48 protein-coding genes, 1 pseudogene and 1 riboswitch (2 of these 50 running past the window's edge) are annotated in these 56,633 nt (G+C 73.5%); of the genes and pseudogenes, 18 read left to right on the top strand and 31 right to left on the bottom strand.

Going from position 1 to position 56,633, the window contains the following annotated elements:
* The 4 genes in view from QSK26_RS21455 to QSK26_RS21440 are tightly spaced (at most 31 nt apart) and all read right to left on the bottom strand, a layout consistent with a single transcriptional unit that may run on beyond the window.
* Window positions 1-283 carry the 5' end (the start) of a carbohydrate ABC transporter permease gene (locus QSK26_RS21455; protein WP_285776996.1) on the bottom strand. It extends 563 nt beyond the left edge of the window, so only the first 283 of its 846 coding nucleotides appear in the window; its start codon is at window positions 281-283; its stop codon lies off the left edge, out of view.
* A complete protein-coding gene (locus QSK26_RS21450) occupies window positions 280-1,194 on the bottom strand; it encodes a carbohydrate ABC transporter permease (protein ID WP_285776995.1) in 915 nt (304 codons plus the stop codon). The genes QSK26_RS21455 and QSK26_RS21450 overlap by 4 nt, the downstream gene beginning before the upstream one ends.
* On the bottom strand, window positions 1,191-2,555 hold the full coding sequence (locus QSK26_RS21445; protein ID WP_285776994.1) for an ABC transporter substrate-binding protein: 1,365 nt from the start codon (window positions 2,553-2,555) through the stop codon (window positions 1,191-1,193). The genes QSK26_RS21450 and QSK26_RS21445 overlap by 4 nt, the downstream gene beginning before the upstream one ends.
* A gap of 31 nt (window positions 2,556-2,586) precedes the next feature.
* A complete protein-coding gene (locus QSK26_RS21440; protein ID WP_285776993.1) occupies window positions 2,587-3,474 on the bottom strand; it encodes a sugar phosphate isomerase/epimerase family protein in 888 nt (295 codons plus the stop codon).
* A 113-nt stretch (window positions 3,475-3,587) separates the two neighbouring features.
* On the opposite strand from QSK26_RS21440, the gene QSK26_RS21435 reads away from it, so the two are divergent.
* Genes QSK26_RS21435 through QSK26_RS21425 form a run of 3 tightly spaced genes read left to right on the top strand, consistent with a single transcriptional unit; the run spans window position 3,588 to window position 6,723 of the window.
* Window positions 3,588-4,622 carry a zinc-binding dehydrogenase gene (locus QSK26_RS21435; protein ID WP_285776992.1) on the top strand — a complete coding sequence of 345 codons (1,035 nt, stop codon included), beginning with the start codon at window positions 3,588-3,590 and terminating at the stop codon, window positions 4,620-4,622.
* The gene (locus tag QSK26_RS21430; RefSeq protein WP_285776991.1) at window positions 4,622-5,407 is read left to right on the top strand and encodes a sugar phosphate isomerase/epimerase family protein; all 786 of its coding nucleotides are present in this window, start codon (window positions 4,622-4,624) and stop codon (window positions 5,405-5,407) included. Before QSK26_RS21435 ends, QSK26_RS21430 begins: the two co-directional genes overlap by 1 nt.
* Entirely contained in the window at window positions 5,404-6,723 is a 1,320-nt protein-coding gene (locus QSK26_RS21425; RefSeq protein ID WP_285776990.1) for an MGH1-like glycoside hydrolase domain-containing protein, read from the top strand. The genes QSK26_RS21430 and QSK26_RS21425 overlap by 4 nt, the downstream gene beginning before the upstream one ends.
* A gap of 144 nt (window positions 6,724-6,867) precedes the next feature.
* Here the strand turns inward: QSK26_RS21425 and QSK26_RS21420 are convergent.
* Window positions 6,868-7,287, bottom strand: a pseudogene (locus QSK26_RS21420) (zinc-binding dehydrogenase); the annotation flags it as partial.
* 406 nt (window positions 7,288-7,693) lie between these two features.
* Window positions 7,694-8,644: a Gfo/Idh/MocA family protein gene (locus tag QSK26_RS21415; RefSeq protein WP_285776989.1), complete on the bottom strand. Its 951-nt coding sequence runs from the start codon at window positions 8,642-8,644 to the stop codon at window positions 7,694-7,696.
* A 103-nt stretch (window positions 8,645-8,747) separates the two neighbouring features.
* Here QSK26_RS21415 and QSK26_RS21410 point away from each other — a divergent pair, with 103 nt between their 5' ends.
* The 4 genes from QSK26_RS21410 (at window position 8,748) to QSK26_RS21395 (ending at window position 12,568) form a co-directional block, all read left to right on the top strand.
* Window positions 8,748-9,746, top strand: a complete 999-nt coding sequence (locus QSK26_RS21410) for a glucosyl-3-phosphoglycerate synthase (RefSeq protein WP_285776988.1) — start codon at window positions 8,748-8,750, stop codon at window positions 9,744-9,746.
* Entirely contained in the window at window positions 9,743-10,963 is a 1,221-nt protein-coding gene (locus tag QSK26_RS21405; protein WP_285776987.1) for a glycosyltransferase, read from the top strand. Before QSK26_RS21410 ends, QSK26_RS21405 begins: the two co-directional genes overlap by 4 nt.
* A gap of 91 nt (window positions 10,964-11,054) precedes the next feature.
* Window positions 11,055-11,297: a hypothetical protein gene (locus QSK26_RS21400; RefSeq protein ID WP_285776986.1), complete on the top strand. Its 243-nt coding sequence runs from the start codon at window positions 11,055-11,057 to the stop codon at window positions 11,295-11,297.
* Window positions 11,294-12,568, top strand: a complete 1,275-nt coding sequence (locus QSK26_RS21395) for a PP2C family protein-serine/threonine phosphatase (protein WP_285776985.1) — start codon at window positions 11,294-11,296, stop codon at window positions 12,566-12,568. The genes QSK26_RS21400 and QSK26_RS21395 overlap by 4 nt, the downstream gene beginning before the upstream one ends.
* A 1-nt stretch (window position 12,569) precedes the next feature.
* On the opposite strand, the gene QSK26_RS21390 is transcribed toward QSK26_RS21395, so the two are convergent.
* Together QSK26_RS21390 and QSK26_RS21385 are read right to left on the bottom strand one after the other, a co-directional pair.
* A complete protein-coding gene (locus QSK26_RS21390) occupies window positions 12,570-13,604 on the bottom strand; it encodes a cytochrome d ubiquinol oxidase subunit II (protein WP_285776984.1) in 1,035 nt (344 codons plus the stop codon).
* Window positions 13,604-15,010 (bottom strand): cytochrome ubiquinol oxidase subunit I, encoded by a 1,407-nt coding sequence (locus tag QSK26_RS21385; protein ID WP_285776983.1) that lies wholly within the window; start codon window positions 15,008-15,010, stop codon window positions 13,604-13,606. Before QSK26_RS21385 ends, QSK26_RS21390 begins: the two co-directional genes overlap by 1 nt.
* Before the next feature lie 133 nt (window positions 15,011-15,143).
* Here QSK26_RS21385 and QSK26_RS21380 point away from each other — a divergent pair, with 133 nt between their 5' ends.
* Window positions 15,144-16,103 (top strand): DUF2332 domain-containing protein, encoded by a 960-nt coding sequence (locus tag QSK26_RS21380; RefSeq protein WP_285776982.1) that lies wholly within the window; start codon window positions 15,144-15,146, stop codon window positions 16,101-16,103.
* Window positions 16,104-16,253: 150 nt separating this feature from the next.
* On the opposite strand, the gene QSK26_RS21375 is transcribed toward QSK26_RS21380, so the two are convergent.
* From QSK26_RS21375 to QSK26_RS21365, 3 genes are all read right to left on the bottom strand, one after another.
* Complete coding sequence (locus QSK26_RS21375) at window positions 16,254-17,012, bottom strand: ABC transporter permease (protein ID WP_285776981.1); 759 nt, start codon at window positions 17,010-17,012, stop codon at window positions 16,254-16,256.
* A gap of 258 nt (window positions 17,013-17,270) precedes the next feature.
* Window positions 17,271-18,305, bottom strand: a complete 1,035-nt coding sequence (locus QSK26_RS21370) for a methyltransferase (protein ID WP_285776980.1) — start codon at window positions 18,303-18,305, stop codon at window positions 17,271-17,273.
* Window positions 18,302-19,213, bottom strand: a complete 912-nt coding sequence (locus QSK26_RS21365) for an ABC transporter substrate-binding protein (protein WP_285776979.1) — start codon at window positions 19,211-19,213, stop codon at window positions 18,302-18,304. The genes QSK26_RS21370 and QSK26_RS21365 overlap by 4 nt, the downstream gene beginning before the upstream one ends.
* Before the next feature lie 861 nt (window positions 19,214-20,074).
* On the opposite strand from QSK26_RS21365, the gene QSK26_RS21360 reads away from it, so the two are divergent.
* A complete protein-coding gene (locus QSK26_RS21360; RefSeq protein WP_285776978.1) occupies window positions 20,075-21,430 on the top strand; it encodes a helix-turn-helix domain-containing protein in 1,356 nt (451 codons plus the stop codon).
* Window positions 21,431-21,562: 132 nt separating this feature from the next.
* Here QSK26_RS21360 and egtE read toward each other — a convergent pair whose 3' ends face one another.
* The 8 genes from egtE to thiC all read right to left on the bottom strand — a co-directional run bounded on the left by egtE (window position 21,563) and on the right by thiC (window position 29,834).
* Window positions 21,563-22,759, bottom strand: a complete 1,197-nt coding sequence (egtE, locus tag QSK26_RS21355) for an ergothioneine biosynthesis PLP-dependent enzyme EgtE (RefSeq protein ID WP_285776977.1) — start codon at window positions 22,757-22,759, stop codon at window positions 21,563-21,565.
* Window positions 22,756-23,733, bottom strand: a complete 978-nt coding sequence (gene egtD / locus QSK26_RS21350; RefSeq protein WP_285776976.1) for an L-histidine N(alpha)-methyltransferase — start codon at window positions 23,731-23,733, stop codon at window positions 22,756-22,758. Before egtD ends, egtE begins: the two co-directional genes overlap by 4 nt.
* 21 nt (window positions 23,734-23,754) lie before the next feature.
* Window positions 23,755-24,459: an ergothioneine biosynthesis protein EgtC gene (gene egtC / locus QSK26_RS21345; protein ID WP_285776975.1), complete on the bottom strand. Its 705-nt coding sequence runs from the start codon at window positions 24,457-24,459 to the stop codon at window positions 23,755-23,757.
* The gene (egtB, locus tag QSK26_RS21340) at window positions 24,460-25,755 is read right to left on the bottom strand and encodes an ergothioneine biosynthesis protein EgtB (protein ID WP_285776974.1); all 1,296 of its coding nucleotides are present in this window, start codon (window positions 25,753-25,755) and stop codon (window positions 24,460-24,462) included.
* Between the two features lie 59 nt (window positions 25,756-25,814).
* Window positions 25,815-27,044 carry an ergothioneine biosynthesis glutamate--cysteine ligase EgtA gene (gene egtA / locus QSK26_RS21335; protein WP_285776973.1) on the bottom strand — a complete coding sequence of 410 codons (1,230 nt, stop codon included), beginning with the start codon at window positions 27,042-27,044 and terminating at the stop codon, window positions 25,815-25,817.
* A gap of 101 nt (window positions 27,045-27,145) precedes the next feature.
* Window positions 27,146-27,385 carry an anti-sigma factor family protein gene (locus QSK26_RS21330; protein WP_285776972.1) on the bottom strand — a complete coding sequence of 80 codons (240 nt, stop codon included), beginning with the start codon at window positions 27,383-27,385 and terminating at the stop codon, window positions 27,146-27,148.
* 40 nt (window positions 27,386-27,425) lie between these two features.
* Window positions 27,426-28,061, bottom strand: coding sequence for an RNA polymerase sigma factor (locus QSK26_RS21325; protein WP_285776971.1), 636 nt, complete (start codon window positions 28,059-28,061; stop codon window positions 27,426-27,428).
* A 153-nt stretch (window positions 28,062-28,214) separates the two neighbouring features.
* Window positions 28,215-29,834 (bottom strand): phosphomethylpyrimidine synthase ThiC, encoded by a 1,620-nt coding sequence (gene thiC, locus QSK26_RS21320; RefSeq protein ID WP_285776970.1) that lies wholly within the window; start codon window positions 29,832-29,834, stop codon window positions 28,215-28,217.
* A riboswitch (TPP riboswitch) is annotated at window positions 29,831-29,942 on the bottom strand. (Overlaps the previous gene by 4 nt.)
* Before the next feature lie 135 nt (window positions 29,943-30,077).
* On the opposite strand from thiC, the gene QSK26_RS21315 reads away from it, so the two are divergent.
* The 5 genes from QSK26_RS21315 (at window position 30,078) to QSK26_RS21295 (ending at window position 40,309) form a co-directional block, all read left to right on the top strand.
* Complete coding sequence (locus QSK26_RS21315; RefSeq protein ID WP_285776969.1) at window positions 30,078-30,725, top strand: TetR/AcrR family transcriptional regulator; 648 nt, start codon at window positions 30,078-30,080, stop codon at window positions 30,723-30,725.
* 181 nt (window positions 30,726-30,906) lie between these two features.
* Entirely contained in the window at window positions 30,907-32,382 is a 1,476-nt protein-coding gene (locus QSK26_RS21310; protein WP_285776968.1) for an MDR family MFS transporter, read from the top strand.
* Window positions 32,383-32,531: 149 nt separating this feature from the next.
* Window positions 32,532-33,506, top strand: coding sequence for a DUF5996 family protein (locus QSK26_RS21305; RefSeq protein WP_285776967.1), 975 nt, complete (start codon window positions 32,532-32,534; stop codon window positions 33,504-33,506).
* Window positions 33,507-33,744: 238 nt separating this feature from the next.
* Complete coding sequence (locus QSK26_RS21300; RefSeq protein WP_285776966.1) at window positions 33,745-36,189, top strand: M14 family metallopeptidase; 2,445 nt, start codon at window positions 33,745-33,747, stop codon at window positions 36,187-36,189.
* Window positions 36,190-36,424: 235 nt separating this feature from the next.
* Window positions 36,425-40,309 (top strand): S8 family peptidase, encoded by a 3,885-nt coding sequence (locus QSK26_RS21295; RefSeq protein ID WP_285776965.1) that lies wholly within the window; start codon window positions 36,425-36,427, stop codon window positions 40,307-40,309.
* Window positions 40,310-40,411: 102 nt separating this feature from the next.
* Here the strand turns inward: QSK26_RS21295 and QSK26_RS21290 are convergent, their stop codons facing one another.
* The 7 genes from QSK26_RS21290 to QSK26_RS21260 all read right to left on the bottom strand — a co-directional run bounded on the left by QSK26_RS21290 (window position 40,412) and on the right by QSK26_RS21260 (window position 49,197).
* Window positions 40,412-41,569: an alkaline phosphatase PhoX gene (locus QSK26_RS21290; protein WP_285776964.1), complete on the bottom strand. Its 1,158-nt coding sequence runs from the start codon at window positions 41,567-41,569 to the stop codon at window positions 40,412-40,414.
* Window positions 41,570-41,688: 119 nt separating this feature from the next.
* Window positions 41,689-42,831 carry a glycosyltransferase family 4 protein gene (locus tag QSK26_RS21285; RefSeq protein WP_285776963.1) on the bottom strand — a complete coding sequence of 381 codons (1,143 nt, stop codon included), beginning with the start codon at window positions 42,829-42,831 and terminating at the stop codon, window positions 41,689-41,691.
* Window positions 42,828-43,754, bottom strand: coding sequence for an SGNH/GDSL hydrolase family protein (locus QSK26_RS21280; RefSeq protein ID WP_285776962.1), 927 nt, complete (start codon window positions 43,752-43,754; stop codon window positions 42,828-42,830). Before QSK26_RS21280 ends, QSK26_RS21285 begins: the two co-directional genes overlap by 4 nt.
* A 311-nt stretch (window positions 43,755-44,065) precedes the next feature.
* Window positions 44,066-45,205 carry a glycosyltransferase gene (locus QSK26_RS21275; RefSeq protein WP_285776961.1) on the bottom strand — a complete coding sequence of 380 codons (1,140 nt, stop codon included), beginning with the start codon at window positions 45,203-45,205 and terminating at the stop codon, window positions 44,066-44,068.
* A gap of 516 nt (window positions 45,206-45,721) precedes the next feature.
* Window positions 45,722-46,498 carry an SDR family NAD(P)-dependent oxidoreductase gene (locus QSK26_RS21270; protein ID WP_285776960.1) on the bottom strand — a complete coding sequence of 259 codons (777 nt, stop codon included), beginning with the start codon at window positions 46,496-46,498 and terminating at the stop codon, window positions 45,722-45,724.
* 178 nt (window positions 46,499-46,676) lie between these two features.
* Window positions 46,677-47,957 (bottom strand): serine hydrolase domain-containing protein, encoded by a 1,281-nt coding sequence (locus QSK26_RS21265; protein WP_285776959.1) that lies wholly within the window; start codon window positions 47,955-47,957, stop codon window positions 46,677-46,679.
* Between the two features lie 91 nt (window positions 47,958-48,048).
* Window positions 48,049-49,197 (bottom strand): DUF418 domain-containing protein, encoded by a 1,149-nt coding sequence (locus QSK26_RS21260; protein ID WP_285776958.1) that lies wholly within the window; start codon window positions 49,195-49,197, stop codon window positions 48,049-48,051.
* A 94-nt stretch (window positions 49,198-49,291) separates the two neighbouring features.
* Between QSK26_RS21260 and QSK26_RS21255 the strand changes: the two genes are divergently transcribed.
* The 3 genes from QSK26_RS21255 to QSK26_RS21245 all read left to right on the top strand — a co-directional run bounded on the left by QSK26_RS21255 (window position 49,292) and on the right by QSK26_RS21245 (window position 51,383).
* Window positions 49,292-49,954, top strand: coding sequence for a 4'-phosphopantetheinyl transferase family protein (locus QSK26_RS21255; RefSeq protein ID WP_285776957.1), 663 nt, complete (start codon window positions 49,292-49,294; stop codon window positions 49,952-49,954).
* Window positions 49,955-50,040: 86 nt separating this feature from the next.
* The gene (locus QSK26_RS21250; protein ID WP_285776956.1) at window positions 50,041-50,841 is read left to right on the top strand and encodes an NmrA family NAD(P)-binding protein; all 801 of its coding nucleotides are present in this window, start codon (window positions 50,041-50,043) and stop codon (window positions 50,839-50,841) included.
* Window positions 50,838-51,383, top strand: a complete 546-nt coding sequence (locus QSK26_RS21245; protein WP_285776955.1) for an anthrone oxygenase family protein — start codon at window positions 50,838-50,840, stop codon at window positions 51,381-51,383. Before QSK26_RS21250 ends, QSK26_RS21245 begins: the two co-directional genes overlap by 4 nt.
* A 114-nt stretch (window positions 51,384-51,497) precedes the next feature.
* On the opposite strand, the gene QSK26_RS21240 is transcribed toward QSK26_RS21245, so the two are convergent.
* On the bottom strand, window positions 51,498-52,490 hold the full coding sequence (locus QSK26_RS21240; protein WP_285776954.1) for an AraC family transcriptional regulator: 993 nt from the start codon (window positions 52,488-52,490) through the stop codon (window positions 51,498-51,500).
* 104 nt (window positions 52,491-52,594) lie between these two features.
* Here QSK26_RS21240 and QSK26_RS21235 point away from each other — a divergent pair, with 104 nt between their 5' ends.
* Entirely contained in the window at window positions 52,595-53,083 is a 489-nt protein-coding gene (locus QSK26_RS21235; RefSeq protein WP_285776953.1) for an anthrone oxygenase family protein, read from the top strand.
* Window positions 53,084-53,192: 109 nt separating this feature from the next.
* Here the strand turns inward: QSK26_RS21235 and QSK26_RS21230 are convergent, their stop codons facing one another.
* The 4 genes in view from QSK26_RS21230 to QSK26_RS21215 are tightly spaced (at most 42 nt apart) and all read right to left on the bottom strand, a layout consistent with a single transcriptional unit that may run on beyond the window.
* Window positions 53,193-54,845, bottom strand: a complete 1,653-nt coding sequence (locus QSK26_RS21230) for a hypothetical protein (RefSeq protein ID WP_285776952.1) — start codon at window positions 54,843-54,845, stop codon at window positions 53,193-53,195.
* Between the two features lie 42 nt (window positions 54,846-54,887).
* Window positions 54,888-55,739, bottom strand: a complete 852-nt coding sequence (locus tag QSK26_RS21225) for a protein phosphatase 2C domain-containing protein (protein WP_285776951.1) — start codon at window positions 55,737-55,739, stop codon at window positions 54,888-54,890.
* On the bottom strand, window positions 55,739-56,407 hold the full coding sequence (locus tag QSK26_RS21220; RefSeq protein ID WP_285776950.1) for a vWA domain-containing protein: 669 nt from the start codon (window positions 56,405-56,407) through the stop codon (window positions 55,739-55,741). The genes QSK26_RS21225 and QSK26_RS21220 overlap by 1 nt, the downstream gene beginning before the upstream one ends.
* Window positions 56,404-56,633 carry the end of a serine/threonine-protein kinase gene (locus QSK26_RS21215; protein ID WP_285776949.1) on the bottom strand. Its footprint extends 604 nt past the window's final position, so only the last 230 of its 834 coding nucleotides appear in the window; its start codon lies beyond the right edge, outside the window — the gene reads right to left on this strand; the stop codon is at window positions 56,404-56,406. Before QSK26_RS21215 ends, QSK26_RS21220 begins: the two co-directional genes overlap by 4 nt.

Here is a 56,633-nt window from a genome sequence, read left to right as displayed (position 1 = left end):
CGGGGATCGAGATCAGCAGCGTGACCGCCACCGAGGCCGTCGCGACGATCGCGCTGTTGCGCATGAAGGTGAGGAAACCCTGCCGGCCCAGCACGTCGGCGTAGGTGGACAGGGTGGGGTCGCGGGGCAGGATCGAACCGGGATGGAGGATCAGCTCCTGGATGTCGCGCACCGACAGCGTCACCATGTAGAAGAAGGGGAACGCCGTCGCCGCGAAGAGGACCGCGACGACCAGCGGCCTCAGCACCCGCAGCAGGGCGCGCTCGAACCGGTCCCTGCTCATGCGCCCTCCGCCTCGCGACCGTGGAACCGCAGATAGGCGACCAGGAGGACGACCAGCGCGACGGCCAGCACGAGGGCCTGCGCGGCCGAGGCGCCGATGTCGCCCCGGGCGGTCAGCAGGTCGAACACCCGCACGCTGACCACCTCGGTGCCCGCCCCGCCCCCGGTGAGCAGGTAGACGTCGTCGAACTTGGTGAAGGTGAACACGAACCGCAGCACCGCCAGCAGCGCGATCACCCGCCCCAGCTGCGGCAGGACGACGTACCGGAACCGCTGGCTCGGCGTCGCCCCGTCCACCACGGCCGCCTCCTCCAGGTCCTTCGGCAGCGCCTGGAGCCTGGCCAGGACGAACAGGAACGCGAACGGGAAGTACCGCCACACCTCGAACGCGATGACCGTGAGCAGCGCCACCGGCACCTCGATGCCGAGGAAGGTGCCCCTGGCCTGGCTGAGGAAGGCGATCGGCCGCTCCAGCCAGGTGTTCACGATGCCGAACTGCGGGTTCAGCATCACCTCCCACAGGAAGGCCACGGCCACCACCGGCGCGACGTAGGGGATCAGGATGGCGGCCCTGACCAGGGTGCGGCCCCGGAACCGGTCCCGCAGCGCGAGCGCGGCGACCAGCCCGGCGGCGACGGACCCGGCGGTGCCGGCGACCGTGTAGAACAGCGTGTTGGCCAAGGCCGGCCAGAATCCCGGCTGGGAGACGACGTAGGCGAAGTTCTCCAGGGTGTGGTGCCCGAAGAGCCCGGTCCGCCGTACGGAGATGAGCCGGACGTCCTGGAAGGCCATCATGACCGCCCACAGCAGCGGGACGACCACCACGACCAGCGTGATGACCAGCGTGGGGGAGATCAGCCACAGGCCCGCCCTGGCCTCCTGGCGGCGCAGGGTGCGGCCGGGCGCGGTCATTCCCGGATCCCGCGTCTGATCGTCTCGACGTCGGCGGCGGCCCGTGCCGCGCCCGCCGCCGGGGTGAGCGAGCCGTCCGCGACCGCGCTGAGCGCTTTCGGCACCGGCAGCTCGCCCATCGTGGCGCCGACCAGCCTGCCGTGTCCCTGCGGGATGCCCCACCGGGCGAACGCCTCCGGGCTGCCGCGCAGGGCGTCGAGCAGCGACGCCGGATAGACCTCGGCCAGCGGCTTCTTCGCGTCCACCCCGGCGGGCAGCCCGGCCCACCGGTCGCCGAGGCCGGTGCGGACCGGGACCTTGCCCTCCGGCGCCATGCCGATCCAGCGTTCGTAGCCCGCGCCCATCATGTAGGTGACGAACTTCTCGGCGGCCGGCTTGTCCGCCTCGTAGGTGACGGCCCAGGAGACGATCTCGCCGTACTGCGCGGGCCCGCGCGCGTCCGGGCCTTTCAGCGCGGTGACCACCCCGGTGTTGCGGGCCAGCCACTCCCGGTCCGCCCGGCACCGCGGGCAGCTCGGCAGCGCGTCGCCGCGCAGCCCGGCCAGCTCGTCGAGGATGAACGACGACCAGATCGTCATCGCGGCCCGCCCGGAGAAGTATCCGGCCCTGGTGGAGTCGACGTCCTGCTTCCCCGGCACCGAATACTTCTTGACCAGTCTCGTATAGAAATCGAACGCCCTGACGCACTGCGGGGAGTTAAGCGTGATATTTCCGGAATTGTCGACTAGTTGGCAGTCGTTCGCGAGCGCGACGTGCTCGAAGCTCTGCGCGGTGAAGGAGTCCTGCGGGGCGATCGCCGCCGCGATTCCCGCGACCTCGCGCGAATGCAGCCGCGCCGCCGCCGTCTCCAGTCGCTCGTACGTGTCCGGCGGCGGTAGCCCGGCCTGCTCGAACAGGTCCTTGCGGTAGAGGATGAGCTGCGCCCAGCCGTCGCTCGGCACGGCGAGCAGCCTGCCGCCCGCGCTGTCGAGCTCCAGCGCCCTGGGCAGGAAGGTGCCGCGGCCCAGCCGGTCGACGACCCTGCCCGGGATCTCCTTGTCCAGCAGGTCGGCCGCCTCCAGCTCGCGCACCGAGGCGAGCGGCAGCGCCCCGATCACGTCGGGCAGCTCGCCGGCCGCCGCCGCTGCCGTGACCACCTGGCTGAACTGGTCCTCCGCCACCCCGACCAGCTCCACCCCGATTCCCGTCTCCCTGGTGAAGCCGGCCGCCAGGGCCCGCTGCGCGGCCATCCGGTCGGGCAGGCTCTCCTGGGTCCACACGGTGATCGTGCCGTCCGCCGCCCGGTCCGCGCCGCCGCACGCCGCCAGTGCCGCGGACAGGGTCAGCGCGCCCGCGGCGAGGAGGGCGGTCACCTTCGGCATGGCATGCTCCTCCGCGAGGGGTCACCGTCCTTTACCCGGAGACGAGCCCGCGCAACGTGTCGTGCGCGATCCCCAGCCCGGCGCGCACCCGCTCGGGCGTGCCGCTCCAGACGGGATCCTCGTGCTCGACCGACACCACGCCCTCGTAGCCGCCCTCGTGCAGCGCGTCGACCAGCCCGGTCCAGTCCACCAGCCCGCGCCCCGGCACCCGGAACCGGTACCACCCCTTCTCCCCGCTCACCGGCCCGTAGAAGCCGTACCGGTCCAGCGTCCCCGGCAGGATCTGGGTGTCCTTGGCCTGCACGTGCGCCATGTGCGGGATGTACGGCACCGCCGCCGCGACCGGGTCGATGCCGAGGGCGACCAGGTGGGAGGGGTCGAAGTTGAGCTTGAGCCCGAGGGTGAACATCCACTCCCACAGCTCGGGGGAGTAGGCGAGGTTGCCCGGGTAGCCGTCGGGGTGCCAGCTCTTCATCACGCAGTTCTCGATGACGACGGCGACGCCGCGCTGCCCGGCGTACTCCACCAGGGGCGGGAAGACCTCCTCGGCGAGCCGGAGGTTGTCGGCCACCGGCAGGCCCGGGTCGCGGCCGACGAAGGTGCCCACCGTCGGGCAGCCCAGCTCGGCGGCGGCGTCGATGCACCGGCGCAGGTGGTCGTTGACCGCGGGGCCCCGGCCGGGGTGCAGGTTGTTCTCGTAGTAGGCGAGTGAAGAGAGGGTCAGGCCCGTCTCTTCGAATATCTTCGCGACCCGGGCGCGTTCCGGCTGGTCGAAAGAATCTACCCTGATGTGATTTACGCCATCTTTTTCCGGCCAGGCCGCGACCTCCAGAGCCTCGAAACCCCGCCCCGCGGCCCATTTCGCGATGTCCGCGAGATCCTCACCGGGAAGACACGCGGTGAGAAAACCCAGCTTCATGCACTGCCTCCGCTAGAAGTCGTAGACTTATAAGTGTTCTTGACATAGGTAACGCGTTGGGAACGAACTTAAGTTCACATCTTTTGTCTGATCAATAAGCTTAAGTGTGGGACATGCGCGTCATCACGATTGAAGGGCCCGGTGTCGTCAGCCTCCGGACGGAGCCACCCGTCGAGCTTGAGCCCGGCTGCGTCCGGGTCAGGACGATCTACTCGGGCGTTTCCGCGGGCACCGAGCTGACCGCCTACCGCGGCACCAACCCCTACCTCAGCCGGCGGTGGGACTCCGAGCACAGGCTCTTCACCGAGGGCCAGACCCACTCCTACCCGCTGGCGGGCTGGGGCTACCAGGAGGTCGGCGAGGTGGTCGAGGCCGCCCCCGACGTCGGCGGCCCGCCGATCGGCAGCCTCGTGTGGGGCGTGTGGGGCCACCGGGCGGAGGCCGTGCTGCCCGCGGACAAGGTGGCCGGGCACGTGCTGCCGCCCGGCGCCGATCCCCTGACCGGCGTCTTCGCCAGGGTGGGCGCCATCGCGCTCAACGCCGTGCACGCCGCGGACGTGCACCTCGGCGACGAGGTCGCGATCTTCGGGCAGGGCGTCATCGGGCTGCTCGCCACCCGCCTCGCCGTGCTCAGCGGCGCCGGGGTGGTCGCCGCCGACGTGATCCCCGCCCGTCTCGAACTCGCCCGGCGGTTCGGCGCGGCCGAGGCGTTCGACGTCAGGTGCGGGTCGGTGGCGGAGTTCGTCCGCAAGCGGGTCGAGGGCACGGACCTCGCTATCGAGCTGAGCGGCACCAACCAGGGCCTGCACGAGGCGATCAGGACCGTGCGCAGGGGCGGCAGGGTCGTCGCCGCCGGCTTCTACCAGGGCGACGGGATCGGGCTGCGGCTCGGCGAGGAGTTCCACCACAACCAGGTGCAGCTCGTCTCCTCCCAGATCGGCGGGGTGGCCACCTGGCTCGCCAACCGGTGGGATGTCGAGCGCCTCCAGCGCACCTTCATGGACCTCGCGCTCAAGGGCGAGGTGGACACCGGCGCGCTGGTCAGCCACGTGGTGGGGGCGGACCGGGCGGCCGAGGCGTTCGAGCTGCTCGACCGGCGTCCGGCCGAGGTGCTGCAACTCGTCTTCAGGTTCGGGGAGGAGCCGTGATGAGGCTGGCCGCGCAGGAGCAACTGCTGCCGGGCGAGACGTTGCAGGAGAAGTTCGAGTTCGCCGTCGAGGCCGGGTTCGACGCCATAGAGCTGCGCGGCAAGGGCGACCTGCACTTCGCCGGGCGGCTGCCCGAGCTGCGCCGGGCGCTCGCCGACGGGGTCGTGATGCCCACCGTGTGCGTGGACATGACGCACTTCATCGGCGACTTCGACGCCGGACGGCGCAGGGACGCGGTGACGCAGCTCCGCTCACAGCTCACGGTGATCGGCGAGCTGGGCGGGCTCGGCGTGATGACCCCCGCGTCGTGGGGGCAGTTCTCCCGCCGGCTGCCGCCCTTCGAGCCGCCGCGCTCCGCGGAGGAGGACAGGGAGGTGCTCGCCGACGCGCTCGGCGAGCTGGGCGAGCACGCCGCGAGGGAAGGCGTGCTCATCATGCTGGAGCCGCTCAACCGGTACGAGAACCACATGGTCAACACCCTCGCCGAGGCCGTGGAGTACTGCTCGGCGGACTCGATCAGGGTCGCCGGCGACACCTACCACATGAACATCGAGGAGGACGACCCCTGCCGCTCCCTCGCGCGGGCCGCGCCGTACCTCGCGCACATGCAGATCAGCGAGTCCAACCGCAACCAGCCGGGCACCGGCCACCTCGACTGGGCGGCGCAGCTCGCCACCCTCGACGCGATCGGCTACGACGGTTACCTCGCCCTGGAGTGCCGGCTGCGCGGCGACCCCCGCACGGCCCTCCCGCAGACCGCCGCCTTCGTCAGGAAGTTCCTGTGATCCGGCGTGACGCCGTGCGGGTCCTCGTGGCCAACTGGGACGCCGACCACACCGTCCCCTCCCGGCGGCTCTACCCCCACCAGTGGAGCTGGGACTCCGCGTTCGTCGCGATCGGCAACGCCCACTGGGCGCCACGCCGGGCGCGGACCGAGCTGCTCGCGCTGTTCGGGGCGCAGTGGCGGGACGGCCGGGTGCCGCACATCGTGTTCAACCCGGCCGTGCCCGAGGGCGCCTACTTCCCCGGCCCGGCCTTCTGGGGCGTCCGCGCGCCCGCCGGGGCCGCGACCTCCGGGATCGTGCAGCCGCCGGTGCACGCGCCGGCCGCCTGGCGGGTGCACCTGGCCGACCCCGACCCGGCGTTCCTGCGCCGGATCTACCCGCGTCTCGTCGCCCAGCAGGAGTTCCTGCGCGCCGCGCGGCGTTCCGCCCGCGGGCTGGTGTCGATCGTGCACCCGTGGGAGTCGGGCATGGACAACAGCCCGGCCTGGGACGAGCCGCTGGCCGCCGTGCCCCCGGCGCCGCTCGGCGCGCGACGCCGGGACCTCGCGCACGTCAGCGCCGACGAGCGGCCCACCGACGCCGACTACGAGCGCTACATCTCGCTGGCCGCCGCCTACCGCGACACCGGCTACCGGCGCGCCGGCGCGTTCCAGGTCGAGGACCCGCTGTTCAACGCCGCGTACGGCACGGCGGAGACCGCCCTCGCGAAGATCGCCGGCGTCTGCGGCCTGGACCCGGAGCCGCACCGCAGGGAAGCGGCGGCCGTCACCCGGGCGATGGTCGAGCACCTCTACGCCGACGGCCTCTTCCACGCCAGGGACGTGCTCACCGGCCGCCTGCTGCGCTCAGGCAGCGCCGCCGGGCTGACCCCGCTGCTGCTGCCCGGCCTGCCGGCCGAGGTCGCCGCCGAGCTGGCGGCCACCGCGGCCGACCGGTTCGAGATCAAGCGCGGCCTGCTGCCGAGCCTCGCGCCCGGCGCGCCGGGCTTCGACGTCGCGCGCTACTGGCGCGGGCCGAGCTGGATCAACCTCACCTGGCTGGTCTGGCGGGGCCTGCGCCGGTACCGGCCGGACCTCGCCGCGCCGCTCGCCGACGGCATGGTCCGGGCGGTCACCCAGGCGGGCATGCGGGAGTACTTCGACCCCTTCGCCTTCACGGGGCACGGCAGTCACGACTTCAGCTGGTCGGCCGCCCTGGTGCTGGACGTCCTGGCGCAGGACCGCCTGGATCGCCTGGCGGCGTCCGGCGGCCAGGTCGCACAGCAGGGCGGGCGCCAGGCCGAAGTCCACCACGTCGGTGATCACGTGTTCGCGTAGCAGGTCCCCGCGCCGCAGCAGCAGCCCGATCGCCTCGTGCGAGAGCCGTTCCCGGTCCCAGGCGTGCGCCAGCCCGCGGGGCACCCTGCCGATCTGGGCGCAGCGCAGGCTCAGCCCGTTGTGGTGGAACTCCTCGCCCAGGCGCACCTCCTCGGCGCCCCGGGTGTAGAAGGCCAGGTCGATCACGGTGCCCTGGGGCCGCAGCAGCTTCAGCGCGGTCGCCAGCGCCCTGGCCTGACCGCGGCACTGGAAGACCACGTCGGCGCCGCGGTCGGCCGGGCCGTGCCGCCAGCGCCGTTTCAGCACCACCTCCGGTTCCTCCTGGGCGGGCAGCGTCAGGGCGCCGAGCGCCTCGGCGATCCGCAGCCGGCCGGGCGTCTCGTCCACCACCACGACCTCGGCCGCGCCGCGATCGATCGCGAACGACGCCACCAGCAGCCCGACCACCCCGGCGCCGGTGACCGCGACCCGCCGCCCGCGCACCCCGTCGCCGAGGTCGCGCACGGCCGGGCCGTACAGGTCGGCGGCGGCGTGCAGCAGGCCGTTCGCGCAGATGGGGCCCATGTGCGCGACGTAGATGCCGAGCAGCGGGTCGAGGCCGGGCGGCAGTTCGACGATCCGGTCGTCCAGCGGGTCGGCGACGTACGCCGTGCGGTGCCCGTACGCCATGGCGACCAGCGCGCCCTCGGTGAACGCCCGGGTGCGGCGCTCGACCACCCTGCCCACCTGCATGTACCCCAGGCCGCGCACCGGGTAGGCGATCGACGGCCGCCCCGGGCGGAACAGGCCGAGCGCGGGGTCCCAGGTGGAGGTCAGGTAGGGGTTGGCCCCCTTGACGTAGGTCAGCTCGGTGCCCGCCGAGACGCCGCTGTAGAGCGTCTCGACCCGCAGCCCGCCCGCGGGCACCTCGCCGGGCCGCTCCCCGGTGAAGGTGACCTCGCCGGGGGCGTCGATGCTGAGCGTCAGGACCTCACTCATGGGTCGTCACCGGCCCGCCCTCGGCCGCCGACCGCGCCACCGCGAGCGCCAGCCGGTGCGTCCGCAGCGCCTCCTCGTAGGGCACCCGCACGTCGGCGGGCCGGCCCTGCACCGCGTTCACGAACTCCCGGTCCACCAGGGTCTTGGCGTGCCCGGGATCCTCGATGACGGTGTCCCCGTTGACGACGAGCCGGGTCTCGCTCAGATCCAGCGCCAGGCCGTCGGTGTGCACCTCCAGGCCGACCCGGTGCCGGTGCGCGGCCAGCGAACTCGCGGCCAGCAGCCCCGCCGCGCCGTCGGCGAACCTCAGCACCGCCGCGGTGGCCCGGTCGATCTCGCCGTCCACCGTGTTGGCGGCCGGTACGGCGTGCACCATGACCACCTCGCCCACCAGCACCCTGGCCAGGTCCAGCACGTGCACGGCCTGTTCCAGCACCTGGCCGCCGGACATCTCCCTGCGCAGCCACCAGGGCACCGGGGGCACCTTGTCCAGCCAGTGGCCGAGCGCCAGCCGTACCGGGCGGCCGTCGAGCAGGGCGGCGGCCCTGCGCAGCGTGTCCAGGTAGCGCCAGTGGTGGCCCACGGCCGAGACCAGGCCCCGCCTGGCGATCTCGGCGCAGATCTTCTCCGCGGTGGCCAGGTCGAGGCTGAGCGGCTTCTCCACGAAGAGCGGCAGCCCGGCGGCCAGGGCGTCGAGTTCGGGTGCGCCGTGCGCGAACGGCGGCACGCAGACGTAGACGGCGTCGAGGCCGCCCGCGTCCAGCAGGGCGGTGTGCGAGCGGTGGGCGGGCGCGCCGTACCGGGAGGCGAGCGCCTCGGCCCGGCCCGGATCGGTGTCGGCGACTCCCGCGATCGTCACGTCGGGGAAGCCGGAGAGGACGGAGGCGTGGCGGGCCGCGACGTTGCCGGCCCCGATGATGCCGATACGGGTGATGGGCGTCACGCACCCTCATATGCCTCAGGAAGGCAGGAGCAAACAACAATGTTCAAAAGGCTACATTTAGGGCAGCTGTGCCATCCGTGATGCGATGACGACCGGGAGCCGCATGGAGACCTACACTGGCCGGGACGCCCGAGACCCGGCCCGCGTGCAGGACTGGCTCGGACCGCACAGCAGCACCGCGGTCGACTGGCCCCTGGACGCCCTGCTCCTCGCCAAGGGGCCCACCACGGTCAGCGTGGTCCTGCCCGCCCGCGACGAGGAGCGCACGGTGGGGGAGATCGTCTCCATCATCCGCCGAGACCTCGTGGAGGCCGTCCCGCTCGTGGACGAGATCCTCGTGGTCGACTCCCGCTCCACCGACGCCACCGCCGCCCGCGCCGCCGCCGCGGGGGCCCGCGTCGTGCACCAGGACCAGGTGCTGCCCGAGCTGCCCCCGCTGTCCGGCAAGGGCGAGGCGCTGTGGAAGGGCCTCGCCGCCACGACCGGCGACGTGGTCGTGTTCGCAGACTCGGACGTGCGCAACTTCGGCGCGCACTTCATCTCGGGGCTGCTCGGCCCGCTGCTCACCGACCCGCGGATCCAGTTCGTCAAGGGCGCCTACGAACGCCCCTACACCGGTCCCGACGGCACCGTCCAGCGCGGCGCCGGCGGCCGGGTCACCGAGCTGGTGGCCCGGCCGCTGCTCAACCTCTACTGGCCCGAGCTGGCGGGTTTCGTCCAGCCGCTCGGCGGCGAGTACGCGGCCCGGCGCACCGCCCTGGAACGGGTGCCGTTCGCCACCGAGTACGGCGTGGAGTTCGGCCTCCTCGTCGACCTCCTGGAGACGATCGGGCTCGACGCGATGGCCCAGGTCGACCTGGGCTCCCGCGAGCACAGCCACCAGTCCACCACCGCGCTGGGCAGGATGGCCGGGCAGATCATCCTGACCGCCTGGTCGCGGCTGGAACGGCAGGGACGGATCGTCACCTCCGAGCCGCCCTCGACCGGCCTGCTCCAGTTCGCCCCGGACCGCCAGGCGACCTGGCACGACGTGAGCGTCGCGGAGAGGCCGCCGCTGGCCACGCTGCCCCGGCCGGCCGGTGTGAAGGAGGACGTCGCATGAAGGTGCTGATGAACGCCGGCCCCTGGCTGCCCGTGCCGCCCACCGGCTACGGCGGCATCGAGAACATCGTCGCCACCCTCATCCCGCCGCTGCGCGAACGCGGGGTGCACGTGGTCCTCGCCTCGGTGGGCGGCACCTCGATCGAGGCGGACGAACTGCTCGGCGTGTACGGCGAGGGCCAGTTCGAGCACCTGCAGAAGCCGTACAACCAGGTGATGGGCATCGCCCACGCGCACCAGGCGCGGCTGGTCGCCGAGCTGCTCCGCCGCGACGACATCGACCTCGTGCACGACCACCTGGAAGTGGTCGGCCCGGCCGTGCTCTCCGCGTTCGGCGGCCCGCCCGTGCTCCACACGCTGCACTGGGACCTGCGCAAACACGCCGAGTTCTACCGGTCCTTCCCCGCCTCGATCGCGGTCAACGGCGTCTCGGACTCCCAGCTGCGCCGGGCGCCCGCCGCGCTGCGCGCCGCCTCGCTCGGATCCGTGCACCTCGCCACCCCGCTCGCCGGCGCCGATGTGCGGGTGCCGCGCGGGGAGCACCTGGTGGTCATGGGCCGCGTGTGCGCGCTCAAGGGGCAGCACGTCGCGGCCCGGATCTGCCGCGCGCTCGGCCTGCCGCTCGTCCTCGCCGGGCCGGTCAGCGGGCTGGACGGCCCGGCCGAGCTGGACGCGGTGACCGCCGATCCCGGCCACCCGCTCAACGGCCACCCCGACGTGCGGTACCACGCCGAGCAGGTGGCCCCGCTCCTCGACGGCGACCTGATCCGCTGGGTGGGCGCGGTCGGCGGCGAGGACCGGGACCGGCTCTACGCCTCGGCCCGCGCCGCGCTCTTCCCCATCCAGTGGGACGAGCCGGGCGGCACCGCCGTGGTGGAGGCGCTCGCACTCGGCGTCCCGCCGATCGGGCTGCGCCGCGGCGTGCTCCCGGAGATCATCGACCACGGCCGCACCGGCCTCCTCGCCGACACCGAGGAGGAGCTCGCCGAGATGGTGCTCAGGGCGGGCGAGATCGACCCCGAGGAGTGCCGCAGGGAGGCCAGGACGCGCTTCTCGCCCGCCGTCATGGCCGACCGCTACCTGGAGCTGTACGAGCGGGCCGCCGCCCGTGCTCCGCGCCGCGGAGCCCGCCGCGAGCGCCGGCCCGGCCGCCGCCACGGCCCGGCCGCGCAGCGGGATCCCGCCGGGCCGGTCGCGTCCCCCGCCGCCGGCGCCTGACCCGCGGCCGTCGCCCGCGCGGTCCGGCGTGCGTCGAGGCGCCCGAGTGTGGGTACGGGCCCGGAGAGCGCGATCGAAGGAGGGGATGGAGATGCCCGACCGTGCCGCGCTTGACGAGATGCGGAAGGTGCTCGACGAGGTCTACCGCGATCGTCCCCGCGCCACCCGGCGGGAGATCTACTCCTGCGCCTCCGGGCACGTGATGCTGCCCGCCGAGATGCTGGCCCGGCTGCACGAGCTCCCCGAGGGCGTCTACAGCCGCAGGGAGGTGGACCAGGCGCTCGGCCGGCTCGCCGAACCGGACGACGCCTCCGGCGGTGAAGGACGGGCGTGAACGGCCCGGAGCGGGAGGACCCGGAGCGGGAAGACCCGGGCGGGGGGACCGGAGCGCCGCCGGCAGGGGAGTCCGCCGAGGGTACGGCGAGCGGCGGGCAACTCCTGCGCGAGCTGCTGGCGGCCAGCCACCTGTGCCCCATGGAGGGCCTGCCGGACCTGGTCAGGGGGCGCGCCGAGCGGGCCGGCCTGCGCGGCGTCACCATCTACGTCGCCGACCTTCAGGAGGAGCTGCTCCGCCCGCTGGAGGGCGGCATCGAGGGCGGGCCGCCCGACCTGCGGGTCGAGGGCACCCTCGCCGGGCGCGCCTTCCAGTCGCTGGAGATGCTGTCCTCCGGCGGTGAGGGCGGCTGGTGGGTGCCGCTGCTGGACGGCACGGAACGCCTGGGCGTGCTGTGGGTCGACGCCGGCGCCGCCGACGAGCGGACCCGGCAGGACATCCGGCACCTGGCGTCCATGGTCGCGCTGATGCTGATCAGCAAGCGCGCCTACAGCGACTTCTACAACCGGCTGGTGCGGACCCGGCCGATGCACATCGCCGCCGAGATGTCGTGGAACCTCGCCCCGCCGCTCACCTTCGCCACCGGCGACCTGGTGATCGGCGGCGTGCTGGAACCCGCCTACGAGATCGCCGGCGACGCCTTCGACTACGGACTGAGCGGCGACGTGGTGCGCCTCGCGGTCTTCGACGCGATGGGGCACGACACCTCCGCCGGGCTCACCGCCAACCTCGCCGTCGCCGCCTTCCGGCACAGCCGCAGGCTCGGCACCGGCCTGGCCGAGACCAGCGAGACGATCGAGCGGGTGCTGATCCAGGAGTTCGGCAGGGCCCAGCGTTTCGCGACGGCGATCCTGGCCACCCTTCACATCCCCAGCGGAGTCCTGACCTGGGTCAACCGTGGCCACCCGCCGCCGGTGCTGATCCGCGGCGGACGCTGGAAGACCACGCTGAGCTGCCCGCCCGCCCACCCGCTCGGCCTCGACCTCGGCCTCCCGGTCCGGTCCTGCCGCGAACAGCTCGAACCCGGTGACCGGGTGCTCCTCTACACCGACGGCATCACCGAGGCGCGCAGCGCCGCGGGCGAGGAGTTCGGCCTGGACCGTTTCACCGATCTCGTCATCCGGCACCACGCGGCGGGCATGCCGGTGCCGGAGACCCTGCGGCGTCTCGTCCGCGACCTGCTCGCCTACCACGACGACCGGCTCCAGGACGACGCCACCGTGCTCCTCGTGGAATGGCGCGGCGCCGGTCACCGCCGGCTCCTCCGCTGACTCACCCCGCGGCGTCGTGCCCGTCGTGCCCCTCGTGACCGCCGTGCGGGCCGCGGTGCTGGAAGACGTACAGCCAGGCCAGCGAGGGGAGGACCAGCAGCGCGCCGACGCCCAGGCAGACCAGGACGGTGACCAGCACCGCGGGGTGCGCGGCGGCGGCCCGGTAGTCCAGCGCGGGCGGCAGCATCAGCGGGTACTGCGCGACCGCCCAGCCCCACAGGATCGCGGTCACCGCGAGCGCGGAGGCGACCCTGGCGGGAAGGAAACGCCGCCGCCACAGCAGCGCGATCGCGGCCAGCCCGGCCACCGCGGACAGCGCCACCAGCGGCAGCGCCCGCCCGGTCAGCCCGGCGTAGAGCCCCGGCGCGTCGAAACGCAGCACGCCGACGCCGCCGAGCGCGATCAGCCCCGTGACCAGCGCCGTCACCAGCGCCCTGCGGCGGAACCCGGCGGCGAGCGCGGGCGAGCGGGCCCGCACCGCGTCGTCGCACAGGTAGACGGCCGCGAGGTAGGCGCAGGTGCCGACGGCGAGCAGGCCGCCGAGCACCCCGGTCGGGCTCAGCCAGCTCCCGAGCAGGTCGCCCCTGGCCAGCCCCGGCGGCACCCGCCCGGAGGCGACCGCGCCCGCCGCCGTGCCGAGGAAGAACGGCGTCAGCACCGACGACAGCGCGAAGGCCGCGCCGAAGAGCCGCCGCTGCCACAGCTCCAGCGCCGCCTTGCGGAAGGCGAAGGCGGCGCCGCGGGCGATGACGCCCAGCGCGGCCAGCGTCAGCGGGATGTACAGGGTGGACATCACGGCGGCGAAGACGGGTGGGAAACCGGTCCACAGCACCACGAGCACGAAGATCAGCCAGACGTGGTTGGCCTCCCACACCGGTCCGATGGCGTGTTCCACCAGGCGGCGTTGCGGCATGCCGGGGACGCTGCGACCGGCGAGCAGGTCCCACAGACCGGCGCCGAAGTCCGCGCCGGCGAACAGCGCGTAGAGCGTCAGCCCGATCCACAGCACGGCCAGCGTGACCTGGGCCGAGTCCATCAGGTGGCCCCCTCGGGCGCGGGGCCGGCCTCCTCCTCCTGCGGCGCGACCGGCGGGCCGTCCCGGGTCAGCAGCCGCAGCGCGTAGACGGTGGCGACGGTGAGCACGACGTAGACGGCGCAGACGACGGCGAAGCTCACCCACAGCCCGGGGGCCGGGTTGACCGCGTCGGCCGTACGCAGCCTGCCGTACACGACCCACGGTTGCCGGCCGACCTCGGTGAGGACCCAGCCGGCCTCCACCGCCACCGCGGCGGCCACGCCGGAGACGGCGGCCAGGCGCAGGAACCACGGCGAGCGCGGCAGGTCGCGGCGGCGCCACCAGGTCAGGGCGAACCAGGCGGACAGCAGCAGCAGGAAGACGCCGAGCGCGACCATCGTGTCGAAGGCCAGGTGCACCACCGCGACCGGCGGGCGGTCGGCGACCGGCGTCGCGTCCAGCCCCCGCACCACGGTGTCCGGGCTCCCGCCGACGAGCAGCGAGAGCCCGTCGGGGATCTCCACGGAGTAGCGCACCTGATCGCCGATCACCAGCCCGCCCAGGTGCAGCGGCGCGTTCGGCCCGGTGTGGAAGAGCCCTTCCGCGGCGGCCAGCTTGGTGGGCTGGCGGGCGGCGAGGTAACGCGCGGCGTAGTCGCCGGCCAGCACCTGGAAGGGGGTGACCACCGCGGCGAACGTGAAGGGGATGAGGAACCCCAGCCGGTGGTACCGGTCCCGCCGCCCGCGCAGCAGCGCCACCGCGTAGACGCCCGCCACCGCGAAACCGGCGACCATGAAAGCGGCGAGGATCATGTGCAGCGTCTGCGGCGGGGTGGCCGGGTTGAACATGGCCGCCCACGGCTCCACCACGGTCACCCGGCCGCCCTCGACGGTGAAGCCCTGCGGGTCGTTCATCCACGCGTTGGCGGTCACCACGAAGAACGCCGACGCCACCCCGGCGAGGAGCACCGGCACCAGGGTGAGCAGGTGGGCCGCCGGAGGCAGCCGGTCCCAGGCGTAGAGGTAGATGCCGAGGAAGATCGCCTCGATGAAGAAGGCGATCCCCTCCAGCGCGAACGGCAACCCGATGACCTGCCCGTACGTCCCCATCAGGCCGGGCCACAGCAGACCCATCTCGAAGCTCAGGATGGTCCCCGAGACGGCGCCGACGGCGAACAGCACGCCCACCGCCCTGGCCCACCGGCGCACCAGCGTCAGGCACACCCCGTCGCCGCGCCGCACGGCCCGCCACTCCGCGACGAACAGCAGCACCGGCATGCCGACGCCCATGCAGGCGAGGATGATGTGCCAGCCCAGCGACAGCGCCATCTGCATCCGGGCCGCCAGCAGGTCGGCCGGGGCCGCCGGACCGGCGGACGCGAGGACCGTGGCCAGGTGGTTCGTCGTCACGGCGACACGACCCCTCACGCTAAGTAGTCATATGGGCACGGCCTGCCCCGCCTGTACGTGTGCAAACCTGCTGCCCGGTGTTTACCGGAGGGGCTTCGTCGCAGGACAATGCGGACTCGGGGGGCAGGTCACGGCGAAGGGAGCGGGCAGGGTGGACACTGCGGAGCGTTACCGGGCTTTCGCGCGGGAGGAGGTGGCCGGGCACTCCCCGGTCTACGAGAAGCTGGCGGCGGACATCGCGGCCGACCCGGGACTGATCGCCCTCATCGACGGGCTGCCGCCGGTGAAGCGGCAGCCGAACCTGCTGCTGGCCGCGGCGCGCTTCCTCGGCGGCCCGGTCGAGGACTCCGGCGCGTTCCGCGACTGGGCGGCGGCGCACTGGACCGGCCTGGCCGGCACGATACTGGCCCGCTCCACCCAGACCAACGAGATCGGCCGGTGCGCGAGCCTGCTGCCGCTGCTGGCCGCCCTGCCCCAGCCGCTGGCCCTCATCGAGGTGGGCGCCTCGGCCGGGCTGTGCCTCTACCCCGACCGGTACGGCTACCGCTACGACGACCGGCCGCCGATCGGCGCCGGCGCGGGCCCGCTCGTCCTGACCTGCCGGACGAACGGCGAGGTCCCGGTGCCGGAGCGGCTGCCCCGGGTGGTCTGGCGGGCGGGGATCGACCTCAACCCGCTGGACGTGCGCGAGGAGGCCACGCTGCGCTGGCTGGAGTGCCTGGTCTGGCCCGGCCAGGACGACCGGCTGGCCCGGCTGCGCGGCGCGGCCCTGGCGGCCGTGGCCGACCCGCCGCACCTGGTCCGCGGCGACATGAACGACGTGATCCGCGAGGTGGTCGCGCAGGCGCCGCCGGACGCGACGCCGGTCGTCTACCACAGCGCGGTCATGCCCTACCTGGACGAGGAGGCCAGGGACCGGTTCGTGGCCACCATGCGCGACCTGCCGGCGCGCTGGATCTCCAACGAGGGCTCGCCGCGGCTGCCCTCGGTGCGCGCCCGGCTCACCCGCCCGCTCCCCGAGGGCCGTCTCGCGTTCCTGCTGGCGCTGGACGAGGAACCGGTCGCGACGGCCGGGCCGCACGGCGAATGGCTGGACTGGCTCGGCGGCTGAGCCACGCACCGAGCCACGCACCGAGCCACGCACCGAGCCACGCACCGAGCCACGCACCGAGCCACGCACCGAGCCGCGGCCCCGCGCGGGTCACTCCGCGCGATTCGCTCCCGCGCGGGGTCGTTCCCGCGCGGGTCACCGCCCCGCGGGTCACTCGCGCGCCGGGAGCGGGAACCGGCCGCGCGCGACCAGTTCGATCGTCACCAGTACGGCCACCGCCTCGGCCGCCACCAGCGCCACCAGCACGACGAGCTGCACCACGCCCGCCAGGATCGGGCTCGCCCCGCCGAGCAGCATCCCGACGAACGCCCCCGGCAGCACGACCAGGCCCACCGTCCGCGTCTGGTCCAGCGCCGGCACCAGCGCCTGCGCGGCGGCCGGGCGGCAGATCTCCAGCGCCGCCGCACGCGGGCCGAACCCGAGCGACAGCGCCGCCTCCACCTCTCCCGCGCGCTGCACCAGCTCGTCCACGGCCCGGCGCCCGGCCAGCGCGGTCGCCGTGAGGCAGCCGCCGAGCAGGATGCCGGCGATCGGGATGAGCACGATGCTGTCCGTCGGGGTGGCGCCGGTGCCGGTCAGCAGCAGGAGCACCGGCAGCGTCCCCGCGCCCAGCGGCACCGCGGCCCACCACGCCGCACGGCTCCTGGTGATCCGCCGCCCGGCGGTGTACGCGGCGACGCCGTACATGAGAAGCAGGAACGCCAGGACGGCCGGGCGGACGGCGATCACGTAGGTGATCAGCAGCGAGACCGCGCCGAGCTGGACCGCGGCGCGCAGGCAGGCGGTCACCACGGCCCGGGTGTGGCCCAGCCCGCCGAGCCGGGAGACGGCCGCGCCCGCCGCGACGAGCAGTACCAGGACCACCGCCAGGAGCGGCGTGACGGAGATGAGCGCCGGATCGGAGGTCACAGGCACGATTGTCACGTCTGCCGCCGATGCGACCGGCGACCAGGGCGGCGTTGCGGCCGGTGGTCAGGGGGACGGGCGCGCCGACGGTCCCCGCGCCGGCGCAGCTCTGGCGCGGGGACCGTGTGGCGGGATGGCGCCCGGACGGTTCCCATCCGCCGGTCAGGCGGCCGTCCGGGCGGTGGTCCACCCGCGGTCAGGCGGGGTCCGGGCGGTTCCCTCCGCCGATCTCGCGGCGCCCGGACGGTTCCCGCCTGAGGCTCATCCGCCGTCCGCGGCCTCGCCGGGGACGGCGGAGACGAGGCTGAACCCGTCCGGCAGGTCGGCGACGCCGGTCAGGCGCAGCCCGCTGCCGGCCAGCAGCGCCTCGTACTCGGCGAGGGTCCGCTCCCGGCCGCCCGGATGCAGCGACATGATGCGCAGGCCCAGCTCGTTGCTCGGATGCGGGGCGCGCCGGTCCTCCCGCAGGAGGATGTCCGCGCACAGCAGCCGGGCGCCGGGCGCCATCGCCGCGCGCACGTTGTCCAGGATCTTCCGGGCCTCCGCGGGTCCCCAGTCGTGCAGGACGCTGGCCAGCAGGTAGACGTCGCCGCCGCCGGGCACCTCGCCGAAGAAGTCGCCGGCGACCACCTCGCACCGGCCGGCCACCTCCCGCCCGGCCAGGTACGCCCGCGCGCCGGCGGCCTCGTGCGGCAGGTCAAGGAGCACGCCCCGGCAGCCGGGACGGGCCCGCAGCACGGCCGCGAGCAGCGTGCCGCGCCCGCCGCCCACGTCCACCACCGTGTGCCCGTCGTCCACCGACTCCGCCACCGCCGCGGAGATCCGCAGCGTCCGCGCCGTCATGAACCGCTGGAACCGGTCGTCGGCCTCCGGGGCGCCCGCGAGGTACTCCCACGGCGTGCCGTACCCGCCGTGGATCTCCGGCCGGCCGGTGCGCACGGTGTCCGGCAGCCTGCGCAGCGCGTCCCACCACACCGGGTCGCCCTGGATGAGCACCATCCAGCGCAGCGAGTCGTCCGCGTCGCGGAGGGCGTGCGCCGAACCGCCCAGCGCGTACCCGTCGCCGTCGACCGCGTCCACGATCTCCAGCGGCGTCAGCACCCGCAGCAGCCGCTCCAGCGCCCACGCGTCCGCGCCGCAGCGGCGGGCCAGCTCCGCCAGGGGCAGCGGCCCGCCGGCGAGATGGTCGGCGCAGCCCAGCTCGACGAAGGCGCGGACCGCGGCGAACCGCCACACGTTCACGGTCAGGTCGTGGATCGGCCCCGCTGGGCCCGGCGGAGGGGTCGTGACGGTCACTGGGCCGCCTCCGCGGGAGGCGTCGCCGGGGCGGTGCCGCCGGCGGGGGCCATCGGCAGCAGGATGTCGTTCATGTCGAGGGCCTCCTCGGTGTAGCCGAGCTCGTGCATCGAGTCCGCCACCCGTTGCAGCCGCTTGGCCTCCAGCGTCGTCGGATAGGTGCCGAGCGAGATGAGCCCGGCGATCTCCGGCGGGATCTTCTCGATGTAGGTCGGGATGATGTCCACCACCGCCTTGCGATCCGCGGCCAGGTCGAGCTGGCCGGCGTGCATGGCCCGCTGGAAGGCGGCGACGATGTCCGGGTGCTCCCTGGCGTACTTCTCCGTGCAGCCCCAGCCCGCGATCGGGAACGCGTCCATCGGGCCGGTCATCACGTCGTAGAGCTGGCGGGCGCCCGCGTTGCTGATCAGGCTGATGAACGGCTCCGTCATCCAGGCGGCGTCGATCTTGCCCTGCTGGAGCAGGCCCACCATGTCGGGCAGGGCCTCCTCCCGCCAGTTCACGTCCTTCTGCGTGAGCCCGTGGGCGATCAGGGCGGACTCCGAGCTCAGCGTGGCGATGCTCTTCAGGGTGGGCACCGCCAGCGTCCTGCCCTTGAGGTCCGCCACGCCCTTGATGTCGGAGTCGTTCATCACCATCAGGGCGAACGTGCCCGGCGCCGCCTGGTACCCGTCGGACACCACGCGCAGGTCGGCCGCGCCCTGGCTCTGCGCCTGGACCGCGGTGACGTAGTTGAGCATGGAGAAGTCCATGCTCTCGCCCTTGAGCTGGGGTACGGCCAGCGCCGCGCCCTGGATGGTCTCGACCTTGACCTCCAGTCCTTCCCTGGCGAAATAGCCGCGCTGGATCGCCCGGTGCAGCGGCGCCGCGTCCGGGACCAGCAACCGGCCGACCCTGATCGTCGTCATCGCCGTGTCATCGGACGCGCCCGGATCCGGGGCGCCGCTGCAGGCGGTAATAGAGCCGATTAGTAGCGACACGGCTACTAATAGCATTCGTCGCATGGAATGCTCCGTCGGAGGGGGAGTGGGGGAGGCTTTCAACTGACTGAAATCGGCCGGACCGGGTAGCATCGGGCCGGGCCCGAAGCGATGTCCGGTTCGGTGTGCAGGCGTGCGGAGGTAAGCGGCGCGACCCGGGGAGGACGCCTTTCCCGTTCGTCGCGGACCGGAAATTCGGCCGATTTTTCCGCCCGCCCCGCCTGGCTGCGCCCGGAGGTGGTTACCCGGCCGGGTGCGGCCGTCCGGGAATCGGTTTCCCGGCCGCCGCCGCGGCTTCGGCCGGGCGGCGGCCGAAATCGCGGGACGACCCGTGGGGAGGCGTCCGTCCCGCACCGGCGAACGGGTCCGCCGACTGCCGGGCCGGGGTCGTTCGCCCCCTTCCGCGGGCCGCGCCGCCCGCGGAAGGGGGCCGGCCACCCTGAAATGGAAGGCCATACTCTTCGGGGCGCCGTAGGTCGGGCCGGCGCATTTCAGTTTCTATTGGCACCGTTATTGGGAACCAAAGGGCCATGCGCACGGCACCGCTCACACGATGCTCCTTCCTTACTCTTGGAGCCTACGGGTGGTAAAGGCTTCGTTACCACTTTCTTACCGGCACGTTGGAAGCGTGTGCGGCCCGATACATTCACTTCCGGTCGATGTTCCATCAGCGGTTTACTGGTGACGAAAGTTGCAGTAATCATTAAGGCCACGGAAAGCGCTAATGCCTACTGGTGGATGAGGACACCCCCACTTGTCCTTTTGTCCTCTTCGCTGCATGGAGATGGAATGCCCCAGCCTGAAAAACCGCTTGAGCCCGGTAGATCCGCCCGCCACTGGTTCGGTGCGGAGTTGCGCAGACTGCGTCATGAGAGGGGCTGGCGGCAGGGCCAGCTGGCGGAGAAAGTACACGTCAGCGCCGGTCTGATCGGCAAGATCGAAAGGGCCAGCCGCAGGTGCGCCGACGACCTCGCCCCGATGCTGGACGAGGCGCTGGGCAGCGACGGCGTCCTGACCCGTGCCCTGGACCAGGTGCGGTCCGAAGAGGACAGGGCGCAGCCCCAAGGGGACAGAAAATCCGTCCCCGGCGTCCCGGAGGTCACTCAGGCCCCGCCCGGCCCGCCTCCGTGGCACGCCTCCCGCGCCTGCACCGGCCCCGATCCGGTCGCCGCGGTCTTCCCCGTCGCCCTCCGGCACCTCGTCCGGCAGATCGACCCCGTCCCCATGCCCCGGGCCATCGGCCCCCAGGAGATCGACCAGTTGCACGGGGCGGCGGCCACGGTGTCGGGCTGGGACAACCACTTCGGCGGCGCCGGGATGGTGCGCCAGACGGCGTCCGCGCAGTTACAGTGGGCGGCGGGCCTGCTGCGCATCCCCTGCCCGTCGTCGTTGCGTCCCGCGCTCTACGCCGCGGTGGCCCGGCTCGGCATGGTGGTCGGCGCGTCCGCGTTCGACGCCTACGCCCATCATGACGCCCGGCACGCCTTCACCGTCGCCACCCTGTGCGCCGAGGAGGCGGGGGAGTGGCACCTGCGCGCGAAGATCTACTCCTTCCGGTCCCGCCAGGCCACCTGGCTCGGCGACCCCGACGCCGGGTTGACCTACGCGGAGCTGGGGCTGGCCAGGGCCGACCGGCTGACCGCGACCGAGCGCGCCATGCTCCTCGTCGCCAAGGCGCGCGCCCTGGCGAAGATGCAGCGGTGCCGGGAGACCGTCGCGGCCGTGGGCGCGGCCGACGAGGCGTTCGCGCTGGCCCGCCCGGCAGGCGATCCCCCGTGGATGCGGTACTACGACAACGCCCAGCACCACGGCGACACCGGGCACGCCCTCTACGACCTGGTCCTCGGCGGCGGTGACGCGACGTCCGCGGGCGCCCGTCTCACCACCGCGGTGCACGGCCACGGCGACGACTTCGCCAGGTCGCGCGCGATGTCCCGGATCAAGCTGGCCTGCCTGATGATGGTGGCCGGTGATCCGCACGAGGCGGCCGACACTGGCCGGATCGCGCTCGGCGAGGTGGGCCGGCTGCGCTCCCGCCGGGCCGCCGACGACCTCCGCGAACTCGCCGCCCTGGGCGCCCGGCACCTCGCCGTCCCCGCCGTGGCCGATCTGTGCCGCCGCATCGCGGGCACGGCACGGCAGTAGGCGTCCCGCCCTTCCGGGGGGACGGACGCGGCCGTCCCCGCCGCGCGCCCCAGGCGTCCGTCGCGTGGCGGCTCGGGTGGCACCCGGGTCAGGCTCGGGTGGCAGCCGGGTCAGGCTCGGGTGGCAGCAGGGTCAGGTGGACAGGACGTGGGCGAGGGCGTGGAGGTGTTCGGCGGAGACATCCGGGGGCGGCGAGACGCGCAGGACCGGGGTGGGCAGGTCCGCGGGAGCCCTGTCCACCGGGACGGCGCCGACCTGGAGGCCGGCCGCGGCGGCCCGCGCCCTGGCCTGCCGCACGGCCTCGGCCGGGTCGGCGCCGGGCGGCGGGCGCAGGGTGACGACGGCGGACGGCTCGGCGAGGGGTTCCACGGCACGCCACCCGCCGGCCCCGTCCAGCGACCGCCGCGCCGCGACCCCCGCCTCCGCCAGTCGGGCCCGCACCGCCGCCGGGCCGAGCGCGTGGTGCTCCAGCACGGCGACGCCGAGTCCCACCCTGGCGGCGACGGCGGTCTCCGCGCTCTCGTAACGGGCCGCCCCGGGCAGCGGCGACGGTTCGCCGCCCGCCCAGCCGTACCCGCCGAGCCCGGGGGCGGCGGCGTGCATGCGCTCCTCGTCGAGGCCGGGCACGATCAGGAACCCGGCGCCGCGCGGCCCCGCCAGCCATTTGCGCGACGTGCCCACGTAGGCGGTGGCCTCGGCGCCGGTGACGTCCACGTGGCCGAGCGACTGGCACACGTCCAGCACCAGCGGCACCCCGGCGGCCCGGCACAGCCGCCCGGCGGCGTCCGCCGGCTGCACGATCCCCCGGTGCGAGGCGACGTGCGGCAGGGTGACCAGGGCGAGGCCGTCGAGCAGCGCGGCCAGGCCGTCCAGGTCGAGCCGGGAGTCGCCGTCCACGGGCAGTTCGACCAGCCGCCACCCGCGCGTCTCACGCAGCTGGCGCAGCAGCATGAGCGTGCTGCCGTACTCGGCGCGGGTGACGCCGATCCGGCTGCCCGGCGGCAGCCGCCAGCCGCCCAGCAGCGCGGCCATCGCCGCCGTCCCGCTCTCCAGGAACGCGACGTGCTCGGCCCGCGCCCCCACCAGGGCGGCCAGCGCGGCCCGCGGCACCGACAGGTCCGGCGCCGCCGCGTACCCGCCGCGCTCGCGTTCGAGTGCGAGGTGCTCCACGACGGCGTTCAGCACCCGGTCGCTGGGCACGCCGCAGCCGGCGGCGTCCAGGTGGCCGGGCGGGGCGGCCGAGCGGGCCGCCCGCCAGCGCCACGCCACCTCGTCCGCACCGGCCGGCGGGTGGGCGCCCGTTCCGCCCGCCAGGTCCGCCGCGGTCACACCTTGGCCAGCGTCAGACTGAAGTCGCCGTCGGGGTCGGTGTAGAGACGGTCCACCGTGAACCCCGCCGCCACCAGCTCGGCCCGCAGCCCGGCCGGCCGGAACTTGGCGCTGATCTCGGTGCGCATCTCCTCCCCGGCCGCGAACCGCACCGGCAGGGCCAGGTCCCGGACCTGCACCAGCATCGGCCGGGTCGCGCGCAGCCGCATCTCGATCCAGTCGTTGGGCGCGTCGTAGAGTGCCACGTGCGCGAAGGCGTCCGGTTCGAAGTCGGCGCCCAGCTCCCTGTTGATCACGTGCAGCACGTTCCGGTTGAACGCCGCCGTCACCCCGGCGGCGTCGTCGTAGGCCGCGACGAGCCGCCCGGTGTCCTTGACCAGGTCGGCGCCGAGCAGCAGCGAGTCGCCCGCGCGCAGGGTGTCGCGCAGCTCCTTCAGGAACACCTCACGGGCGGCCGGGCCCAGGTTGCCGATGGTGCCGCCGAGGAAGGCGACCATCCGCCGGCCGGTGCGCGGCAGCAGCGCGAGATGCCGCTCGAAGTCGGCGCAGACCCCCTGGACGGTGACGCCGGGATAGCGGGCCGCCAGCCGCCTGGCCGCGTCGCCGAGGGTGACCGCGTCCACGTCCACCGGCATGTAGGCGCGCAGCGACGAGGCGGCCAGCGCGTCGAGCAGCAGGACGGTCTTCTCGCTGGTCCCCGAACCCAGCTCGACGAGGGTGTCCGCGCCGGAACGCCGGGCGATGTCGCCGGCCCGCTCGCGCAGGATGGCCAGCTCCCTGCGGGTCGGGTAGTACTCGGGCAACCGGGTGATCTGCGAGAACAGGTCGCTGCCCGCCGCGTCGTAGAACCACTTGGACGGCAGCCACTTGGGCGACGCCGTGAGCCCGGTGCGCACGTCGTGTTCGAGCGCCTGGCGCAGGTAGTCGTGGTCGAGATGGTTGGTCACGTGGACGGTCGGCTGGGTGACGGGCACAGGGCCTCCTGGATCGATGGTTCACAGCGGCTGCACGCGCACGCCGTCTGGCGTGGCGAGGAGCAGGCTCCGTTCCGGTACGGGCTGCCAGCCGGGCCGGTCGTCGAGCGGTTCGCTCGCCACCAGCACTCCGTCTTCGAGGTGCAGGAAGAGGGTGTCGCCCCAGGCGGTCGCGGCGATCGACGCGCCGTCGCAGGCGAGCAGGTTCAGCCGGGCGTCCGGGTCCCCGCCGCCCGCCCGGACGACGACCTCGGCCAGGACGTCCCCGGCCGGGGCGCCGGCGCGCAGCCGGGCGAACACCGCGGCGGCCAGCCACGCCGAGTCGCAGGTGCTCTCCGCGTCGTCGGCCAGCGGCCTGAGCGCCTTCCTGTCCACCCGGCCGTTGTGGCTGAACAACCACCGGCCGTCGGTGAACGGCGCGGTGGCGGTCTCCTCCAGCGGCATCCCCACGGTGGCCGAGCGCACCGCGGCCAGCAGGCAGTGCGACCGGGCGGCCCTGGCGAGCCCGGGCAGGTTGGCGTCCGCCCAGATCGGGACGGTACGGCGGTAGCGGATCGGCTCGGGCAGCGTGCCGTCGTACCAGCCCATGCCGAAGCCGTCGGCGTTGACGACGCCGTGGCGTTGCAGCCGGGGCGCGTAGGACTGGCGGAGCAGCCCGTGCTCCGGGTCCTGGATGAGTGAGGCGAGGCTGCGCGGCTCGCCCAGCCAGGCGGCGTGCCGGCACATCTAGGACTCCGGCGCCGGGCGGGCGCAGCGGAAGCCGGTGAAGATCTGCCGCCTGATCGGATAGTCCCAGTTGCGGAACGTCGTGCGCACCGCCGCCGGGTCGGCCGCCCACGAGCCGCCGCGCAGCACCCGGTACTCCCGGCCGAAGAACACCTCGCTGTACTCCCGGTAGGGGAAACTGCGGAACCCCGGGTAGGGGTGGAACCACGATCCGGTCCACTCCCACACGTCGCCGATCATCTGCTCGGCCCCGTACGCGCTCGCCCCCGCCGGGTAGGCACCCAGCGGCGCCGGCCGCGCGGCCCGGTGCCCGAGGTTGGCCCGCTCGGGGCCGGGCGGCTCGTCGCCCCACGGGTAGGCGCGCGCCCGACCGGCCCGCGGGTCCCAGCCGCACGCCTTCTCCCACTCGGCCTCGGTGGGCAGCCGTTTGCCCGCCCAGCGGGCGTACGCGTCGGCCTCGTACCAGCACACGTGCTGCACCGGCTCGTCCGGCGGGACCGGCTCGGTGCGGCCGAAGCGGGTGCGCCACCAGGTGCCGCCCTCCCTGGTCCAGAACAGCGGCGCCGTGGCCCCGCTCTCCCGCAGCCAGCGCAGCCCCTCCGGGCTCCACCAGCGCGGGTCGCCGTAGCCGCCGTCCTCGACGAAGGCGATGTAGGCGGCGTTGCCGACCGGGAACCTGTCGATCCAGTAGGCGGGCAGCTCGACCTGGTGCGCGGGGCGTTCGTTGTCGTAGGCCCACGGGTGGGTGCCGGTGCCCATCGTGAACGGGCCGGCGGGCACGTACACCTCGGCCGCGCCGCCGGGCGAGCCGGACGGCAGGTCGCCGTCGCGGACCAGGCCGGGCCGCCCGGACAGCTGCAACGTGGCGAGCATCGTCTCGTCGTGCTGGTGCTCGTGCTGGATCACCAGGCCGAACACGAACCCGGACCGGTGCAGCGGGTCCGGTGACTCCAGGTCGAGCGCGTCCAGCACGTCGAGCACCCGGCCGCGCACGCCGGAGATGTACCGCCGGGCCTCGGCCGGGCCGAGGATCGGCAGCGAGGGCCGGTCCCTGCGCGGGTGCTTGAAGGCGTCGTAGATGTCGTCGATCTCCGGGCGCAGCGGCGTGATGCCGCCCGCCTCGCGCAGCACCCACAGCTCCTCGTAGTTCCCGACGTGCGCCAGGTCCCACACCAGCGGCGACATCAGCGCGGAGTGCTGGCGGGTCAGCACGTCGTCCTCCGCTTCGGTGTAGGCGAGGGAGCGGTCGCGCACGGCCAGCAGCTCCGCGGCGATGCGTTCCTTCAGGTGGTTCATGTCCGTCCTTCCTCGGGTGCTCGGCGCCGGTCCGCGGGGGCCGCGGGCAAGGGGGCCGGTCAGGGGGTCTCGGTGAGCCAGGACGCCAGCCGGGACCCCGGGTCTCGCGCCAGTTCGAGGAGACCGGCCGCGGGCGGGCGGCCGGTCGTCACGTGCCGGTCGGCGTACGCCGCCGCGGCGGCGGTCAGGCCGGGGGCCGCGCCCAGCCGGGGCAGCGCCTCCAGGGCCGCGCGGAAGCAGACCGCCGCGGCGCGCCGCAGCCCGCGGTCGGCCAGGCCGTGCCTGGCCGCCGCCCGCCACCCGTCCCGGTACGGCTCCGCCGCGGCGAGCGCCGCGTCCGCCGCCCGGTCGTCGACCAGGAGGGCGTGCGTCACGGCCACGCACACCGGCCAGTCCGCCGGGCTCTGGGCGTCGAGGTAGCGGATCTCCAGCCAGCCGCGCGGCCGTACCGGCGGGAAGAGGGTGGTGGCGTGGTAGGCGAGGTCGGCGAAGGTGGGCGGAACGCCGTTCCCGGTGACCCAGTCGCGGAAGGTGGAGCCGTCCCGGACGGTACGGCACCGGCCCGCGGAGTCCCTGACGAGCATGAGCCGGGCGTCGAGCAGGTACTCCGCCCAGGCGGCGGCCGGATCGGCGGCCTCGCCCGCGTCCGGCACCGGGGCGGTCCTGGTCCGGTCCAGGCCCTCCCAGACCGCCTGCCGGCCGGACATCCACCCGCACGGCCGGCCGAGGCTCAGCGGCGAGTTGGCGAACGCGGCGGTGAGGATCGGGCCCAGCAGGTTCGCCCGCCGCCAGCGTTCGGCCCCCCGGACGCCCAGGTCCACGTTCACCTGGATGGACGCGGTGGAACACATCATCAACGGTCCGAACGGCATGCCGAGGAACGCCGCCATCGCCTCGTACCTGGGTTCGCGAAGCTGCCGTACGGCCGGCCGTACCGGGTCCAGGCCGACGCCGGCGAGCGCCAGGCCGGCCTCGTCCAGCGCGGCGCGGGCCAGCGCCACGTCACCGGCGAGGGCCGCGACCGCCTCGGGCAGCGGCCCCGCGGGGCCGGACAGCTCCAGCTGGCCGCCTGGCTCGAAGGTGACGCGGCTGCCGCCCGGCAGCGCGGGGAGCGCGTCCGCGATCCTGGCGATGGGGACCTGGACGCCCACGGCCGAGCGGTCGAACACCAGGAACTCCAGCTCGGCGCCCACCTGGTCGCCGGTCGAGCCCCGGAAGCACTGGCGGGCGTAGTCCTCCACCTCGGAGACATCCCTGATCGGCGCGGCGTCGGTCGCCAGGCTCGTCATGTCTTCCTCCTCCGCCGGGTGTACACGGATCTACAGATCCGGCAGGCCCTCCGGCGTTACAGGAGAAAGCGCGGGAATACGAGAAAGTTTTCGCCAGGTCGTCAGGTACGCCGGGCGGTGCGGAACGCGGTGAGCAGGCGCTCACGGGTGGCGGGCGAGAGGTTCTCGCCCGGGGCGTCGCCCAGCGCCTTGACGGTGGTGCGGTACTGCGCGAGGTAGCGGGTGCACGCGGCACAGTCGGTCAGGTGGTCGCCGAAGCGGTGCCGCGCAGCGTCGTCGAGCCCGTCGTCGAGATAGTCCGTGACGAGTTCGACCAGCTCTTCACAGCTGAACCGCTTCACGATGCGGACCGCCTTACCTGCAGGGGGCTGAACCGATTCACTACGCCGACCGCCTCACCGTCTCGAAATAGTCTTCCAGCCGACCGCGGACGAAGGCACGGGCGCGATGCAGCAGAACCCGCTGGTTGGCCGCGGTGATATCCAGGATCGCGCAGACTTCCGCCGGTGTGCAGCCCTCGACGTCACGAAGTGTGATGACGATCCGCTGCCGGGCCGGCAGCGCGGCGAGGGCGGTGGCGATCTGGCCGCGCATCTCGGCGGCGAGCGCCTCCCCCTCGGGCGCGGGCCACGCGGCGGGGAGTTCCTTCCAGCGTCCCGGGAGCGCGTCGTCCGGGCCGGTGAAGGGCGAGGCACCGTCCACCGGAGCGTTCGACGCGCCGAAGGCGCTGCTCCAGGGGAGGGTGCGGCTCTCCCGGAGGCCCCGCTTCTTGGCCGCGTTGACCAGGATGCGGTAGACCCAGGTCTTGACCGAGGAGCGGCCCTCGAAGCCGTCGATGCCGCTGATCACCGCGAGCCAGGTGTCCTGCACGACCTCCTCGGCGGAGTCGTTGGTGGACACGTAGGTCCGGGCCACCCGCAGCATGCCCCGTGACCACGTGTCCAGAAGCGCCGCGAACATCTCGTCGTCCCCCGCGCGCAGAGCCGCGATGACGACGTCGTCCGGGGGCAACCCCACACTCGTCTCCTCCCGGTCAGGGCGTACTCCCATATCATCCCACCAGGAGCCGTTATCAGGCCATTCCGGGTCAAACTTCGTATTTTGGCCAGGTAAGGAAGGCGAATGCCGCCGTCCCAGATTGGGGACGGCGGCATCGCGTGACCCGATTTCTCAGGCGGGGTCGAGCGGGAGGTAGATCCGCCCGCCCTGGCGGGCGAACTCCTCGGCCTTCTCCTTCATCCCGGAGGCGAGCGCGTCCTGCTCGGCGAGGCCCTTGGCCTCGGCGTACCGCCGCACGTCCTGGGTGATCTTCATGGCGCAGAAGTGCGGGCCGCACATGCTGCAGAAATGCGCCGTCTTCGCGGGCGCCGCGGGCAGGGTCTCGTCATGGAAGGACCGGGCCGTGTCCGGGTCCAGCGCCAGGTTGAACTGGTCCTCCCAGCGGAACTCGAACCGCGCGTCGGACAGCGCGTCGTCCCACGCCTGGGCGCCGGGATGCCCCTTGGCCAGGTCGGCCGCGTGCGCGGCGATCTTGTACGCGATCACCCCGGCCTTGACGTCGTCGCGGTCGGGCAGGCCGAGATGCTCCTTGGGGGTGACGTAACACAGCATGGCGGTGCCGAACCAGCCGATCATGGCGGCGCCGATCGCCGAGGTGATGTGGTCGTAGCCCGGCGCGATGTCGGTGGTGAGCGGCCCGAGCGTGTAGAACGGCGCCTCCGCGCACAGCTCCTGCTGGAGCCGGACGTTCTCCTCGATCTTGTGCATGGGCACGTGGCCGGGCCCCTCGATCATCACCTGGCAGTCGTACTCCGCCGCGATCGAGGTCAGCTCGCCCAGCGTGCGCAGCTCGGCGAACTGCGCCTCGTCGTTGGCGTCCGCGATCGACCCCGGCCGCAGGCCGTCGCCCAGCGAGAACGTCACGTCGTAGGCCGCGAAGATCTCGCACAGCTCCCGGAAGTGCGTGTAGAGGAAGCTCTCCTCGTGGTGGGCCAGGCACCAGGCGGCCAGGATGGACCCGCCCCTGGACACGATGCCGGTCTTGCGCCGCGCGGTCAGCGGCACGTAGGCCAGCCGCACCCCCGCGTGCACCGTCATGTAGTCCACGCCCTGCTCGCACTGCTCGATCACGGTGTCCCGGTAGACCTCCCAGCTCAGGTCCTCCGCCCTGCCCTTGACCTTCTCCAGCGCCTGGTAGATCGGCACGGTGCCGACCGGGACGGGGGAGTTGCGCAGGATCCACTCCCGGGTCTCGTGGATCCGCTTCCCGGTGGACAGATCCATGATCGTGTCCGCGCCCCACCGGGTGGCCCAGCGCATCTTGTCCACCTCCTCCTCGATCGAGGAGGACACGGACGAGTTCCCGATGTTGGCGTTGATCTTCACCAGGAAGTTCCTGCCGATGATCATCGGTTCGGTCTCGGGATGGTTGACGTTGACGGGCAGCACCGCCCGCCCGGCGGCCAGCTCGTCCCGCACGAACTCGGGCGGCACTCCCTCCCGCAGCGCCACGAACTCCATCTCCGGGGTGATCACCCCCCGTTTCGCGTATCCGCGCTGGGTGAGATGCTCGCCGCGGCGGGCCTCGACCCACCCGGCGCGCAGCTTCGGCAGCCCCGCGGCCAGGTCGGGAACGTGCCCGGGGTCGGTGTACGGCCCCGAGGTGTCGTACAGGACGACGGACTCCCCGTTGGTGAGCGGGATCTCGCGCGCGGGCACCCGGATGTCCGGCCGCGAGCCGATCAGGTAGGTCTTGCGAGCAGGCAGCACAACATTGTCAGAGATCGTCATGGCGATCGACAACTCCCTACGCCGGCATTACCCGGTCAGGTTCCGGCGGTCGGCGACCCTATGTGTCGCCCTCTCAGCCCGGTCGGCCGGGCTCCCGCGTACTGTCGCCATGACGTTAACCCGACAGCCCCCCGGTCGCGCAAGACCTTGACATCGCACCTTTCCCATGTTTGTCAGGTGTCTTCTGTTCCTGCATATTGTGAAAAGTTGCACAATCTGAAAGTCTGTTCGTATGATCGTCCTATGGGGGGCGTGAAGGTCCGGAATCTCGCGGGGGCGGCCGACCTCGGCCGGCGGGACCGCAAAAAGCATGAGACGCGTGCCGCGCTGGAGCGGGCGGCTCTCGACCTGGTGGCCGAGCACGGGCTCGGCGGGGTGACCGTCGAGGACATCAGCCAGGCCGCCGACGTGTCCTCGCGCACGTTCTTCAACTACTTCTCCTGCAAGGAAGAGGCGATCATCGGCGGGCCGCCGGTGATGGCCGCCGAGATCGCCGATTCGATGGCCGCCGCCCCGCCGGGGCTCCCGGTCGTCGAGGTGCTGCGCCTCGCGCTGCGCGCCGAGGCGGGCCGGCTCCAGCGGCGCAGGGAGTGGTGGCTGCTGAAGATGCGGGTGTTCGAGCGGAACCCCTCTCTGCTTCCGCACCTGCTGGCGAACGGCGCCGAGGTCGAGCGCTCGGTGCAGGCCGCCGTCGCCGCCCGGGTCGGCGACGGTCCCGGCGCCCTCGGCTATCCGATGCTCGCCGCCGCCGTGGCCTGCACGGCCTTCCGCTGCGCGGTGGTGCGCTGGGCCGCCGAGACCGGCGACGCCGGCGCCCCCGATCTGCGTGACCTGCTCGACGAGGCGTTCGACGCCCTCGCGGCGGGGCTGCCCGATCCGTCCTCCGAGTGAGAGCCGGGCCGCCCACCCGTACCCGACCGTCCGGTCCGGCGCCGACCGCCGCCCGGCAGACCACAGAAACCGAGGAAGAATGGCAACCACCAGTGTGCCCCCGCCCGAGAAGGAAGCCGACGACACCGGGCGAACCTCCCGCCGGAAGGTGCTTCAGGCATTATCCGGTCTGATGGTGGGCATGTTCGTGTCGATCCTGGCCTCCACGGTCGTGGCGAACGCCCTGCCCCGCATCATCGCCGACCTCGACGGCACCCAGACCGTCTACACCTGGATCGTCACCTCCGAGCTGCTCGCGATGACGGCGACCGTGCCCCTGTGGGGCAAGATGGCCGACCTCTACAGCAAGAAGCTGCTGATCCAGCTCTCGCTCGGGCTCTTCGTCGTCGGATCGCTGATCGCCGGCTTCACGCCCAACGTCGAGATCCTCATCCTCAGCCGGGTCGTGCAGGGCGTCGGCGCGGGCGGCATGAGCGCGCTCGCCATGATCGTCATGGCGGCGATGATCCCGCCGCGCGAGCTGGGCCGCTACGCGGGCGTCTTCGGCGCCGTGTTCGGCGTCGGCACCATCGCCGGGCCGCTGATCGGCGGCCTGCTGGTGGACACCCCGTGGCTCGGCTGGCGCTGGTGCTTCCTGATCGGCGTCCCGTTCACCGTCATCGCGATCGTCCTCCTCCAGCGCACCCTCTCCCTGCCGGTCGTGCGCAAGGAGATCAAGGTCGACTACCTGGGCGCCTTCCTCATCACGGCGGGCGTGTGCACGATCCTGGTGTGGTCGTCGCTGGCCGGCAACCAGTTCGCCTGGGCGTCGTGGTGGACGGCCGGCCTGGTCGGCGTCGGCGTGCTGCTCCTCGCCGTGGCGGTCTGGGTGGAGTCGCGGGCGGCCGAGCCGATCATCCCGCTCGGCATCTTCCGCAACCGCACGGTCACCCTGGCCACCGTCGCGAGCGTGCTCGTCGGCGTCGCGATGTTCGGCGGGACGGTCTTCCTGTCGCAGTACTTCCAGATCGCCCTGGGTTACTCGCCCACCGTCGCCGGTCTGATGAGCCTTCCGATGATCTTCGGACTGCTGGTCTCCTCCACGGTCGCCGGGCAGCTCATCACCAAGTGGGGCCGCTGGAAGGGCTTCCTGGTCGCCGGCGGCGTCATCATGCTGGCCGGTATGGCGCTGCTCGGCACCATCGGCGGGCAGACCAGCACCCTGGTGCTCTCGATCTACATGGCCGTGCTCGGCATCGGCGTCGGCATGCTCATGCAGAACCTCGTGCTCGCCGCGCAGAACGACGTGCCGGCCCAGGACCTGGGCGTCACCACCTCCGTGCTGACGTTCTTCCGCAGCATGGGCGGCGCGGTCGGGGTGAGCGCCCTGGGCGCGGTGCTGGCCAACCGGGTCACCACCCTGATGACCGAGAGGCTCGGGCCCATCGCCGGGGGCGCGGGCGCGCCGGCCGACGCCGTGCCCGACATCGCCTCCCTGCCCGCCCCGGTGCGAACCGTCGTCCAGGACGTCTACGCCACCGCGACCGCCGACCTGTTCCTCATCGGCGTGCCGCTCACCGCGCTGGCCCTGCTGGCGGTGCTGTTCATCAAGGAGAAGCCGCTGAACACCCTGTCCGGCGACGAGCGGCTCGCCCAGGAGAACGCCGCGGCGCACTGACGCCCCGCCGCCGGGGGCTCCACGCCGGGGCCCCCGGTCAGGCGGCACCGGCGCCCGCCCCCCACCGGCCTCATACGCCGCGACCCCGGCCTTGACCCCCGACCCTGCGGTACGGCGTTTCGGGACGGCGGGCGGGGAAGGGGAGGGGTATGGAGGTGTTCCCCGCCGCGCCGGCGGCCGGATGGCAGGACACGAAGGCCACCCTGCACCGGTTCGCCCAGGTGGTCGGCAAGATCCGGCTGGCCTCCGGGGTCCGGCGCAACCACTGGTGGCACGTGCCGTTCCACCTCACCGGCCGCGGCCTGACCACGCGGCCCATGGGGCTGATCGACGGCAACCCGATCTTCACGATCGACTTCGACTTCGCCGCCCATCGGCTGGTGGTCGCCGCGCTCGACGGCAGGACGGTGTCGTTCCCGCTCCAGGGCAGGTCGGTCGCGTCCTTCTACCACGAGGTGCTGCGCGCGCTCGCGGCCCTGGACGTGCGGGTGGAGATGGACGCGCCGCACCCCTTCGACCTGCCCGACGCGGACCGGCCGTTCGCCCAGGACACCGAGCACGCGGCCTACGACCCCGCCGCCGCCACCTGGTACTGGCGGGTGCTGAGCCAGGTCAACCTCGTGCTGGAGGAGTACGCCGCCGGGTTCTCCGGCAAGACCAGCCCGGTGCACCACTTCTGGCACACCTTCGACATCGCGTGCAGCCGGTTCGGCGACCGGGTGATCGGCCAGCCGCCCGACGCCGACCCGGTGACCCGCGAGGCGTACTCCCGCGAGGTGATCAGCTCCGGCTTCTGGTTCGGCGACGAGTCCCCGGCCGTGTCCGCCTCCGTGCCCCCTTCGGCGTCCCCCTCCGGGCCCGCCTTCTACTCCTACACCGCCCCCGAGCCGGAAGGGCTGACCGGCGAGCCGCTGCTGCCCGCCGAGGCGCGGTGGACCGAACGCGGCGGCGGCCACCTGGCCGTGCTGCCGTACGACGACGCCCGTGCCGCGGACGACCCGCGCTGCGCCGTCCTGGAGTTCTACGAGAGCGCCTACCGGGCGGGCGCCCGGTGCGCGAAGTGGGACATCGCCCGCCTGGCCTGCCCCGGCGGCATCACCGACCCGTGGCTGCGGACGCCCTGATCACGACAGCACGAAACGCCGCCTTATGCGTGCTTTATCCGGTTATGTGCGCCTATGGGCCTTATGTCGGTAAAAATCACAAACATCATAGATAAGGAATCCGGGCGCCTGAATACGGATTTTTGGGGCTTGACGGAGCTCCTGCGTATGATCAAAACTGCTCCCACTTGTGTGCTTTTTGCCGGGATACCACCCTCATATCCCGGGTCCCGAGCGCACCAACTGGAGGCATCCCACCATGAGGAGTTCCCCCCGGGGGAGGAGAGCCCGCCGCGTAGCGGTGGCGGTCTCGTTCCCCATCGTCCTCGCCCTGTCCCCCCTGCCGGTGCTCGCCGCTCCCTCTCCCCAGCCGGCCGAGGTCGTTCCGGACCGGCAGCCGAGCGTGGCACAGGACGGCGTCGGACTGCTGCGGGTCATCGTCCCCGACCAGGCGGCGTTGGACCGTTTGAACGCGCTGGGCGTGGACCTGGCGGAGTACAAGAAGCCGCTCGACAACGGCATCGAGGTGCACGCCGTACTCAGCCCGCAGGAGGCCGAGGACCTGCGTGGCCAGGGCTTCGACGTCCGCGGCCCCATCTCCGACCAGTCCGACTTCGCCGCCAACCAGGCCCAGCGGAACCAGGCTCTCCGCTCCGCCGCCGCGGCCGAGGGTGAGAAGGACACGCTCACCCCGCTGCGCGCCGAGTGGTTCACCAGCGGTGACCAGCGGTTCCTGGCGGTGGAGGTGAAGACGACCGCGACCGACGCGGAGACCGTGCTCACCGTCGCCTGGGACCAGGGCCCGCGCACCGAGCCCGGCTCCGGCGGCACGGCGACCATGGCCCGCTTCACCGACGCCGGCCAGTACATGTACCACCGGTTCAACGAGCCGGTGGCGATCGACAAGACCCCGGCGAAGGTCACGATCACCAGCAGCCGCGGCGGTTCGATCACGGTCCCGGTGGTCAAGTGGCTGGGCGAGCCGCGCAAGGACCCGGGCCGGCACTACGTCTCGGACTTCGTGGACCACTACATGGACCCGACCGAGGTGACCGACCGGATCACCGGCCTCGCCCGCGAGTTCCCGAAGATCTCGCAGATCGTCGCGCTGCCGTACAAGACGAACGGCTACCGCCGCGCCGCGCAGGCGCAGTTCGGCACCGCCGCGGCCGCCACGTTCTACGTGAGCACCAAGGCCTACGGGTCCGAGGGCGGCAACGACGTCAGCGTGGCCCTGGTCAAGCCGGAGACGGCCTCGGCCCCGCTCGGCGTGGTCGTGAACGGCAAGGACATCGTGGTCAACCTGGCCACCGACGCCTCCGCCGCGGTGTCCAGCACCGCCGCCCAGGTGGTGCAGGCGCTCGGCGCCGACGCGGCCGCGTCCGCGCTGGTGACCGCCGCCACCTACCGGGGCAACGCCGGCGCGGGCGTGGTCGCGCCGGCCGCCGCCACGAAGCTGACCGACAACCTGAAGGCACCCGCGACCGTCTCCCGCGCCCCCTTCGAGACGAAGGTGCTGCGCATCGGCAAGAAGCGGGACGGCTCCAAGCCCGGCGTGTTCCTCTACTGCCAGGAGCACGCGCGTGAGTGGGTGACCACGCTGACCTGCGTGGAGACCGCCGAGCGGCTGCTGCGCAACTATGCCCGTGACAGCGCGACGCGCAAGCTGGTGGACGACCTCGACATCTTCATCATGCCGGTGGTCAACCCCGACGGCGGGCACTACAGCTTCTACGACTACAACATGCAGCGCAAGAACATGACCAACCACTGCGCCGCGAACGCCGCCGACCCGGCCTCCCGCAACTCGTGGGGCGTCGACCTGAACCGCAACTTCTCCGTCGGCTCCATCCGCGACGGGTACAGCGGCGCGTCGACGAACTGCACCAGCGGCACCTACGCCGGTCCGGCCGAGCTGTCGGAGCCGGAGGCGCGCAACGAGGTCTGGCTGACCGAGAAGTTCCCGAACATCAAGTTCGCGATGAACACCCACTCCTACGGCGGCTACTTCATGTGGCCTCCGGGCGCCTACAAGGAGGAGGGCCGCGAGCTGCTGCCCTCGCCCGACTTCGGCACCGAGAACTACTTCTGGGAGGCGTCCGGCCACATCCTCTCCGCGGTGAAGTCCTGGCGCGGCACGGCGATCTGGCCCGGTCGCACCGGCCCGGTGCCGGACGTGCTGTACTCCGCCGCCGGCAACAGCGCCGACGAGCACTGGTACGGCCGGGGCATCATCGGCTGGGACTTCGAGGTCGGCGCCGACCTGTGGGACCCGGCCACCAAGACGTTCCAGCCGGTCGGGTTCCAGCCGCCGTTCGCCGAGGGACACCAGGAGGCCATGGAGTTCTCCAGCGGCCAGATCGGCATCCTCGAGGTCGCCAGGGCGTTCGGCGACGACGACCGCAGCCCCGACTCCAAGCTGGAGGTGACCGCGCGGAACTCCGGTTCCACCACGTTCACCTTCTCCATGGACGAGCCGGCCAACCTCTACTACACGCTGGACGGCAGCCGCCCGACGTACCAGTCGCCGAAGCTCACCTTCGCGGGCACCCGTGAGGGCACCCAGAGCTTCACCGTCGACAAGACGACCGACGTGCGCTGGTTCTCGGTGGACGTCGCCGGCAACGTGGAGCGGAACTACCGTCCCGACGGCCATTCCGACAACTACCGCAAGGAGCGGGTGGAGGTGCGCCGCCACCGGTAACCCCACCGGGCACGATCGCCCCCGACACGAGCTGATGGCCGCCGGTCCCCGGACCGGCGGCCATCGCCATGTCCGGACCCTCCGGCGGCGGTCGCCCCCGGCGGTCCCATGCCTCCGAACGCGTCTGGCGGGTTCACGCCATGTCAGGTTCCCGCCAAGCACATGGTCTGGACGGGGCGGGGCCGCCGCCACTAGGTATTGGGGCCGATCTTTATGTCCATTATGGAGGTGGCCGATGGGGCTCTGGGTAGCACGGCGGCGTTTCCGGATACGGCGGACGGCCACGGCGGTCCGCCTGGCAGCCGCGGTGACCGTGACCACGATGGCCGTCACCGCGCCGGTCCCGCCCGCCGCGGCGGCGCCCGGCGGTACCGCGGCCCCTCCGGACACCGGGACCGTCCGTCCCGTCCCCGGCGGACCGGGCGAATACGACATCACGCTGATCACCGGTGACAGGGTGCACGTCACCGTGGGCGCGGACGGGCGGCAGCGGGCGACCGTGACCCCCGCGCCCCGCGAGGACAGGCTGCCCTCCGGCTTCCACGTCATGGAGAGCGGCGGCGAGCTCAGCGTGATCCCCGGCGACGTGCGGGGCCTGATCCCGCAGCGCCTGGACCCGGACCTGTTCAACGTGACCTCGCTCGCCGCCCAGGGCTACACCGACGACCGGTCCGGCTCGCTGCCCCTGATCCTCGCGCACGCCACCGGCGCCGGCACGGGCGGCGGAGCCGCGGTGAAGGCGGCGATTCCGGCGCTGACGCCGGTCCGCGACCTGGAGAGCATCGGCGCGACCGCCGTCACCCTGGACAAGAGCGGGGCGCGCGGCCTCGGCACGGCGCTGTCCCGGCTCGCCGGAACGGCGGACGGCACCGCGGCGGCGGACCCGCTCGGCGGCGTGTCGAAGATCTGGCTCGACCGGAAGGTCGCGACGTCGCTCGACCGCAGCGTCCCGCAGATCTCCGCCCCCGCCGCCTGGGACGCCGGCTACGACGGCACCGGCACCACCGTGGCGGTGCTGGACAGCGGCGTCGACGCGAAGCACCCCGACCTCGCCGGCAAAGTCGCCGGCGAACGCGACTTCACCGGAGAGGGCACCACCGGCGACCTGCTCGGCCACGGCACCCACGTCGCCGGCATCATCGCGGGCGCCGGCACGGCCTCCGGCGGACGGCTGAAGGGCGTCGCGCCCGGCGCCCGCCTGCTCAACGCCCGGGTCCTGAACGCCTCCGGCCAGGGCCTCACGTCGTGGATCGTCGACGGCATGGAGTGGGCCGCAGGGGAGCAGCGCGCCGACGTCGTCAACATGAGCCTCGCCGACCCCCAGCCCGGCGGCCCGCTCACCGACGCCGTCGGCGAGCTGACCGAGCGGTACGGGACGCTGTTCGTCGTGGCCGCGGGCAACCACGGCTGCGGGGTCTGCGTCGGCAGCCCGGGGGACGCGGCGGACGCCCTCACGGTCGGCGCCGTGGACACCGCCGACGCGCTCGCCGACTTCTCCAGCTACGGCCCGGTGGGCCTCGCCCGGATGGTCAAGCCCGAGGTCACCGCCCCCGGCGTCGGGATCGTGGCCGCCCGGGGGAGCGGCACGGAACAGGGCGAGCCGGTCGACGACGCCTACACCCGGATATCCGGCACGTCCATGGCCACCCCGCACGTCGCCGGAGCCGCCGCGCTGCTCAGGCAGGCCCGCCCGGGCATCGCGGCCGGCGAGTTGAAGGCCCTCCTCATGGGCACGGCGAAGCCGCGTCAGGACACCGCCGTGGACCGGCAGGGCATGGGCAGGATCGACGTCGCCGCGGCGCTCGCCGACCCGGTGCTCGCCTCCGCCGGCGTGCTCGACTTCGGCGAGGGGCCCGCCGCCCGCGCCCGGGACCTGACCTACCGCAACCCGGCGGCCGTCCCGGTGACGCTCGACCTGCGCGCCGGCGACGCGTTCACCGTCACACCCGCCACGCTCACGCTGCCGGCCGGAGGCAAGGCGACGGTCAAGGTCGCCTTCGACCCGGCGAAGGCCGCGGCAGGCCGGCAGCGGGCCGAACTGGTCGCCACACCGCGGGGCGGCGCCGCTGTACGGACGCTGCTGACCGGCGTCATGGCGCCCGAACGGGTACAGCTGCGGATGACCGGCGTCGCCAGGGACGGCCGCCCGGCCGCCGTCTACGCCCGCGCGTTCAACGTGCAGGACGGCGCCTACGACGGGCGGGAACTGCCCTCGGACCCGGTCCAGCGGTGCGACGACTGGAGCGACGCCTCCGTCATCTGCCTGATGGTGCCGCCCGGCACCTACTCGGTGCTCGGCGTCGTCGCCACCTCCATCCCCTCCGAGGCCGCGCCCGGCTCCGGCGACCGCGGCACCGTGCTGCACCACACGCTCGCCGGAGACCCGGAGGTCGAGGTCACCCGGGACACCGCCGTCGTGCTCGACGCCCGCAAGGCGGTCGAGGTGCGGATCGAGACCCCCGACCACGAGACGAAGCGGAACCCCGGAGCGGCGACGAAGCTGTCGTGGGCCCGCGAGCCGGTGCACGGGACCACGCAGCGGGAAGGCTTCCTGCCCGCCGGCACCGTGGAGGAACGCTTCTTCGTCCAGCCCACCGACCGGGTCGCCAAGGGCGAGTTCACGGTCGCCACCCGGTGGCGGCTGGAGGCGCCCGACATCACGCTGCGCGCGCCGGGGCTGACGTTGAACCCGGAGTACTACGACCCGGTGTGGTTCAGCGACCTGTCCGCGGAGTATCCGCGGCTGGACGGCACGGCACGGCTCACCGCGGTCGACGCCGGACGGGGCACGCCGCAGGAACTCCGGGGCCGTGACCTGCGCGGCAGACTGGCCGTCATCCGCCGCGACCCGGGCGTGCCGGTCTCGGCGCAGTCCAACGCGGCCGCCGCCGCCGGCGCGGCGATGGTGGCGGTCTACAGCGACCGGCCCGGGGTGGACGTCGCCCCCGGCGGCACGGGGGTGAAGCTCCGGGTCCCGACCCTGCGGCTGTCGCACGAAGAGGGACGCGCGCTCGCCGAGCGGTCGCGGCGCGGCTCGTTCGCCGTCCGCGCCGAGGGCGTCGTGGCCAGCCCTTACGTGTACGACCTCCACCTGCGCGAGGAGGGACGGGTCCCGGACCAGGTACGCCACGTCGTCCGGGCGAAGTCGCTGGCCAGGATCGACTCCGGTTTCCACGGCCTGGGCGCCGCCGGCATGACCGCGTCCGAGATGCGATACGCGTGGGAACCGGGGGACGCCTCCTCCATGGATCGCGAGCGACCGCTGCTCGCCGCGCCCCGGGTCCGGACGGACTACGTCACCGCCGATCCGGACGTGCGCTGGTCCGCCTCCGTCGGGGCGCCCGAACAGCCCTACAACAGCATGTTCGAGCGCCCCGAGACGCCGTCCGTCATGCTGGCTGTGCCGGGCCAGAGGAGCTTCAAGCCCGGCGAGCGGACCAGTCGCACCTTCTTCAAGCAGGTGATGACGCCCGGGATCCACCCGGAGGCGCCGCCATACAGGCAGGGGGACACGCTGATCGTCGACATGCAGGCGTTCGTCGACGCGGCGGGCAACACCGCCACCGGGTACACCAGCCCCTTCCCCGCCGGCCTGGTCACGGACTTCCGGCTCTACCAGGGCGACGACCTCGTCGTGCGGACCGGGTCCCAGCCGGCGGGCGGCATCCCGCTGCCGGCGGCCGGGGGACGCTACCGGATGGAGTACACGGTCGAGAACCGGGCGCCGTGGAACCGGCTGTCCACCAGGACCCGCAGCGTGTGGACGTTCGACTCCGCGCGTCCCGCCGCCGGGGCCACCACGGTGGTGCCGCTGCTCCTCGCCGGCTACGACGCGCCCGTGGACCTGTCCAACCGCGCCACCTCCGGCACGCTCGGCCTCACCTTCGGGCACCCGTCCGGCGCGCCGGGCAGCCCGGTCAGGAGCGTCACCCTCGACGTCTCCTACGACGACGGCGCCACCTGGCAGCCCGTACGCCGGCTGCGGCCCAAGGGCGGGAACGGTTACGAGGCCACCCTCGACCGCCCGCGTCCGGGCGCCGTCTCCCTCCGCCTGAACGCCACCGACGCCCGCGGCGCCACCCTCACCCAGGAGGTGATCCGCGCCTACACTTTCGGCTGACCCCTCGCCCGCCACGCGGCACGTCTCCGTGGTCCCGCGTACCGGACCGGGTCGCCCCCGGGCCGGCGGAGTTCCCTCCGCCGGCCCGGGGGCACGGCCGGTTCAGGCGCGGAACGGGCCGGTGACGCAGTAGGTGATGCCCCCGTTGGAGGAGCCGGACGTGCCACGCTGGGAGGAGAAGTAGAGGCGGTCGCCCGCCGGGTTGAAGGCCGGGCCGCAGATCTCGGACGAACTCTGGCCGCTGATCCGCAGGAACACCGAGATCTTGTCGTCCGGTGTGATCAGGCACAGCTCCATGTTGCCGCCGTCCTCGGCCACGTACAGGTCGCCGGAGCGGGAGCCGACGATGTTGTCCACCCCGGTCAGCGGCGCCGAGCCGGGGGTGACGAGGTTGTCGTCGTAGGCGAGTTCGTAGGTACCGGCGGCCAGGTTGAGCTGCCAGACCCGGTTGTCGCCCTTGGTGGTGAACCAGACGGTGTCGTCGGCGTAGTAGCAGCCCTCGCCGCCGTTGAACCGCTTGGCGCCGGAGACCTGGTTGCGGGTGGCGGTCGGCGAGCCGTCCGGGTCGGGCACCGCGGCCCAGGTGAACGAGCCGGACGTGGCGGTGCCGGCGCGCAGCACCTGGAGCGTGCCCGAGGACAGGTCCCCCCAGGTGGTCGGGACGAAGCGGTAGAGGCAGCCGTCGCCGACGTCCTCGGTGAGGTAGATGACCCGGCGCACCGGGTCGCACGCGGCGGCCTCGTGGCTGAACCGGCCCATCGCCGGGCGCGCCACGGCCGTGCCGCCGAACGGGTAGGTCTCCCAGACCCGCCCGGTGTCGGTCTCCTCGCACGACAGCCAGGTGTTCCACGGGGTGGCGCCGCCCGCGCAGTTGCGGGTGGTGCCGGACAGGATGCGGTACGCCGAGGTGGCGTTGCCGCCGGAGTCGAACCGGATCGCCGAGGCGCCGCCGCCGGAGCCGCTCATCTCGGAGTTGGACACGTAGATCCAGCCGCCGCCGTCGGCGAAGCAGGCCCCGCCGTCGGGCGCGCCGTGCCAGGTGTAGGAGGTGCCGGGGACGGTCTGGGAGGAGCGGGCCACCACCCGGCTGGTGAAGCCGGCCGGCAGGTGGATGCCGTTCGCGTCCGCGGCCTGCAGGGGCCCGTAGGGGCCGGTGGCGTTCTGGGCGGGGGCGGCGAGGGCGCTGTGCCACATGCTGCCGGACAGGGCCAGCGCGCCCGCGCCGACCACCGAGGTACGAAGGAAGGTACGACGTTCCATCGGAAGACTCCCTACGTCGGTTGGCGACCCGGGACAGATCGCCAACCGGAAGGTAAACATTCTTGTTGACCGGCGGTGGAGGGATCAGTGAACGGCGGGTGGCCGTTTACCGTTGTGATCTACGCTGTAAAGGCGGTCGCCTCTTCCCGCACCGGTTCCGCGGCGGGGGCGCCGGTGACGAGACGGTAGTGGCCCAGCAGTTCCTCGCACACGCCCGCCCAGGTGCGGCCGAGCACCGAGGCGCGCGCGTTGACGCCCATCCGGGCGCGGGCGGCCGGGTCGGCGGCCAGCCCGGCCACCGCCGCGCGGATGCCGGCCGGGTTTCCGGGCGGGTAGAGCAGCCCGTTGTGCCCGGGGCGTACCAGGTCCAGCGGCCCGCCGGCCGCCGCCGCCACCGCGGGCACCCCGGAGGCCAGCGCCTCCTGTACGGCCTGGCAGAACGTCTCGTTCGTCCCGGTGTTGACGAAGATGTCGAACGACGCGAGCAGGCGGGACAACTCCTCACCGGTGCGCAGCCCGCAGAAGACCGCGTCCGGCAGCAGCCGGCGCAGCCGCGGCTCGGCGGGACCGTCGCCGACGATCACCACCCGCACCCCGTCGAGACCGGCCAGCTCGGCCAGCACGTGCACCCGCTTCTCCGCGGCGAGCCGCCCGACATATCCCACGATGACCTCGCCGTCGGGCGCCAGGCTCGCGCGCAGCGACTCCGAGCGGTGCCGCGGATCGAACCGGTCCAGATCGACGCCGCGGCCCCACAGGCCGAGCCGGGGGATGCCCCGCCCCTCCAGTTCCGCCAGGGTGGCGGTGGAGGGGGCCAGCGTGCAGGCGCTCCGCTCGTGGATGCGGCGCAGCCAGCCCCAGATCACCGGGTCGGCTCCGCGCATGCCGTACCGGCGGGCGAAGCCGGCGAGGTCGGTCTGGTAGACGGCGACGGCCGGGACGCCGAGCCGCTCGGCCGCCGCCGCGCCCGCCGCGCCGAGGACCGCGGGCGAGGCGAGATGCACCACGTCCGGGCCGAAGTCCCGCAGCACGGACATCACCCGCCTGGTCGGCAGTCCCATCCGGAACGACCGGTAGAACGGCAGGGTGAAGCCGGGTACGAGGTGGACGGGGAATCCCGCGTACGAGTCGGGGCCGGGGCCGGGCGACATGACGATCGCCTCGTGCCCCCGGCCGGCCAGATGGTCAAGGATGCGGCAGACCGAGTTCGTGACCCCGTTCACCCGGGGCAGGAACGACTCGGCGACGACGGCGACCCTCATGTGTTTCGCAATCCCGTTGTCGATCGACACCCACGCGGCGAACGGCCGCAGTCCGGGCGAACGTCACCTGACACTTCCTGCGGAGGCCGCAGCGCGCACGGGACGGGCCCGGCGCAGACCCGGCGCAGCACGGCGTCCAGCTCCGCCTCCAGCCGGGCGTCCAGGGCCGGGCCGCGGCGGCGAAGCCGGTGCCAGTACTCCCCCAGCACGAGCCCGGTCAACTGGGGGAGCAGGTCGCGCGAGCGGCGGACCACCCAGCCGGTCCCCTCCGTGGCCATCCACCGGGCGCTCTCCCACAGGGTGGGCTCGGGGTTGGCGGGCTCGGGGTCGGGCAGCGCGCGCAGCCGTACCCCGTTCTCGCCGAACGCGCCGGCGAACTGCCTGGCCAGCAGCCGGTGTCCGCGCTCGCTGGGATGCAGCCGGTCCACCCCCCACATGCGCCGGTCGTACAGGGCGGGGTGGCCGGCGAGGTCGACGTGCACGGTGTTCCGGCCGTTCGCCACGCATTCGAGCACCGAGTTGATCGCGTGCACCCGGCGGGCCAGCGGGCGGCGCACCGTCTCGGGGATGCGCAGCATCATGCCCGGATCGGGCAGCGTCGCGGTGAGCACGAGCACGCCCGCGTCCCGCAGCCGCGTCACGATCTCCTCCAGCCCGGCCGCGACCGCCGCCAGGTCGAACCTGCCGCGCAGCGTGTCGTTGCAGCCGACCAGCACGGTGGCCAGGGTGGGCCGCAGCGCCGGCGCGCGCGGAAGCTGCGTGGTGAGCACGTCTCGCACCAGGGCGCCGGAGCAGGCCAGGTTGTCCAGCTCCACCTCGCCGGGCGTCCCGATCGAGTCCGCCAGCAGCCGCGCCCATCCCCGCCAGCCACCCCCCGGCATCGGATCCCCAAGCCCCACCGTCACCGAATCCCCAAGCGCCACCACCCGCAAGGGCCCCACCACACCCCCCACCACCCGGAACGGCACGCCTTCCCCCACCCGGCCCCCCGGCTGGGCACTCCGGTCCGCCGGTTCCACACTCCGGTCCGCCGGTTCCACACTCCGGTCCGCCGGTTCCACACTCCGGTCCGCCGGTTCCACACTTCGGTCCGCCGGTTCCACACTTCGGTCCGCCGGTTCCGCGTTCCGGCTCTGATGCGCGTGCGCCGGCTGTGTCGGGTGTGGCGGGTGTGCTGGAGGTGCTGCGGTCGCTTCGAGTGTGTCTGTGGCGCCGGGGACCGCCTCCGGGGGTGTCACCGGGTCCACCCCCGCCCGCCCGCTCCTTCGGGGAGCAGGTCGTGGGCCTGGAGGAAACCGGTGACGGCGGCGGGCCAGCCGAAGCGTTCTGCCTGGGCGCGGGCGCGGGAGCGGCGTTCGTGCTCCGGGACGGCGAGGAGACGCTGGACCGCGTCGGCGTAGGCGGCGGGGTCGTCGGACGAGGCCACGCCCGCCTCGCCGACCACCTCCGGCAGGGCGCTCGCCCGGTTCACCACCACGGGCGTCCCCCCGGCCAGCGCCTCCAGCGCGGCCAGCCCGAACGTCTCCACCGGCCCCGGCGCGATCACGACGTCCGCGCTCGCCAGCAGCCGGGCCAGCAGGTCGCGGTCGGCGACGTACCCGAGGAACCGCGCGGGCAGCCCGGCCGCCCGCGCCTCCAGCGACCGCCGCATCGGCCCGTCCCCGGCGACGGCCAGTACGGCGGGCACGCCCCGGCGGCGGAGTTCGCCCAGCACCCTCACCGACCGGTCCGGGTGCTTCTCCGGGGACAGCCGGCTGCACTGCACCAGCAGCGGCCCGTCGCCGGCGCCCAGCTCGGCCCGCAGCGTGGGGTCGTACCGGCCGGGGGTGAAGTGGGCGAGGTCCACGCCGAGCGGTACGCGGACGAGATTGCGCACGTGCAGCCGCCGGAACTCCGCCGCCGCCCACTCCGTCGTGCACACCACCGTGTCGTAGGACGCGGCGGTGGCCCGGTTGAGCCGGTCGGCCGCCCACCGCGACGGCGCCCGGAGGGGACCGGCGAGGTCGAGCAGGCCGGCCAGGCTCTCGTGGGACACCATGACCGTGCGGATGCCGTGCCGCCGGGCCCAGGCCCCGGTCCACCGCAGCGTCGTACGGTCCGACACCTCCAGGCGGTCCGGTTCGAGCTCCGCCAGCAGCCGCCTCAGGGACCGGCGGGCCAGGATGACGCGGTAGCCCCCGGTGAACGGCACCGGCACCCCCGGCACGGTGATCACCCGCCCCTGCGCGGTGTGCTCCTCGCGCCGCTCCGGCCCGGGCACCACGAGCGTCACCTCGTGCCCCGCCGCCGCGTAGCCCGCCCCGAGCTCCCGCAACGCGGTACGCAGTCCCCCCGACCGCGGAGCGACGAAGTTCGCCAGCCGCACGATCCTCATCCCGCCCCCCACCCGGCCGCCCCCGCCCCCGGAAACCACCCGCGGACTCCCGCCCCGGCAGCCCCTAGGCCGGGAAGCCGTCTGCGGATATCCGCCCCGGCGGCCCCCGCCCCCGGAAGCCACCTGCGGACTCCCGCCCCGGCAGCCTTCACGCCGGGAAGCCACCCGCGGACTCCCGCCACGGCGGCGCCCGCCCCTGGAGATCCCTTGCCGGACTCCGCGACAGGGGGTTCCCCCGCGGCCGTCGCCCACGCGCCCGCTTCCCGTCCGGCTGTCGTCCGCGCGCCCGCTTGTCGTCCGGTGGACGCCTTGCGGGGTTCCTCGTCCTGGTCTTCGGTGCCCGCGCGGTCCCCCGTGGCGGGGAGGAGGGCGCGCGGTGTGCCGCTCCCGCCGGCATCTTGGCCGAGTACGTCCATGTCGTGGATGGTGACGGGTCAGGTCGCCGCCGCCGGGAACCTGGTATGACGCGCGCGGAAACCTTCCCCGACGGTCAGGACACGTGAGACGTGACGCAGGTCACAAGGCGTGGCCGCCGGCCACCTGGAGCACCTGCCCGGTGACCCATCGTGCCTGGTGGGAGGCGAGGAAGACGGCGGCGTCGGCGATGTCCGCGGGCTCGCCGAGCCGGGCCAGCGGCACCAGCGCCGTGACCTGATCGACGAGTTCGCCGATGATCCATCCGGTCTGCACCGGGCCGGGCGCGACCGCGTTCACCCGGATGCCCCTGGGGGCGAGGTCCAGCGCCGTGGCCCGGGTCAGCGCCTCCAGCGCGGCCTTGGAGGTGCCGTAGCCGATCTGGCCGGGGAACGCGCGGGCGGCGTCGGTCGAGACGTTGACCACGCTCAGCGGCGTGCCGTCCCGGTGCCGCCGCGCGGCCTCGGCGATCAGCAGCGCCGGCGCGATCGCGTTGACCCGGTAGTGCCGTTCCAGCGACCCGGCGGTCAGCGTGTCTATCGCGTCCGGCGTCTCGCAGTGCGCGGCGTTGTTGACCAGCACGTTGACCGGGCCGAGCAGGTGTTCGACGGCGTCGAGGAGGCGCTCCGCCGCGTCCGGCTCGGACAGGTCGGCGCTCACCGCCACCCCGTCCAGCTCGTCCGCCAGCTTTGTGGCCGCGTCCGTGCCCGGGGTGACGTGCCCCCACTCGACGCCGCCGGGCGCGGGCGGGTCCGCGGCGAGATGGTGCACCGCGACCCGGGCGCCCTGAGCGGCGAACGCCCGGCTGATCGCGGCGCCGATGTTGCCCGCACCGCCGGTGACGAGCACGTTGAGCCCTTCGAGCCCGGTATCGATCATGGTGACGGTCTCTTCCACACGCTGTGGCGGTGTCTCACCCACCGGGCACGGGCCGCGGACGTGGGCGCGGGCATGATCAGCAACGCATGTGATCGACCCTACGCACCCACGGCCCCCGGGCACAACCCGTTTCCCGGGAGCGGAGGCGCCGGGAGATGTGATCGGGCGGGCGTCCCGTTCAGAGGTACTTGGGGAAGAGGTCGGTGGTCGGCCAGGTCTTGACGCTGTTCCAGGCGGTGTTCATCCGGGAGCTGAGGACGTCGTAGTCGAGGGTGCCGCTCTCCTCGCGGTGGTTGAAGACGGCGGCGTAGGTGAAGCCGTTCTGCAGGCGGGCGAGGTAGGTGTAGGTGCCCGGCATGGAGCCGTTGTGCCAGGTGTTGAGGTGGCCGGTGACCTGGCGGACGTACCAGCCGCAGCCGTACCAGGAGCCGTCGGGGCTGACGCCGATCTCCGGCTTGGCGAACGCCCTGGAGATCGAGGTCGCGTTCAGCACCGTGCCGGCGGCGTCGAAGACGCCGGCCCACTTGACCAGGTCCACGGCGGAGGCCAGCCAGCCGCCGTTGGCGTCGTGGTTCGTCATGTTGAAGCCGCCGTACGGCCACGGCACGACGGCGCCGGAGTCGTTCAGCACGGTCTTCGTGGTGAAGTCGGAGAAGTAGGGCATCTCGCCCGGCGCGGCCTGCGACCTGAGCGTGTGGCCGAGCCGCATCCGGGTGATGCGGGCCGGGGCGAGCAGCTTCTGCTTCACGTAGGACTCGTAGCTCTGGCCGGACACCTTCTCGATGACCCGGCCGAGCAGCATGTAGCCGTAGTTGCTGTAGGCCATCCGCGACCCGGGGGCGAAGTCGAGCCGCCTGGTGCTGACGTAGTTGATGATGTCCTTGTTGGTGACCGGCAGCGGCTTGTCCAGGGCGGCCGCGACGGTCGGGTCGGCCCAGAGCCAGTCGGGCGAGATGTCGCGGTCCCAGCCGCCGGTGTGCTGCATCAGCCGCCACATGGTCACCTGGGCCAGCCGGGAGTCGCCGCTCGTCGGCAGGCCGAGCACGTCGGTGACCTTCGCGCCCAGCGACAGCTTGCCGTCCTGCGCCAGCCGGAGGATCGCCGCCGCGGTGATGTTCTTGCTCAGGCTGGCGATCCGGAACAGCGAGGTCGGCTGCACGGCGGGGACGGTGGTGTCCGCGGTGTACCGGTAGCCCCGGGCCATCACCAGCTTGCCGTTCTTGACGGCGGCGAGCTGCGCGCCCGGGATGCCGCGCTCCTGGATGTAGGTCTTCATGACGGTGTCCAGGGCGGCGAGCTGCGAGGGCGCGGTGCCGGTCAGCGTCATCGTGGCGGCGGCGGTCGTGGCGGTCGTCGCGGTCTGGGCGGCCTGGGCGGCCGGCGTGACGAGGCCGGTGAGGGCCGCCGCCGGGACGATTCCGGCACCCGCCCTGAGCATGTCGCGGCGTGTGAGAGTCACTTCTGTCCCCCGAGTCACATAGGTAACGTTCAGCCGGGGATCCTATACAAATCGGGCACCCTTTTGCTGACATTTCGGTCAAGCCATGTGGTCAGCGCCAGAGAGTGAGCCGGCGCAGGCCGTACTCGACCGGGCCGTACCGGTGGGAGCGCAGCCACCAGGCGCTCAGGGCCAGCAGGACCGCGTAGATGAGCAGGGCCACGGCGACCGTGCCGAGCGGCGGGATCCGGCCGGCCAGGCCCAGGCCGTACCCGGTGAAGACCAGGCAGGCCAGCACCGACTGGCCGACGTAGTTGGACGCGGCCAGGCGGCCCGCCGGGGCGAGCACGGCCGGCAGCGCGGGGAATCGCCCGGCCAGGCGGAGCAGGGTGACGACGTAGGCGGCGGCGAGCAGCGGAGAGGCGACCGCGTTCCCGGCGTGCACCAGGAGCTCGGCCGACTGGCCCAGGTCGTGCGACGCGCCGGTCAGCACGGCGAAGGGGGCGCCCACACCGAACCCGAGCCACTGGACGCGCGGCATGAGGTGCGCCCACCTGTCGCGCTCCTCGAACAGGCGGGTCCTGCCCGCCGCCAGCCCGAGCAGGAACATCGCCATCGCGACCGGCCCCTGCACCAGCCAGATCACCGGCACGGTCAGCAGGTACTGCGGCACGTGCGCGGACAGGTAGTCCAGCGGGCCGGCGTTGATCTCGGCGAGCAGCCGGGCCGGGTCGCCCGCGGCCGGAGCCGGGATCGCCCCGGCCGGGACCAGCGTGCTCAGCCAGGAGAGCAGGGCGAGCAGGGCCGCCGTCATCATGAGGATCACGCCCGAGACGGTGATCGCGGTACGCGGCCGTACCCGGCGCATGGCCAGGAGCACCAGGCCGAGCGCCGCGTAGAGGGTGAGGATGTCCCCCGACCACAGCAGCAGCCCGTGCAGCGCGCCGATCAGGAAGAGCCCCAGGCAGCGCCGCAGGGTGCGGGCCCCGACGCTCGCCCCCGCGCCGCCGGCCGAGCGCATCTGCAACGTGAACGAGTAGCCGAACAGGAACGAGAAGATCACGTAGAACTTGGAGAGCACCAGGGCGTCCACCACCGACCGCACCGGCCCGGTGTAGATCGTCGACGCCTCCGGCCAGCTCAGTTGGACGGGATCGGCGAAGAAGCCGATGTTCGCGAGCAGGATGCCGCCGAGGGCGAAGCCGCGGATGGCGTCGATCTCGCCGATGCGGGACACGGGTGGCGCGGAGGTCTGCGTCATGATCCGACGCTAGGGAGCGGCGGCGCGCCGGGGCATCGCACCTTGGTATACACAGGTAGGTCCAAAGTAGGCGTCTCCACGAGCCGGAGCAGGTGTGCTGGAAGAGATCCTCCCTTCCTCCGTGCGGGTCGCGGAGGCGTTCGGCGACGAGCCGGCGGTCGCGCTGTTCCCCGAGGAGGAGGCGCTCGTCGCCCGCGCGTCGGGCAAGCGGCGCGGCGAGTTCGCGACCGCGCGGGCCTGCGCCCGGCGGGCGCTCGCCGGGCTGGGGCTGCCACCGGTGGCGATCCCGGCGGGCGAGGACGGCGCGCCGCGCTGGCCGGACGGCGTGGTGGGCAGCATGACGCACTGCCGGGGCTACCGGGCTGCCGCCGTCGCCCTGGCCGGGGACGTGACCACGGTCGGCATCGACGCGGAGCCCGCGCTGCCGCTGCCGCCCCGGATCCTCGACAAGGTCGCCGGCCCGCGGGAGCAGGCCATGCTCGCCCGCCTGAAGGATCCGTCGGTGTGCTGGGACAGGCTGCTGTTCTGCGTGAAGGAGGCGGTCTACAAGGCGTGGTTCCCGCTGACCGGGAGCTGGCTCGGGTTCCTCGACGCCGTGGTGGAGCTCGACCCGGGAGGCACGTTCGGCGTGGTGATCCCCGGCCGGACGCCCGGCGGGTTCGACGGCCGCTGGGCGACCGGCCACGGCCTGCTCCTGGCCGCGATTGCCGTCGAGGCCACCGGGGACCCGGGCCCGGAGTTGGACGATCGGACATGAACCTGAGCATTCCGACCATGGCCCATCTCAGCCGGGACGGCTTGACTTGAGGCATCAAGCGAGTCATGCGAGAGATGGAGATAGATATGTGGCTTGTCCTGGGTGGGAAGGGTAAGACCGGGCGCCGGGTGGCCGAGCGGCTCACCGCGCGGGGGCTGCCGGTGCGCGCCGTGTCGCGGTCCGGCGACCCGGCGTTCGACTGGGAGGACTCGTCCACGTGGCCAGGGGTGCTGCCCGGTGTCCGCGCGGTCTACATCACCTACCAGCCGGACCTCGCCTTCCCCGGCGCGGTCGAGCGGGTCGGCTCCTTCGTGGACCTCGCCGTGCGCGCCGGGGTCAGCCGGTTCGTGCTGCTGTCCGGCCGCGGCGAGGACGGCGCCCAGGCGGGCGAGAAGGTGGTGCAGCACGCGGGCGCCGAATGGACGATCGTCCGGGCGAGCTGGTTCGCCCAGAACTTCAGCGAGAGCTTCCTGCTGGACGCCGTGCTCGACGGCGAGCTCGCCCTGCCCGCGGGGGAGGCGGCCGAGCCGTTCATCGACGTCGAGGACATCGCCGACGTCGTCGTCGAGGCGCTGACCGGGGAGGGGCACGCCGGGCAGGTGTACGAGGTCACCGGGCCGCGGCTGCTGACCTTCGGCGACGTCGCGGCCGAGCTCAGCGCCGCCACCGGCCGCGAGGTGCGCTACGTGCCGGTCACCGCCGACGAGTACGCGGCCGAGCTGGTCAAGGCGGGCGAGCCGGTCGAGATCGTGGACCTGTTCACCGAGACGCTCGACGGCCGCAACGCCTACCTGTCCGACGGGGTGCGCCGCGCCCTCGGCAGGGAAGCCCGCGACTTCCGCGACTACGCCGAGGACGCCGCCGCCACCGGCGTGTGGAACCGGTGACCGGCGTACCGCTCACCGCGCGGCGCACGGGGGCCGCGTCGCGGAGGGCGGCCCACCGGTGGTCGGTGCCCGCGCTCTGGCTCGCCATGGTGACCATGGGGCTGATGGCCGGCCTGTTCTACGGTTTCTCGATCGCGGTCATGCCCGGCCTGGCCCGCGCGGACGACCACACGTTCGTCCAGGCCATGCAGCGGATCAACGAGTCGATCGAGAACCCGGTGTTCTTCGCGGCCTTCTTCGGGGCGTTCGTCTTCACCGGTGCCGCCGCGGTCGCCGCCCGCCGCGCCGGTACGCGGTCCGCCGCCCGGTGGATCGCGGCGGCGCTGGCGCTCTACACCGTGGCCCTCCTCGTCACCATCGGCGTCAACGTGCCGCTCAACGACGAGCTGGCTCGGGCGGGGGACACCGGCCTCGCCGCCGCGCGCGCCGGTTTCGAGGACGTGTGGGTCGCCGCCAACGCGGCGCGCGCGCTGGCCTGCACACTGGCGGTGGCCTGCCTGGCCAGGGCGGCGGCCCCGCTCCGCAGGGATACCGGAACCTGAGCCGCCCGGCCCGGATCGGCGCCACCCGGCCCGGATCGGCGCCACCCGGCCCGGATCGGTGGCCGCCCGGCCCGGATCGGCGGCTGCCCGGCCGTCTCGGCGGGGAGCCGGTGCTCAGGCTTCGTCGGCCGTGTCGCCGGTGAACGGCCGGGGCCGGGTGGCCGCGGTCCTGCGGTGCTCCTGGGGGCTGAGCCCGCGCACCCGTTTGAAGGCGGCGCTGAGCGCGAACGAGCTGCCGTACCCGACCTGCCTGGCCACCGCGCCGATCGTCATCTCCGGCTCGCACAGCAGGTCGGCCGCGAGGGCGAGCCGCCAGCCGGTGAGATAGCTCATCGGCGGCTCCCCGACCATCGAGGTGAACCGGCGGGCCAGCCCGGCCCGGGAGACGCCGATCTCGGCGGCGAGGTCCGGCAGCGTCCAGGGGCGGGCCGGGTCGGAGTGCAGCATCCGCAGCGCGGGCCCGACCACCGGGTCGTGCTGCGCCCGGTACCACGCCGGGGCGCCCGCCCCCGGGCTGGCCAGCCAGGACCGCAGGACCCTGACGAGCAGCAGGTCGAGGATCCGGTCGAGCACCAGCTCCTGTCCCGGATCGGATCTGCTCATCTCCTCGCCCAGCAGCGAGATGAGCCCGCGGTCGCCCTCCCCGGCCGGTCTGACCAGCAGCGCCGGCAGGGCGCCGAGCAGCCGCCGGCCGATCGCGCTGTGCATCTGGTAGGTGCCGGTCAGCATGACCGTCGAGCCCTCCGGCCCGTCGCCCCAGGAGCGGACGCCGAAGCTCATCGCGTCCCACAGGTTCTCGCCCTGCGTCGTGGTGCAGACCTGGCCGGGGTGGATCACGATGTCCGGCGGGGTGGTGGGGGAGTCGGCGACCGTGTAGGGATCCGGCCCGCGCATGATCGCGATCTCGCCTGGGCGGATCCGGGCCGGCTCGCCGTCGTCGTACGTGATCCACGCCTCGCCGCTGATCAACGTGGCGAGGGAGAGCGGGGCGCGGTCCTCGATGCGCAGCGCCCACGGCGGGTTCAGCACCGACCGGAGCAGGAACGCCCCGCGCGCCCGGGGACCCTCCAGGATGCCCGCCAATGTTTCGTCGGTCAACGTCCCCATGACGGGTGATTGTATACGTTCGCGTATGGATGTGAGCGTTGCGGCTATGGAAAGTCGCACTCCTCCCGGCCTAGGGTAAGAATGCGATCTTGTTGGGAGGAACAGTGACATCGGAGTCGTTACGCGAGCTGGTGCTGATGCTCGCCACGGTCACCACGGGGCTGATCGCGGGGCTCTACTACGCCTACGCCTGCTCGGTCATGCTCGGGCTGCGCAAGGTGGGCGACCGGGTCTTCATCGACGTGATGCAGCGGATCAACGTGGCGATCCAGAACGGCGTGTTCCTCATCGCCTTCCTGGGCGCCGCGCTCTTCGCGATCGCCGTCATCGTGCTCGACCTGGCCGCCGGGCGGGGGCTGTCGGTCCCGGTGGTGGCCGGCTGCGTGCTGTACGTGCTGTCGCTGGTCATCACGTTCGGGATCAACATCCCGCTGAACAACCGGCTCGACGCGGCCGGTGAGCCGAGCGGCATCGCCGACCCCGCGGCGGTGCGGGCGAGCTTCGAGGCGACCTGGAACCGGTGGAACGTCATGCGGGCCCTGGTGTCCCTCGCCGGGTTCGTCTGCCTGTGCTGGGCGCTGCTGGTCTCCTGACCTGCGGCACACGGTCGCGGGTCCCCGGTGGGGCCCGCGACCGTCGTGTGTGACCACCCGCCGACACCGCGTGGAGCCCGCCGGGCGCGCCGGTCCGCCCGCCCGGCGGCTACGCGCCGGCGAGGGAGTCCTCCAGGGCGGCCCGCAGCCGGGCGGTCGTCCCCTTCTTGGGATCGGACAGCGCCTCCCCGGCCAGCCAGGAGATCGACGGGTCGAACCAGGACACGCCCTCGACGGGGATCGACCAGGAGTCGTACCGGATCTCCGGGGTGGCCAGCCGGGCCACCAGCAGCGCCAGCCGCCGCCGGTCCCGCTCGATGGGGGTGCCGCCGACGTCCCAGTCGGGCTGGTGCAGCAGCAGCGGCTTGGCGTCGTCCACCGCCGTGACGCCGTCGATGTCGATGAGCTGGCCCCGGCCGCGCCCGCCCTGCACGCCGTAGACGAAGTTCTTCCAGCAGGTGTCGCCGTGCGCCAGGCCGAGATCGTGCAGCATCTCGTGGGCGCGGAGCACGTCCAGCAGCACCTGGCCGCGCTGGGTCGCCGAGACGACCTGGCAGCCGCTGTGGGCGGGGTCGTCGGCGTGCAGGTAGTCGCCCGTCTGCGCGCCGCCCGAGGCGAGCAGGAAAGGCGGCGTGATCATCCGGTACAGCACGCCGACCGCCTGCCCGTTCTCGGCCACGACGGCGTGCGGCCACAGGGCGACCCGGTCGAGCAGCGCCCGTTCGGCCATGGACAGCGTGCCCGCCCGGGACAGCAGCCGCCGGTAGGGGGCCAGCGGGCGCGCCGGGTTGCGCTCCTTCGCCCCGGGCTCGGCGAACCGCTTGAACACCACCTTCTCGTCCGACCCCGGCACGGTGGCGTGCCGGATGTACTGCCTGCCCCGTTGCAGCGAAGCGCCCACCGTCAGCTCCGCGAGCGCCACCACGTCCAGTTGCCGCGCCGGCGTCCGCGGATCCCCCGGCGCCGGCCCGCCGCCCCGCCTCGGCGGCGGCGTCCGCTTCGCCGGCGTCTCGTCGTGCGGGTGCGCGGCGGTGTCCGCGCGTGCCTCGCCGCGCCCGGGGACGGGCATCTCCCTGGTGGGGCCGGCGGTGGCGACGGCGGGTGGGGGCGCGGTGCGGGTGAGGACCTCCTCGACCTCCGGCGGCAGCGCCGCCCGCCGCGGCCTGGCCACCGTCACGATGATCCGCCGGACCAGCGGGGAGAGCGTGATCAGCAGCGCCGCGGCCGCGGTGGACGGCGTCAGGGGGGTGTCCAGGACGAGGGCGAAGGTCAGGGCCGCCGCGAGACCCGCCGCCCCCGCGTACGTCACCTGCGCGAAGGCCCGGTCGAAGGCCGCCGTGGCGCCGGCCCGGCCGAGCGCCCACCACAGCCCCAGCCAGCACGCCACGGCCGCGCCCGCGGCGGCGAGGACGAACGGCCCGCGCTCCAGCCAGGGCAGCCACGCGTCGTTGACCTGCCAGTGCAGCACGGCCGCCTGCGCGCCGAGCCAGGCCGCCGCCAGCACCGCCCAGCCGAGCGCGGCCTTGCGGCGGGCCCGCCGGGCGCGCAGCCGCAGATCGCCGGCCCCCACCTGGAGCACGTCGCGGTCCGCCTCGGCGGGGCGGGCCCGCAGCCTGCGACGCAGCTCCGCCGAGGCCAGCCGGTCCGTACGGCCAGCCGCGAGGTTCCGCTCCACCCACCCGCGCAGCGGCTCGGCCGCCACCTGCGCCACCACCACCCCCGCCGGCAGCCACCACCCCAGCGCGACCCCCGCGGACTCCATCACCGGACGCTCCCGCGGGGACCACGGCGGCGGGGCACGCGGTCAGGCATTCCTGATCTCGTAGTGGCCGAGCCAGGCGACCGCGGCGGCCCGGTCGTCGTCGCGGTCGTTGCGGCGCACGGTGAGCGTGCGCAGGAACTCCAGCGGGGCGGGCGGGGCGGCCCACATGTCGGCGAGGTACGGCGCCGCCCGCTCCTCCGGGCCGCCGGCCGCCAGGCCGTCCGTGGTCAGGGCGAGCACCTCGCCGTCGGACAGGACCAGGCTCCGCGACTCCAGCAACTGGTAGTGGCCGGGCAGGGCGGGCGTCCCGCCGGCGGGATCGCGGGCGCCGAAGACCGGCTCCAGGCCGCCCGGCCGGACCAGCCAGGCCATGGAGTCCCCCACCCGCCCGACCGCGGCCCGGACGCTGCCGCCCGGCTGCACGACGGCGGGGACGGCGGCCAGCACCACGGTCGTCCGGTAGCCGGGGTCGAGGGAGCCGCTCCGCGACCCCTGCTGACGGAGCGAGGCGTCCAGGTCGCCGATCGCCGACCGGACCACGTTCTCCAGGTCGCGCCGCCCGGCGTTGTGCCAGTGGTGGTGGAAGGCGCGCGCGGCCAGGGCGGTCGCCGCCCTGGCCGCGCGGCCCGCGCTCTCGCCCGCGCCGACCCCGTCGGCGACCGCCAGCACCACCACGGTCTCCTCGGGGTCGCTCCACACCGTCACCGAGTCGTTGCAGTTGTCCACCGGGCGGCGGCGTTCGGCGGCGGCCCATCCCGCCCGCACGGTGACCGAGCCCGCCTGCCCGCCGTCGTAGGCGAGCAGGGGCGGGATCGGCATCGCGTTGCCGCGGTAGAGGCCGGGCTCGGTCAGGGGCCGGTTCATCACGTCGATCGTCGGATTCTCGGACATCATCAGATCTCGTCGAAGGGGAGGACCCGGCTGCCCGGGGGAGGGACGGTGAGGGGTTCGCCGTAGGCGACGCTGGAGGTCACCGAACCGAAGATCAGCTCGGCGAACCGCTCGATCGCCTCGGCGGGGGTGTCGTTCTGCCCGGCGAGGTACGCCGCGGTGGGATCGGAGGCGATCTCCGCGAGCGCCGCCGCGTCGACCTTCCCGAAACCGAACGGGATGACCTGGACCCGGAGGCCGGGCCCGGCGGCCTCCAGCAGCGCCCGGTGCTCGGCCCGCCAGCCGCGCCGGGAGTCCCGGGAGGCGTTGGTGCGGCCGTCGGTCAGCATGAAGACCATCGGGTTCTGCGGCGCCTCCAGGGCGGGCAGGTCGGCGGCGACGGCCCGCGCCGTCGTCTCGAAGGCCGCCGCGAACGACGTGCCCCCCGAGGCCAGCAGCGTGGGCGAGACGGTGGCCGAGGTCAGCCGGGTCAGCGGCAGCTCCACGCTGGCGTCCTCGGAGAAGGAGATCACGCCGAGCCTGGCCCGCTTCTGCACGGTGGGATCACGGGACAGCTCGTCGATCAGCTCCCTGATGACGGTGTTCACCGCGTCGATGGCGGTGACCGTGCCGGCCATGGTCGCCATCGACGCCGACCGGTCCGCCAGCACGTAGATCGGAAAGACGGTCATGCCGCTCCTCCTCCCGCGAACAGCACCGCGCCGCGCAGCGTCCTGCCGCCCCGGCGACGCGGCAGCCGTACGATCTGGAGCACTCTGCCGGGCACCGGCCCGCCGTCCAGGATCGCGCTGAGCCGCATGTCGACGATCTCGCCGAACTCGTCGTCGCGGCGCAGCAGGTCGCCCTTGACCTCCTCGCCCAGTTCCTGCAACGCCGCCTGGGCGTGCGTGCGCACCG

This window comes from Microtetraspora sp. NBRC 13810, from assembly GCF_030268685.1.
In the GTDB taxonomy this organism is placed as follows: Bacteria; Actinomycetota; Actinomycetes; order Streptosporangiales; family Streptosporangiaceae; genus BSRQ01.
The sequence above is the reverse complement of the archived record's forward strand: the minus strand, read 5'-3'. Positions and strand labels throughout refer to the sequence as shown.

What these genes read in the sequence shown, in the direction of transcription:
- QSK26_RS21450 (WP_285776995.1), bottom strand. Translation starts at nt 1,194, where the DNA reads ATGACCGCGCCCGGCCGCACCCTGCGCCGCCAGGAGGCCAGGGCGGGC.
- QSK26_RS21445 (WP_285776994.1), bottom strand. Translation starts at nt 2,555, where the DNA reads ATGCCGAAGGTGACCGCCCTCCTCGCCGCGGGCGCGCTGACCCTGTCC.
- QSK26_RS21440 (WP_285776993.1), bottom strand. Translation starts at nt 3,474, where the DNA reads ATGAAGCTGGGTTTTCTCACCGCGTGTCTTCCCGGTGAGGATCTCGCG.
- QSK26_RS21435 (WP_285776992.1), top strand. Translation starts at nt 3,588, where the DNA reads ATGCGCGTCATCACGATTGAAGGGCCCGGTGTCGTCAGCCTCCGGACG.
- QSK26_RS21430 (WP_285776991.1), top strand. Translation starts at nt 4,622, where the DNA reads ATGAGGCTGGCCGCGCAGGAGCAACTGCTGCCGGGCGAGACGTTGCAG.
- QSK26_RS21410 (WP_285776988.1), top strand. Translation starts at nt 8,748, where the DNA reads ATGGAGACCTACACTGGCCGGGACGCCCGAGACCCGGCCCGCGTGCAG.
- QSK26_RS21405 (WP_285776987.1), top strand. Translation starts at nt 9,743, where the DNA reads ATGAAGGTGCTGATGAACGCCGGCCCCTGGCTGCCCGTGCCGCCCACC.
- QSK26_RS21400 (WP_285776986.1), top strand. Translation starts at nt 11,055, where the DNA reads ATGCCCGACCGTGCCGCGCTTGACGAGATGCGGAAGGTGCTCGACGAG.
- QSK26_RS21390 (WP_285776984.1), bottom strand. Translation starts at nt 13,604, where the DNA reads ATGGACTCGGCCCAGGTCACGCTGGCCGTGCTGTGGATCGGGCTGACG.
- QSK26_RS21365 (WP_285776979.1), bottom strand. Translation starts at nt 19,213, where the DNA reads ATGACGACGATCAGGGTCGGCCGGTTGCTGGTCCCGGACGCGGCGCCG.
- QSK26_RS21360 (WP_285776978.1), top strand. Translation starts at nt 20,075, where the DNA reads ATGCCCCAGCCTGAAAAACCGCTTGAGCCCGGTAGATCCGCCCGCCAC.
- egtC (WP_285776975.1), bottom strand. Translation starts at nt 24,459, where the DNA reads ATGTGCCGGCACGCCGCCTGGCTGGGCGAGCCGCGCAGCCTCGCCTCA.
- egtB (WP_285776974.1), bottom strand. Translation starts at nt 25,755, where the DNA reads ATGAACCACCTGAAGGAACGCATCGCCGCGGAGCTGCTGGCCGTGCGC.
- egtA (WP_285776973.1), bottom strand. Translation starts at nt 27,044, where the DNA reads ATGACGAGCCTGGCGACCGACGCCGCGCCGATCAGGGATGTCTCCGAG.
- thiC (WP_285776970.1), bottom strand. Translation starts at nt 29,834, where the DNA reads ATGACGATCTCTGACAATGTTGTGCTGCCTGCTCGCAAGACCTACCTG.
- QSK26_RS21315 (WP_285776969.1), top strand. Translation starts at nt 30,078, where the DNA reads ATGGGGGGCGTGAAGGTCCGGAATCTCGCGGGGGCGGCCGACCTCGGC.
- QSK26_RS21310 (WP_285776968.1), top strand. Translation starts at nt 30,907, where the DNA reads ATGTTCGTGTCGATCCTGGCCTCCACGGTCGTGGCGAACGCCCTGCCC.
- QSK26_RS21305 (WP_285776967.1), top strand. Translation starts at nt 32,532, where the DNA reads ATGGAGGTGTTCCCCGCCGCGCCGGCGGCCGGATGGCAGGACACGAAG.
- QSK26_RS21300 (WP_285776966.1), top strand. Translation starts at nt 33,745, where the DNA reads ATGAGGAGTTCCCCCCGGGGGAGGAGAGCCCGCCGCGTAGCGGTGGCG.
- QSK26_RS21295 (WP_285776965.1), top strand. Translation starts at nt 36,425, where the DNA reads ATGGGGCTCTGGGTAGCACGGCGGCGTTTCCGGATACGGCGGACGGCC.
- QSK26_RS21290 (WP_285776964.1), bottom strand. Translation starts at nt 41,569, where the DNA reads ATGGAACGTCGTACCTTCCTTCGTACCTCGGTGGTCGGCGCGGGCGCG.
- QSK26_RS21285 (WP_285776963.1), bottom strand. Translation starts at nt 42,831, where the DNA reads ATGAGGGTCGCCGTCGTCGCCGAGTCGTTCCTGCCCCGGGTGAACGGG.
- QSK26_RS21275 (WP_285776961.1), bottom strand. Translation starts at nt 45,205, where the DNA reads ATGAGGATCGTGCGGCTGGCGAACTTCGTCGCTCCGCGGTCGGGGGGA.
- QSK26_RS21270 (WP_285776960.1), bottom strand. Translation starts at nt 46,498, where the DNA reads ATGATCGATACCGGGCTCGAAGGGCTCAACGTGCTCGTCACCGGCGGT.
- QSK26_RS21260 (WP_285776958.1), bottom strand. Translation starts at nt 49,197, where the DNA reads ATGACGCAGACCTCCGCGCCACCCGTGTCCCGCATCGGCGAGATCGAC.
- QSK26_RS21250 (WP_285776956.1), top strand. Translation starts at nt 50,041, where the DNA reads ATGTGGCTTGTCCTGGGTGGGAAGGGTAAGACCGGGCGCCGGGTGGCC.
- QSK26_RS21240 (WP_285776954.1), bottom strand. Translation starts at nt 52,490, where the DNA reads ATGGGGACGTTGACCGACGAAACATTGGCGGGCATCCTGGAGGGTCCC.
- QSK26_RS21230 (WP_285776952.1), bottom strand. Translation starts at nt 54,845, where the DNA reads ATGGAGTCCGCGGGGGTCGCGCTGGGGTGGTGGCTGCCGGCGGGGGTG.
- QSK26_RS21225 (WP_285776951.1), bottom strand. Translation starts at nt 55,739, where the DNA reads ATGATGTCCGAGAATCCGACGATCGACGTGATGAACCGGCCCCTGACC.
- QSK26_RS21220 (WP_285776950.1), bottom strand. Translation starts at nt 56,407, where the DNA reads ATGACCGTCTTTCCGATCTACGTGCTGGCGGACCGGTCGGCGTCGATG.